This window comes from Sphingomonas sp. ERG5 (assembly GCF_000803065.1).
Classification (GTDB): domain Bacteria; phylum Pseudomonadota; class Alphaproteobacteria; order Sphingomonadales; family Sphingomonadaceae; genus Sphingomonas.
The window spans coordinates 112,361-168,109 of sequence record NZ_JSXI01000074.1 but is presented as its reverse complement, the minus strand read 5'-3'; the positions used below and the strand labels follow the sequence as shown (position 1 = coordinate 168,109).

Sequence of the window (55,749 nt, the reverse complement as noted above, 5' to 3'; positions counted from 1 at the left end):
AGCGTGACCATCACGATCATCGACAGCGGCCAGCCCAGCGTTCGCGGCCGGACGATCGCGACTTCTCGCTCGATCACGCCCGTTTCGCGGAGGCGTCGGATACGACGATAACAGGCCGGCGCCGAAAGCCCCACCTGCTCCGCGACGTCGGCGACCGGCCGCTGCGCATCGACCTGCAGCAGGTCCAGGAGCTTCAGGTCGAAGCTGTCGAGTGCGATCGGCTTGGTCATTCACGCCGCTGTAGCCGATAAACTTTATCGCAAGCGAGACAAATTCGAGCGCTTCGATCAGGCCGATGCCGTAGATTGCGTCGATACCAAGCCTCTGCGAGACCTGAATGACCACCTCTGCCATCATACGGCCGCTCGGCCCGCGCGTCGATCTCACCGCCATTGCCGCCCTGTTCGGCTCGCTCCTCTCGATCAGTGTCGGTGCTTCGCTCGCCAAGGGCTTGTTCCCGGCGATCGGAGCGGAAGGCGCGACCGCGCTGCGCCTGATCGTCAGCGCCTGCGTGCTGTCGATCGCGTTTCGGCCGTGGCGGGTGCTGGCCGCATCAGGCTGGCGCTCGCTTCTCCCCTATGGCGTCGCACTCGGCGCGATGAATCTCCTCTTCTACCAGGCGCTGATGTACATCCCATTGGGTGTCGCGATCGCGATCGAGTTTGCCGGGCCGCTCGCTATCGCCTTGCTGACGTCGCGGGGCAGGGCGGATTATCTATGGATCGCGCTGGCCGTGGCCGGCCTGGCATTGCTGCTACCGATCTGGAAGAGCGCCGCCCATCTCGACTGGCGCGGTGTCGCGCTCGCCGCCGCTGCGGGCGCCTGTTGGGCCGTTTACATCCTTGTCGGGAAACGAGCCGGCCAGGACCATGGGATCAGGGCTGTGGCGGGTGGCATGGTCATCGCTGCCGTGGTCGCCGCGCCGATCGGCATCGTCCATGCCGGCGCAGCGATGCTGCGTCCTGAGGTGCTGGTCCTCGGGCTCGTCGTTGGCATCGTGTCGAGCGCTCTCCCTTACACCCTGGAGATAATCGCTTTGCCGCGATTGCCGACCAGCACCTTCGGCACGCTCCTCAGCGCGGAACCCGCGGTGGGTGCACTGACCGGCCTCGTCCTGCTGGGCGAAGTGCTGTCAGGGTCGCAATGGCTGGCGATCGGCTTGATCGTGTGCTCCTCGATCGGCGCCGCAGCGACAGCGAAAAGAGCTTCTGCCTGAATACACAATGCCCTCGGTCTCGACGTGCACACCCTGTCGAGGCTCCACAGCTTAAAGCACCATCGACCTGGGTGAAATCTCCCCCGTTCGGGCTGAGCCTGTCGAAGCCCATGCGCTGTGTGCGCCCTTCGACAGGCTCAGGGCGAACGGGGGTGGGTCAACCCAGCTCGAAACCGCTCTAACCGCCGCCCAGGCGATGGGAAAAGGGCGGTGGGGCCATTTCACAAGCTCTCTCAGCCGATGAAGGAAGGCCCCCACCTTGCTCGGGAATCGTCACCGGGTGTCCGGGCATCGAATGAAGATCATTCCAGGAATCCATCCTGGCGCTTGAGCTCGGGTGAAACCGGGTAGGGGGCTGCTCAGGCGACCAAGACGACGTCGAACTCCTCGCAGACGATTTGCAGATCCTCATCGACCACATGCGGCGTACCCGCCAACGCCTGTTGCCAATATTCCTGATGTGCCTCGCGCCACCACGTCAGGCTGCCGTCCCCTTCGCCTTCAAGCTGCGCAAAGTCCTCGCCGACATCGCCAAACCGCTTGATGGTGACGGTGTGGGTTCGTGTCACCGCCTTCGCTTCACCCGCCCAATTTGTCACGATGACGAAAACGCCGGCCGTGGGGGGCGGCTCGCCCGCCATCTCATACTCGACCAGCGATGATGCCGTGGCCCGTTTGCGCCCCGCCAGGACAAGCGCGATGCAGATGTCGGCATCTCTCTCATTGTCGCAAAAATAATGCGCCACCGGCAGATCGGCGGGCGCAGTCGGATCGATGGCGCGATAGCGTTGCCACAGCAGGTCTACGGAAGGATGAGTCATGCGCTATTCGATCTGTGTCCATGATGCCGATGCTTCACCGACGAGATAGCAAAATTTAGGTCATCCGCCATCTCGCGACACCTATTTCGGGGACACAATACTAAACTTTGGGCGTCCGCCTGCATTGCCGCAGGCTTAATACTCGACCGGTCCGCTTCCTACCGCTCGATCCACTCCTGGGTAGCAGCGGCGCGATCACGCGCCATTCAAAGTCGGTCAGATCATATCGGCTCATAACCGAACATCGAATCAGATAAGCATCTCGTTGAATAGATGCCGCATCATCGTGCGCACGTTCGACAGCGCGCACCTGCGCGAACATTTGAGAGAGGTCCAAATCATTCGCGTTTAGAGGCGCTGGGGTACAAGGGCATCCTGTGGATGCCGGCGGTGCACGGCAATGCAGATCAACACGCTCGCTACCACGAGGCCGAACGCCGCGACCTCCAGCGGCAACGGCCAGCGGCGCTCCCAGAGAAAGCCATAAAGAAGCGCGAACAGGGTTTCGAACAGGATCATCTGCCCGACCATCGTCAAGGGCAGCAGCCGGGACATCCGGTTCCACAGCGCATTGCCGAGGATCGAAGCGGCGACAGCGACCACGACCGATACCGCCGCGAACTGCGCCCACGCCGCGGTGGCGTGGCGAACCGGCTCCAGCGCGATCGTCAGCGGGATCAGCACGACCGCCTGCGCGCCGGTGACAAGGCCGGTCAGTAGGTTCCAGTCGTGCACGGAGACGTGATCGAGGCGGGCGAGGCATCTCGCGTTGCCGACCGCATAGCCGGTCCACACGACCAGCGCGCCGATTGCATAGAAGAGACCGACCAGTTGTCGAACGGCGTCGCCCGACGCGGGCGCCGAGACCGCCTGCCAGCCGATGCAGACGGCGCCGGCGATGCACATTAGCAGCGAGGGCGTGAGCCGGGTGAGCGAAACCGCGCCCTTGTCGCGGCTTCCGACGATGGTCACGGCAACGGGCATGAAGCCGATGACGAGCGAGGTCATGGCGATACCGCCGGTCTGCACCGCGCTTGAGAGCAGGACGTAGTAGAGCGTGTTGCCGGCGAGCGAGAGCCAGGCCAGCGCGAACCAGTCGCGCCGCGTGATCGATGGCACGATCGCCCGCCAGCGCGGCGCGATCAGCGCGGCGGCGATGATGCCATAGGCGAGATAGCGGCCGATCGCGAGCTGGAGCGGGGAGAAGTCGCGCACCAGCGCCGGAGCTAGGAACACCAGACCCCAGAGCGCGCCGGCGCCCATGCCACACGCGATGCCAAGCGCCCACCTCTGCTCGTTACCTGCTGCGCGCACAATGTTCATGGGCTGATCCTCATATCACTGTGCGGATCATATCATCGCGCAAGCGAGCGGTGTGCGCTTGCTTCGCCCGCCAAATGCAACAATTACTCACTCATGACTCGCGCCGCTTCCTCTCGCCGACCCACGCTCGACAGCTACGACCGCGCGATCCTCCGCATCGTTCAGCAGAACGCGAAGACACCGCAGCGGACAATCGCAGAGTTGGTCAACCTGTCGCCGGCGGCAGTGCAGCGGCGGGTAGCGGCGATGGAGGACGCTGGGATTATTGCGGGTAACGTCGCGATCGTCGATACCTCCGCAGTCGGTATGGCGATCACATCGATCGTCGAGGTTCATCTGACCGACGAGCGCATCGCGACCGTGGACGCGGCCAAGGCGCTATTCCGCAGCGCACCCGAGGTTCAACAATGCTATTATGTCACTGGTGGGATCAGCTTCGTGCTGGTGATCGTCGCGCCTGACATGGTGGCCTATGAGGCGACGACGCGGCGGCTGTTCGCCGAGAATGAGGCGATTACGAGCTTTCGAAGTCTGATCGCGCTCGACCGTGTTAAAATGGGCGCCGAGATCGAGATCTTACCCAAAGTCTGAATTTGGACTTCTAAAAAGGGCGTGGTTCCGCCCCCCCCCTCCAGCGGGCTACTGCCTTTATGGGTTCACGGCCTAGTAAACGACCGGCCGCACCGCCTTCCAAGGGGCTTCGACACATAGGCATAGCGTGCAATAACCCGCCGCAATCACCTGTTTGCGGACCCAACGCATCCGCGTGTCGGGTGTACCGGGCTCAAACTGCACGATGAGGCGTCCTCGTCCTCCGTCTTCCTTCAAATAGGCCTGTAAGATCTCAGCGCTTATATCCTGACCGTTCCACAAAAATATCCCGTCTTCGGAACCTCAAGTTTGTATCCGCCCCAATAGGACGTCAGATCATCGGCGGGGAAAGGGACGGATTCGGCAGCGATCTTCACCCTATCTTCAGTTGGCGCAGAGCCGCATCCTCCGGGGCCGAGGCAGATGAGGGCGAGCAGCCGCATACGCATCAAAGCATGGTGTCAGCTACTCACGATGTCCGCAACGGGCTTTAGCCGCCGGTCCGCTTTCGGAGGCGGCACTCACCGCGCCAGCAGCGCGTATGGCAGAGAGTGATGGAAAGCTGCCGCTCTTAAAGATATAGGGTGATTGATGTTTGAGATGCTTCATCCCTATTCGGAATTGGCCCGCTATCGTTGGATTTCGATTGCGCTATTGGTTGTTGCTCTTGGTTTGCCCGTGGCGGTCGATCACTTCAGTGGCCCGCACTGGCTTGGGGTGATCTTGAGCGTGCTAATTCTGATTTTGCTGGACATTCTAACTTACTGGCGACTGCGGGAAGCCGCACTTTCGGGCAGCTGGATCATTCTGGCTATCATCAGCTTCAACATAGGTCCTGCGTGGCACGGCTATCATCTTGGTTCGCTTATCAACTTTGTTCCCGTGCTGATGGCGTGGTTCGCGCCGATTGGTTTCGGGGCGCATCCGCAAACGGCTTAGTCCGCAACTGGGCATTTTCCGCCAGCCCGGTTTGTGAGTGTGGGACCTGGGCTCAACAATGATCACCCGCCTGTGGTGGCTGCGTCATATGCGCTGCGTTGGCGGCACCGTGATTCCCACCGACCATGGTCAGGCAGCACGCTCTCCAGCCGTATTTCGGGGACACCGTATTTCGGGGACACAATACTAAATTATTTGCAGATCTCCAGCTATGCTACGGCGCGCGTCAATTAGATATATGTCCCTAAATCTTCTCACCCTGTTTCCGGTCAAACGGCTATCAGGCGGCTCGAGCGCGTTGGCGGCGTTTGGACGAGTGGACTTGATGGTAAGCGACCGTAACGCGTTGCTGCTGGAGTCAGAATCGGGCTCAATTGTAAGGCAAGAGTCTCGCGCGATTTTTCTCAAAAATGGGTCGAATAAATGGGGTTATCGCCCACTGCTCTTCCGCGGTGTCCATGTCTGGGCACGACCAGTACCACACGGTGTGGGCGTGAATCCTGATGTTCGTATCCAACAGATCTCTGGCAGTTCGCCAACGCGGGTCACGCGATACAGCACCGCCTAGATTGTCAAATGACTGCACGATCATTTCATCAATGTGAAAAGCTCATCGTCATTGAGTTCCCCAGATTGATAGGCGCCGATGAAATCGTCCAGTCGATTGGGGTCGGCTACCTCCCATTCCCAATCTTGCATGGAATGATGATTTGGAAGATCAAACCTAAGTGCAAGGGCATCGATCGCCGCGCGCGTCGGGTGTCGCCAGAGATGCTCGGGTACCATTTGCCGACGGTAAGCCTTACTCTTTGCGACCGCAATTGGGTCGTTTTCCAACATTTCCGGTTTACCCATTTGCGACCTGGGCCTGCAGTGGCGGCGTCGCATATGCGGTGGCATATTAGGCGGCTTCTCGCACAGCCGTGCCGAATAGCGGGTCCCCAGGCAAATCATCGACCTGGGCACGGCTTGTTGGGCCACGCCGTCACCGGCTTTGTCTGGCCCGGTTCCATGCCGCTGATATGGGCAAGGACTTCCGAGTAATGCGGGTTGTCAGGCTTATAGCGGACATGCCCGGATGCCTCTTTCCCGCTGCAATCGACAGATCGCAGATCAAGATTGACGATATGGTCGTCATCCATTGTCGCTGACCCGATCACGTCGCCGGCTCTTGTCGGCGTTAGCCGATTGAGGGAAGTCTGGGCACATCCGCATAGGGTGAGCAAGAGGGCGAGGGCAGGCGAATTTCGTTGTCTCATACGGCTAAAGTAGCCGCCTCTCGTAATGTGACAACCGCTACCAGTGCTCGCTGCCGGGGCGTTTTCCTGCGGTTTATTCAGTCTGCGTGCTGGGCTCAGCAGCGATCAACCTGCCTGCGGTGGCGGCGTCATATGCGTCGCTCTGGCAGCACCGCCCTTGGCTTTCCCATATGCGGTGCGTATACATTACATATACGAATCATATGGTGAGAACCCCAATGGGCATTGTGAACATAGATGACGATCTGCACGACCAGATACGCCGGGCGAGCAAGGTGTCGTTTCGCTCGATCAATGCGCAGGCCGCGTACTGGATCAGGATTGGCATGCTTTGCGAGACCAATCCCACGCTCGGCTTCATCGAAATCATGGAGCGTGAACTCAGTGCCGCAGGCGTTTCGGCTCCGCCATTGACCCCGTCGCTGACGATGAGTGCGACATATGACGAAGCGGCCTGACGAACTGGCGTTGCTGGCCGAATCCGGCCGGCTTCTGGCGTCGGTGTTCGGCCTATTGGATCGGACCGCGCTTGCCGGCATGTCGACGCTGCAGGTCGATGAAATGGTCGAGCGATTCATCGTCGATGAGCTTCAGGCCCGGCCGGCGAGCAAGGGCCAATATGGCTATGGCTTTGTGTTGAATTCCTCGGTGAATGACGTGGTCTGTCACGGCGTTCCATCGCAAACGGCGCTGCTTCGCGACGGCGACATCGTCAATTTCGACATCACGCTCGAGAAGAATGGCTATATCGCGGATTCCAGCAAGACCTATCTCGTTGGCGAGGTCGCCCCAGCCGCCCGGCGGCTGGTCCAGGCCAGCTATGAAGCCATGTGGATGGGCATCCGCGCGGTTCGCCCGGGCGCGCGGCTTGGCGACATTGGCTGGGCGATCGAACGGCATGCCAAGCGAAATGGCTATTCGGTGGTGCGGGAATATTGCGGTCACGGCATTGGTCGGGAGATGCATGAAGAACCGCAAGTCCTGCACTTCGGAAAGCCCGGAACGGGTCTGGCCCTGCGCGAGGGCATGGTCTTCACGATCGAGCCGATGCTCAATCGCGGCCGGCGGAGCGTCAGGACCGAGGCGGACGGCTGGACCGTGGTAACGAGTGATGGATCGCTTTCCGCGCAGTTCGAGCACACTGTCGCGGTCACGGCTTCCGGCGTGTCGGTGCTGACGCTCCGTCCGGACGAACTGGCCTCGGGGCCTGCCAGGCGGCTTGCAGCGGCTTGAATCGATGGCAGCGTGGGAGCTGCCGCCACGAGTAATCCGATCCGATTGGCGAAAGCGCGCATGCCGTGGGATCGACCCACGGTCTCCGGTTTGATTCAAATCGCTTGCCGGCGTCGTCATGGTGTTCTCCGGCGCGCATCCTGTGTGCGGCGAAGGAACGACAGTCGACGGACCATTTGACTCAACCAGACCCGAAACCGAGCCGATCATGACCCTTACGCCCGCTTTTTCCCGTTACTCCCGCAAGGACCTCGAAAAACTCCCGTGCGGATCCATCAAAACTCCCGCAGCTTTTCCCGCAGACTCCCGCAGAACCCTCAAAAAGCATTTTCCCCCAGAAACTCCCGCAACAACTCCCGCAGCTGCGGGAGTTTGGTGCGCTGGCGGCGGTGTTGCGGATACGCCGCTGCCTGGGGGCGGAATGAACCGCCGATTCAATCCCGCCCGTCGATCCGCTAAGGCCTCCGGACGGCGGCTCTTTCACCGCCGCCCGGCTCTTTCACATGACGAACATGACACGCACGTCGCTGCTTCAGCGGCACAGGGAATTCCCGAGGCTCAGGTCGATACTAGGCCTTTGTCTTCGCCGCCCAATTGTCCACCACCCGCTCCAGCACATTGAGCGGCACGCCACCCACGCCGACGACCAGATCGTTGAACGCCTTCACGTCGAACGCTGCGCCGCGCGTTTTCCTGGCCTTGGTCCGCAGCCGGTTGATCTCGTTATGGCCGGTCTTGTAGCCGAGCGCCTGACCCGGCCAGGCGCAGTAACGGTTGAGTTCGGAGCGGCATTGCGATGCGGTGTAGCCGGTCGCCTCGCCGAACCAGCGCATCGCCTGCTCCATCGTCCAGCGTTTGTGGTGCAGGCCGGTATCGGCGACCAGCCGGCACGCGCGGAAATTCATCGACTGAAGATAGCCGAGATGTGCCAGCGGATCGTCGGCATAGGCGCCGACTTCATCGGCAATCTGTTCGGCGTACAGCGCCCAACCTTCGCTATAGGCGTTGAAGGCGAGCAAAGTGCGGATCAGCGGCAGGCTATAGGTATATTCGCCCTGCCAGACATGGCCCGGTATGCCTTCATGGCAAACCAGCGTCGGCAGCGCGAAGCGCGGCCAGATCTGCGTATCCCTCAGGTTGATGTAGAAATTGCCCGGAGCCTTGCCGTCGATCGAGCCGGCGCCGGCATAGGCATTGGGGGCGCCGCCTTCGATCGAGACGGGCACGCGCTTCACGATCAGCTTGCCCTCGACCACCTTGCCGAAGGCGCGCGGCATGCGACCGCGAATCCCGACGACGACCCGGTTGAGATAGCTGAGCAGCTCGGCGCGCCCGGCATCGGTATTGGCATAGAGCTGGTCGGGCCGCTTGCCGAGTTCGGCCAGGCGCGCGCCGACGCTGCCCTGGGTCAACCCTTGCGCCTTGAGCAGCCCGTCCATTTCAGCCGACAGCGCCTTGACCTGTTCGAGCCCCGATTGATGCACCTCCTCCGGCGTGCGCCGGGTGGTGGTGCCGGCCTCGACCAGCCAGGCATAAGCGCGTTCGGCATCGGGCATCGACCACATGCCCGGCGTGTCGCTGGCCTTGTCGCGCAGGCCGGTCAGCGCCGCGCCCTGACGCGCCAGCGCGGGAGCGATCTTGCCGGTCGCGATCGCCGCCGCGCTGTCCCCCCAATTGCCCGCGATACCGGCCTTGGTCGCCTTGGCGGCGAAGGAACTGATCAGGCTCCACTCCTCCGCCTTTTGCGCGACGGCGGCGCTGCGCTGCGTGGCGGTGATGTCGAGCAAGAAGCGCGGCAGGATGACGCCCTTCGCCGCGTCCGCGCCGATCCGGGCGGTTTCCGCATCGAGCGACACGGCATAGGCCTCGAGCCGCGCGAGATAGGCATCGGCGTCGGCCTTGGTGGCGATCTCGTGCTTGCTCTCCAGCATGTCGGGCACTTCGGCAAAGGCGCCGGTTCCCTGCGAGACGATATAGGGCGTGCTGCGATAGGAATAATTCTGGTTGAGGATCGCGACATCGCCGGCGGGCAGCGCCTTCCAGCCATCGGCGGCGAGCTGATAAGCGGCCTGGACCACATCGGTATCGAGGGCGACTTGCGGCGACAGCGTCGACCGGTCGATCGCGCTGAGCTGCTTGAGCCGCGCCGAGCAGGCGTCACGATGACGCATGTCCGCCGCCTGGCTGCGATCGGTGAGCTTTGCCTTCAGCGCGATGCGCTTGCCGGTGTCGATGCCCAGCGTCGTCGCGCCATCGGGGTAAGTCGCGAGCATTTCCTCGGCAATACCGCCAAGCGTTTCGACCGTTTGGGCATCGCCCGGCGCCGCCGCCTTGCCGGCGGCAAAAGCGGGGAGAGTGGCGGCGACGCCGGCGATACCGGCGCCGGCGAGAATGTTTCGACGATTGAGCAGCATGAATGGTCCTGTCCCGGGAGGTTGCGGTCATGCTGCCACAGGTCGGGCGAAAGGGAACAGCGAATTGCGGCGGGCGTATCATTGACATCGCGAAAGCAGTTACTAGTTGCAAATAACAACTTATCTGAGGTGCGGCATGAAGATCGGGATCGTCGGAGCAGGTTTTATCGGACGCGCCGTGGCGCGGCTGGCAATCGCCAACGGACATGAAGTGATGATCAGCAATTCGCGTGGGCCGAAGTCGCTGATGAGTACGATGATCGCGCTGAAATGCGCGGTCGGGACCGTTGCCGAGGCCGTGGCGTTCGGCGATGTCGTGCTGCTGGCAGTTCCGTTTTCGAGCATCGAAGACCTGGCGCCGGCGCCGTTCGCGGGCAAGATCGTGATGGACGCGGGCAATTATTATCCGCAGCGCGATGGCGATATTCCGGCGCTCGACGCCCATGAAACGACCACCAGCGAGATGGCGGCGGCGCAGCTACCAGGCGCGCGGATCGTCAAGGCGTGGAACGCGATCCTGGAAAAGGACATTGAGGTCGATACGCGGCCCGCGGGGGCGGCCGGCCGCCGCGCCTTGCCGATCGCCGGTGATGATGCGGAGGCCAAGCGGATCGTTACCGGGCTGTTCGACACGCTTGGCTATGACGTGGTCGATGCCGGGGCGCTGGCGGAAGGCTGGCGGTTCGAACGCGCGCGGCCGGCCTATTGCGTGCGCTTCGACGTGGCGGGGCTCAATGCCGCACTGGCCGAGGCCGATGCGGGCGCGGCACTTGCCGAAGGATCGTGGCGCTCCTGACCGGTCACTCGCGCAGTCGCATCAGCCCTTCCTGCGCGCAGCTGGCGACCAGCCGGCCGTCACGGGCGTAGATCTTGCCGCGGTTGAAGCCACGGGCATGACCCGCCCAGGGGCTGTCGGTGGTGTAGAGCAGCCAGTCGTCGGCGCGGAAATCCTCGTGCAGCCAGACCGAATGGTCGAGGCTGGTGCTCTGCAGCTTGTGCGTCATCCATGACACGCCATGCGCGAGCGATGCGGTGCCGAGCAGCGACATGTCCGACGCATAGGCAAGGATCGCGCGGTGCATCGCGGCATCGTCGCCGATCGGCGCGACGACGCGGAACCAGCTGCTTTGCCGCGGCTCCTGCTTGACCGGGTGAAGCCAGCTGCGCGGCGTCACGGGGCGGATCTCGATCATGCGCGGGCGCAGGAACTGGTGGCGGAAGCGTTCGGGAATCTCGTCCATCATGGCGAGGCGCAGCTCGCGGTCGGACTTGAGCTCTTCCGGTGGCGGCACGTCGGGCATCGCATCCTGATGCGCCAGCCCACCCTCGGGCGCCTGCAGCGAACAGGCCATGTTGAGGATCGGCTGGCCCTTCTGCATCGCGATCACGCGGCGCGTGGCGAAACTGCGCCCCTCGAAATCGCGCACCACGCGGTATATGATCGGCAGCTCCTCCGCGCCGGGGCGCATGAAATAGGCGTGGAGCGAATGCGCGATCTTCGGCGCGTCGGTCGAGCGCTGCGCCGCCTGCAACGCCTGCCCGATCACCTGGCCGCCGAACACCCGGCCGAACCCGTCATTGCCGAGCTTGCCGCGATAGAGATCGGTATCGAGCTCCTCGACATCGAGGAGGTCTACAAGCTCGGCGGCAAGCTGCTGGGGTGTGGCTTCGGTCATATCGGACGCGCCTATCAATAGCCCGCCGCGACCGCCAGCCGGTCGGCATGAAAGTTCGCATCGCCGAACATCTCGGCGAGCACGCGAGCGCGCTTCATGTAGAAGCCGATGTCATACTCATCGGTCATGCCGATGCCGCCATGCATCTGCAGGCCCTCCTGCACCGACAACGTGGTGGCGAGCGCAGTCATCGCCTTGGCGACCGACACTGCCGCGTCGGCCTTTTCGCTGCCCTCGTCGAGCAATTGCGCGGCCTTGAGCACGGCGGCGCGGGCGACTTCCATTTCGGAATAGAGATGCGCCGCGCGGTGCTGCAGCGCCTGGAAGCTGCCGATCGTCGCGCCGAACTGCTTGCGTTCCTTGAGGTAGTTGACCGTCAGGTCCATCGCGCCGCCGCCGACGCCGAGCAGTTCGGCCGCGGCGCCGGTGCGGCCGGCGCGGAGCAGGCGGTTAAGCGGATCATTGCCGGCGTCGACTTCGCCGATCACCGCATCTGCATCGACCTCGACGCCGTCAAAGGTGAGGCGGGCGGCTAGGCTCGAATCCGCGAGCCGTTCGGCCTCGGCGGTCAGGTTCGCGGTACCCTTGTCGACCGCGAACAGCGTGATGCCCTGTTCGTCATCGGCCGACCCGGCGGTGCGGGCGGCGACGATGATCAGGTCGGCATTATGGCCATGGGTGACGAACTGCTTCCTGCCCGACAGCTTGAAGCCATTGCCCGAGCGTTCGGCCTTCATCGCGACGGTGCCGCGATGCTTGGCGCCCTCGTCGATCGCCAGCGCGACGACGGTGTCACCGGCAATGATGCCGGGGAACCAGCGGCCGGCCTGCGCGCTGCCCTTCAGCGCCTCGACCGCCGCGACGGCAGTGGACAGGAAGGGCGAGGGGGACAGGTTGCGGCCGATTTCCTCGAGCACGATCCCCGCCTCGACATGGCCGAGGCCAAGGCCGCCATCGTCTTCGCCGATCAGGATGCCGGTGAAGCCCATGTCGGCGAAGCTCTTCCACAGATCGCGCGAGAAGCCGGTCGCGTCCTTCGCATCGCGCAGCGCGCGCATGTGCGAGACGGGAGCATGTTCGGCGACGAAATCGCGCGTCGTGTCGCGGAGCATGGTCTGTTCGTCGTTGAGATAGAGAGGCATCGACTATTCTTTCTGTTCGTCCTCCCCGCGAAAGCGGGGACCCCGCTTCTTCTTCTGGTTGCGGGGCAAAGGCAGCGGGATCCGCGCTTGCGCGGGGATGACGGTTAAGCTGACGGCAAATCCAGGATCCGCTTGGCGATGATGTTGAGCTGCACCTCGCTGGTCCCACCCTCGATCGAGTTCGCCTTGGTGCGCAACCAGGCGCGGGGCGCCGCGCCGCCCGACGAGCGTTCGCTTTCCCATTCCAGCGAGTCCGACCCGCCGGCCGCCATCATCAGCTCGTAGCGCGCCTTGTTCAGCTCGGTGCCGTAATATTTCATCATGCTCGGCTGGGCGGGGTGCGCGCGGCCGGCCTTGAGCTCGTCGATGAAACGCTCCGACATCATGCCGAACGCCTGGGCGCGGACCTCGAACGTCGCGATGCTCGCCCGCAGCAAGGGGTCGGCGAGCCGGCCGTCATGATCGAGACCGATCGTGGCGATCGCGCCATCGATCAGCGGGTTGCGGCCAGTCGAGGCGAGGCCCATGCCGGAGATCATTTCGCGCTCATGGCCGAGCAGATATTTGGCGACGTCCCAGCCCTTATTCTCGTCATGGATGCGATTGGCCTTGGGCACCTTCACATTGTCGAAGAACGTCTCGCAAAAGGGCGAATAACCGCTGATCAGCAGGATCGGCTTGGTCGAGACACCTTCGCTTGCCATGTCGAACAGCACGAAGCTGATCCCGCCCTGCTTGCTGCTCTTGTCGGTGCGCACCAGGCAGAAGATCCAGTCAGCCTTGTCGGCATAGCTGGTCCAGACCTTCTGGCCATTGACGAGGTAGTAATCGCCCTTGTCTTCCGCGGAGGTTGCCAGGCTGGCGAGATCGGACCCGGCGTTCGGCTCCGAATAGCCCTGGCACCAGCGGATCTCGCCGCGCGCGATCTTGGGCAGATGCTCGAGCTTCTGCTCCTCGGTGCCATATTTCAGCAGCGCCGGCCCGAGCATTGAAATGCCGAACGAATTGAGCGGGTTGCGCGCCTTGATCGCAGCAAGCTCTTCGCGCAGGATCTTGGTTTCGGCCGGGCTCAGGCCGCCGCCGCCATAGGCTTTGGGCCAGTCGGGCACGGTCCAGCCACGGCTGGCCATCGCATCCATCCACTCCTTCTGGCCGGGCTGGAAATCGGGATTGCGGCCGCCCCAGGTCGCGTCCTTTTCGGAACGAACCGGCTCGCGCATTTCGGGCGGGCAATTCGCCGCCAGCCAGGCGCGGGTCTCGGTGCGGAAGGTGTCGAGGTCAGTCATTGTGTTTCCTGAATCTGGCAGTTCAACCGATCGCGCCGTCGACAAGACGGGCGACCGCTATTGCGGTGTGGTCACGATGCGGCGCGGCAATCACCTGCATGCCGATCGGCAGGCCGTCGGCAGTGGTGCCGATCGGCACCGCAGTGGCGGGGAGGCCGGGGAAAGTGGCGATGCCGGGCCAGGCGAATTGCACCGCGAACGGCGTCTGTTCGCCGTCGATCGGCAGCATGCGGCTGGGCAATGCGGTGTCGTCATGCGCGAACGCTGCACTGCCCAAAGCAGGCGCGAAGACGACATCGAAATCCTCGAACAGCCGCACCCATGCGCGGGTGTTGCGCGCCTGATCATCGAGCAGGTCGAACCATTGCACCAGCGTCGCCGGCGTGCCGCCGGCTGGCGCCAGTCCTCGCGCCAAGGCGATACCGAGCATGCGCATATAGTCGCTCTGCTGCTTCGCCAGATCGGGCAGCAGATCGGTCTTGCGCGTCACCAGCGCACCGGCCGTTTCCAGCGCCCGTGCTGCCGTTTCGATCGCAGCGACGATCGCGGGATCGACCCTGGCCCAAGGATGATCCGTCAGCAGCAGGATGCGCAGGCCGCGCGGGCTGTCTATCGCGGCGCGCGGCTGTGGGACATTGGCGACCAGATCGAACGCCAGCGCCAGATCGGCGCCGTCACGCGCCATCGGCCCGATCACCGCCAGGACTGGACTGGCGCCATCGGTGCCGGGGAAGAAATGTCCTTCGCTCGACAGTACGCCAAAGGTCGATTTATGTCCCCACACGCCGCAGAAATGCGCCGGCACGCGGATCGAGCCGCCAATGTCGGAGCCATATTCGAGCGGCACCATACCCGAGGCGAGCGCGGCCGCCGCGCCACCCGACGATCCGCCGGGCACGCGGGCAAGGTCATGCGGATTGCTGGTGCGGCCATAGACCGGATTGACCGATTGCAGGTCGGCGAGGCTGACCGGCACATTGGTCTTGCCCAGGAAAACGGCGCCCGCCGCCTTCAGCCGCTGGACCGCGACCGCGTCTTTCCGCGCGATATGGCCGCGATGCGCCTCGAAGCCCCAGGTCGTCGGCAAGCCGGCGATGTCGTAGCTTTCCTTGATCGTCATCGGCACGCCGAGCAATGGCGCGGTATCGCCGGCGGCAAGGCGGCGGTCCATCTCGGCCGCCTGTTCCCGCGCACGATCGAAATCGCGCACGATTACCGCGTTGATCGGCCCATCGCGCGCCTCGATCCGGCCGATCGCGGCTTCGCATTCGAGGAGCGCGCTGCTCTCCCCGTTACGGATCGCCGCGGCGGTCTCGATCGCCGTCCGTTCCATCAGTTGAAGCGCCCGTTGCTCTCGGCCTTGGACTTGAGCAGCTCGGCGACCTTGAAGCCGTGCTTCTCCAGGCCGGCGACGATCTTCTTCAGCCCTTCGGTGTCGGCCCAGAACATCGGACCGCCGCGATAGACCGGCCAGCCATAGCCATAGATCCACACCACATCGATGTCCGACGCGCGCTGCGCCATCTTCTCTTCGAGGATCAGCGCGCCTTCATTGACCATGGTGTAGAGCGTCTTCTCGATGATCTCCTCATCGCTGATCTCGCGCTTCTGCAGGTTCGATTTGCTGCGGAATTCCTCGATGATCTCGGCAACGCGCGGGGAGGGGGTCGGATTGCGCTTTTCGTCATAATCATAAAAGCCCTTGCCGGTCTTCTGTCCCCAGCGGCCTTCGGCGGCGAGCGCGTCGCGGATATTCTCGATCCGGGTCGGGTCGCGGTGCCAGCCGATATCGACGCCGGCGAGATCGCTCATCTGGAACGGGCCCATCGGCATGCCGAATGCGACATGGACGCGGTCGATCTGTTCGGGCGTCGCACCCTCCATCAGCAGCTTGTTCGCCTCGACCTGGCGCGGCATCAGCATGCGGTTGCCGATAAAGCCGTGGCACACGCCCGCGACCACCGCGACTTTCTTGATCTTCTTGGCCAATGCCATGACCGTTGCCAGCACATCGTCCGCGGTCTTCGCGCCACGCACCACTTCAAGCAGTTTCATGACATTGGCGGGCGAGAAGAAATGCATGCCGAGCACGTCCTGCGGACGGCTGGTCACGGCCGCGATCTCGTCAACGTTGAGATAGGAGGTGTTCGACGCGAGGATCGCGCCGGGCTTGGCGATTGCATCGAGCTTGGTGAAGATATCCTTCTTCACTTCCATCGTTTCGTACACCGCCTCGATGATCAGGTCGCATTCGGCGAGCTCGGCGAAGTCCAGCGTCGGCTTCAATGCGCCCATCGCCTGTTCGACCTGCTCGGGCTTGAGCCGGCCCTTGGCGGCCGAGGCCTCGTAATTCTTGCGGATCACGCCGGTGCCGCGATCAAGCGCTTCCTGCTGCATTTCGACGATCGTCACCGGAACGCCGGCGGACAGGAAGTTCATCGAGATGCCGCCGCCCATCGTGCCGGCGCCGATCACGCCGACGCGCTTGATCTCGCGCAGCGCGATGTCCGATGCGATGCCGTCGATCTTGGCGGCCTGGCGCTCGGCGAAGAACAGGTGGCGCTGCGCAGCGCTCTGCACACCCATCATCAGCTTCATGAATTCCTGGCGCTCGAACGCGATACCCTCGGCGAAAGTCGAGCCGTCCGATGCCTTTTCGACGCAGGCGATGTTCGCGGCAGGCGCATCGAAGCCGCGGAAGCGCTTGGCATTGTCCTTCTTGAACGCCGCGACCGCTTCTGGATCAGGCGCGGCGGTCTTGCGGCTGGCGATCGGCAAGGGACGCACGCCGGCAACGTCACGGGCAAAGGCGATCGCGTCGGCGACCAGGCTGTCCTCGCCGGCGAGCCGGTCGATCAGCCCGACATCAAGCGCCTTTTTGGCGCTGATCGGATCACCCTTGGCAGTCAGTTCGAGCGCGATCGGCACACCGGCGAGGCGCGGGATGCGCTGCGTGCCGCCGGCGCCGGGGAGCAGGCCGAGTTTCACCTCGGGGGTGCCGATCTTCGCCGAGGGGACGGCAATGCGGTAGTGGCAGCCGAGCGCGGTTTCGCAGCCACCGCCGAGCGCCGTGCCGTGGATCGCCGCGACGACGGGCTTGTCGCTTGCCTCGATGATCTCGATCAGCGTCGGCAAACCGGGCTCCTGCATCGCCTGGCCGAATTCGGTGATGTCGGCGCCCGCGAAGAACGTGCGGCCATCGCAGCGGATCACCATCGCCTTGATCGATGCATCGGCGAGGCCTTCCTTGAGCCCGGCGTCGAGCCCCTGGCGCACGGCGGCGCCGAGCGCGTTGACCGGCGGGTTGTTCGAAATGATGACGAGGACATCGTCATGGCGTTCGGTGGTGATCGGACCGGTCATTCTACTCTCCTGATAGGCGTGCCGGCACGGAGCCGGCCTGTTCATGCGATACGAACCCGGCCATGGCCGGGCAGGGGTTTCAGGTCAGCGCGGAATAGATCAGCGTCTTCAACTCGCGGCGGATCGGATAGACGTTCGATGGGCTCATCTGCGTCATGAACACCATGTGCAGCTTCTCCACGGGGTCGATGAAGAAGGCGGTCGAGAACATGCCGCCCCAATAATATTCACCGACCGAGCCCGGTATCATCGAGCGCGCGACATCGATATTGACCGCGAAACCGAGCCCGAAGCCAGTGCCGGCATTGGCGGCTTCGCTGAACAGCGATTGCGACATGGTCGAAAGATCGGATCCGCCGGGCAGGTGATTCTGCGTCATCAGTTCGAGCGTCTTGCGCCCGACGATGCGTGCGCCATCGAGTTCCCCGCCATTGAGACACATCTGGCAGAAGCGGTGATAGTCGAGCGCGGTCGAGACCAGGCCGCCGCCGCCCGAAAGCAGCTTCGGCTTGCGGCTCCAGGCGCTTTCGGCGCCGCGATCGTACATCACGCGGCCCTTGCCGGCGACGAAGGTATAGCAGTCGGTCAGGCGGTCGATCTTGTCGGCGGGCACGTCGAAGAACGTGTCGTCCATCTTCAGCGGCGCGAAGAGCCGCGCGCGGAAGAACGCATCGAGCTTCATGCCCGAGACTCGCTCGACCACCGCGCCAAGCACGTCGGTCGAGACTGAATAATTCCAGCCCTCGCCAGGCGAGAATTCGAGCGGGATCCTGCCCAGTGCGGCGATAAACTCGTCGAGATCGAGATTGCCGTGCCAGTTCTCGATCTTGCCCTCGCGGTACGCGGCATCGATATTGGAGCGGTTCTGAAAACCATAGGTCAGGCCGGAGGTATGGCGCAGCAGATCGACCATGCGCATCGGCTCGGCCGTCGCCTTGGTCGCGAAGGGCACGCCCGCGCCGCCGCCATTATAGATGCCCAGGCCCTTGAATTCGGGCAGCACATGGTGGACCGGCGTATCGACCGCGACCAGGCCCTGTTCGACCAGCATCATGAAAGCGATCGAGGTGATCGGCTTGGTCATCGACGCGATGCGGAACAGCGATGTCTCGTCGATCGGCTTGCCGCCTTCGCGGGCTGCGCCCTGGCTGCTGAAATGGACGATCTCGCCGTCGCGGGCGATCAGCAGTTGGGCATTGGGCAGCTTGCCCGAATCGACATAGCGCTCCTTCAGCAGGCCATCGATATGGGCCAGTCTGGTGGCGTCTAAACCGTGCGATCCTGGCTTGGCGATCTTCATCTGGCTTTCCATACCCCCGGTTCGAAACTGGTCGCACCCTATTGCCTTGAGTGGCGCGCGAATCAACACTAACCTTGGTTGCAACGGCAGATAAGCCAAACCCGAAGTTCAGAATATGGAGAGACGCGTCTTGGATATCGAACCTCTCATCGCGCTCGACCCCAACTGGCCCGTGATCTCGCTGGCGCAGGCGCAGGCCGCACTGACCGTACCCGGCAGCAAGTTCGAAATGGACACGGCCGATATTCGCGGTGTGCCGACTCGGGTGTGGAAATATGCGCCGCCCTCGCTCGCGTTCCTGATCCAGGCGGCACGCGCCTATGGGCAGAATGTCTTCACCGTCTATGAGGACGAGCGCGTCACCTATGAGGCGAATTATCGCGCGGTCGCGGCCCTTGCGACGAAGTTGCAGGAAATGGGCGTGGCGAAGGGCGACCGTGTCGCGATCGCGATGCGTAACTTGCCCGAATGGCCGGTGATCTTCTTCGCCGCCGCATCGATCGGCGCGATCGTCGTGCCGCTGAACGCATGGTGGACTGCCGGCGAGCTGGAATATGGCATCGACGATTCGGGCACGCGAATTCTGTTCGTCGATGACGAACGCCATCAGCGGCTGGTCGAGTCAGGCCCGGCGCTGCCCGCGGTGGAGCGGATCATCGTCGCGCGCGCGTCCGGCGCGCTGGAGGGCAGGGCGTCGCGGCTGGAGGATCTGATCGGCACACCGACCGATTATGCGGCGCTGCCCGATGCGCCGTTCCCGCAGGTCGCGATCGACACAGATGACGATGCGACGATTTTCTACACCAGCGGCACGACCGGTCATCCCAAGGGCGCGCTCGGCACGCATCGCAACCTGATGACCAATATCATGTCGGGCGGCTATGCCTCGGCGCGATCGGTGCTGCGTCGCGGCGAAACGCCCCCCGACCCGACGCCGCGCACGATGCTGACGGTCATCCCCTTGTTCCATGTCACCGCGTGCAGCGCGAGCATGATGGGGGTGATCGCGACCGGGTCGACCATGATCTTCATGCGCAAATGGGACGTGGTGCGCGCGATGGAGATCATCGAGCGCGAGAAGGTCAATATTACCGGGGGCGTGCCGACCGTCGCCTGGCAGTTGATCGAGCATCCCGACCGATCGAAATACGATCTCTCCTCGCTCGAAGCGATCGCTTATGGTGGCGCGCCGTCCGCGCCCGAGCTGGTCAAGCGCATCCATGAGGAATTCGGCGCGCTGCCCGGCAATGGCTGGGGCATGACCGAGACGATGGCGACGGTGACCAGCCATTCGAGCGAGGATTATCTCAACCGCCCGACCAGCGCGGGGCCGCCGGTCGCGGTCGCCGACCTCAAGATCATGGGCGATGACGGCACGACCGAGATGCCGCTCGGCGAGGTCGGCGAGCTCTGGGCGCGCGGGCCGATGATCGTGAAGGGGTATTGGAACAAGCCGCAGGCGACCGCCGAGACCTTTATCGACGGCTGGGTGCGCACCGGCGACCTCGCCAGGCTCGATGCGGAGGGCTTTGTCTATATCGTCGATCGCGCCAAGGACATGATCATCCGCGGCGGCGAGAATATCTATTCGAGCGAAGTCGAGAACGTCCTTTATGCCCATCCCGCAGTGACCGATTGCGCGCTGATCGGCATCCCGCACCGGACACTCGGCGAAGAACCGGCGGCGGTGGTCCATCTCGCGCCGGGCATGGAGGCGACCGAGGCGGAATTGCAGGCCTGGGTGCGTGAGCGGCTTGCGGTGTTCAAGACGCCGGTCGCGATCCGGTTCGTGCACGAGACCTTGCCGCGCAACGCCAATGGCAAGATCATGAAAAAGGATCTGAAGATATTGTTCGAGGACAGGCTTGGGGCGGCGGCCTGACGCGGTTACACCGCGTCGATGCGATTTCTCCATTTGCTCCCGCTATGTGTTGCTCCGGTCTTGCTCGGGAGCGCCAGCGGCGAGACGCTGTCCGAATCGTTCGATATCAGCATTCCGCAGCGTCCCCAGATCGTCGCAACCGATGGCGGGACAGGGGTTCGCTACGAGCTTCATGTGACGAATTTTACCGCGATGCCGCGGGTGGTGCGCGGGATATTGGTTACCGATGCCGACACCGGCAAGGTCATCAAGAGTTTCAGCGGCCGACCGCTGCAGGCACATCTGGTCCCGCTTACCGGGGCAAAGGATGATCCGGGTTCGGCGCGGGTGACGATCCAGCCTGGCACCCGGGCTGTCCTCTATGTCGAACTGACCGGTCCGTTGCCACGGCGGATCGGCCATATGGTGGATTATGTCGGCAACTGTGAGACGTGTCCGGCGCGCCTCGAAATCGCGGCGGTTGCGGTGAGCCAGGCCGCGCCGGTGACGCTGGCGCCGCCGCTGGGCGCTGGGACCTGGGCGGCGGTGCAGTCGCCGGACTGGCCGCGCGGCCATCGCCGGGTGATCTATACCCTGGGCGGCAAGGCGCGGATTCCGGGACGTTATGCGATCGACTGGGTCGGTCTCGACGATGCCGGCCGTACCACTCGGGGCGACGCCGACCGCCCGGGGGATGCGATCGGCTATGACGCGCCGGTCCTTGCCGGTGCCGATGCGCGCGTCGCTGCGGTGCGTGACGGGATGGCGGAAAGCGCGTCGATCGAGCGAAATCCGGCTCATGCCCTTGGCGACGGATCGGGCAATTATGTCGCGCTCGACCTGGGGCAGGGCCGCTACGCGTTCTACGAACATTTGCGGTCGGGCAGCATCAGCGTGAAGGCCGGGCAGCGCGTACGCCGGGGCGAGGTCATCGGCGCGCTGGGTTTCAGCGGCGATACGACCGGCCCGCATCTTCATCTGCACGTCGCGGACGGCTTTGATCCGCTCAAGGCGGAAGGGCTCCCCTTTACGATCGATGCCTATACCGAGATCGGCCGGTATGACGATATCGGGGCGCTCGGCAGCAAGCCGTGGCAATCGACCGGCGTGATGCGCAAGTCGCGCGAATGGCCCGCATCCAATGTCGTGGTGCGCTTCCGCTAAACCCCGGAGACCCACGGCATCGGCCGCTCTATGAGATGCTTGCACCGCGAGCGTTGGGGCAATCCTGCTTTCGACAATAAGAAAGAGCGCGCCGGCAAAAGTCCGGCAGGTGCTGAAATGCGCGATCCTCGATCATGGTTGAATCGCCGTCGGCGCCAAGGCGAACGCACGGAGATATGTTACACCCTAATGTAACATATCTCTTGTGCCGCCGGCTCGGCGGTCGACTAGAATAACTATTTATATATCAAATATTTAGCGCCTATATATGGCATTCTGCGATGCTGGGCGCGTGACTTGTGGAGTTTTGGAGCACTGGGTTTGAATGAAACATCCCCTCAGGTCGTTTCGAGCGAAGTCAAGAAACCACGTGCAACTATCTGCTCGATCGACGCTGGGTAAAGCTCGCGGCGGCAGTGTGTCCCAGCCAGGGGATTTGATCCGCTACCCCGTTCGCGCCGAGCCTGGCGAAGCCTATCCCGAACGCCTGCCTTGCAGGCAGTCGAATGGGGCAGTTCCTTCTTTTTCTGACATGGGCGAGGAAGGGCGGTGCTTCGACAGGCTCAGCGCGAACGGCGGAGGTGATTCCACCCAGGCCGACATCGCTTTACGGCTCAACCGACCACTTTCGCGACAGCGGCCTGCCATCCGGCGAGCCGCGCGGCCCGGGCATCGGCGTCGATCGCCGGTTCGAATGTCTCGACATTGCCTCGCATGACGCTGGCTTCTTCGAGCCCGGCGAAAATGCCGCATCCGACGCCGGCCAGCATTGCTGCACCCAGCGCGGTCGTCTCGGCGAATTTCGGGCGTTCCACGGTGAGGTTCAGAATATCGGCCATATCCTGCGCCATCCAGTTGTTGGCGACCATGCCGCCATCGATCCGGACGCTTTGCCAATCGACACCGTCGGCCGCAAAGGCGGTCTTCAGGTCGTGTGCCTGATGCGCCATCGCCTCAAGCGCGGCGCGGACGATATGCGCCTTGGTGGTCGAGAAGCTCAGCCCGCTCAGCGTGCCGCGCGCTTCGGGCTGCCACCACGGCGCGCCGAGGCCCGACAAGGCAGGGACGAGATAGGCGCCGCCATTGTCCGGCACGCTGCGCGCCAATGCCTCGGTTTCGGCAGCAGTGCCGATCAGGCCGATCTCATCGCGCAGCCATTTGATCAGGCTGCCGGCGACGAACACCGACCCTTCAAGCGCATAGGAACGGCGTCCGCCCAATTGCCAGACGATGGTCGACAACAGGCGGTTGCGCGAGGTTGGCGGGATCGGACCCGCTTGAGTCAGCACGAACGCCCCGGTGCCGAAAGTCGCCTTGGTCTCGCCAGGCTCGAGACAGGATTGGCCGATCGTCGCGGCTTGCTGATCACCGGCGATGCCACAGATCGGGATGGCGCCGCCGAACAGGGTCGTTTCGCCGAATTGTCCCGCGCAATCGACGATCTCGGGCAAGGCCTTGCGCGGGGCGCCGAACAATTCGATCAGCCCGTCATCCCAATGGCCGCTGCCGATCGCCATCAGCGCGGTGCGGCTGGCATTGGTCGCATCGGTGATGTGTACGCCGCCAGTCAGTTTCCAGATCAGCCAGCTTTCGATCGTACCGATGGCAAGGCGACTCCCGGCTTCCTTCAATTGCGGCCAGTTCTCCATCGCCCAGCCGATCTTCGAGCCCGAGAAATAGGGATCGAGCAACAGGCCGGTCTTGGCTTGCACGGCGGGCTCATGCCCCGCCTCGCGCAAGTCGCGGCACATCGCCGCGGTGCGCCGATCCTGCCACACGATCGCGGGGGCGAGCGGCTCGCCGCTCTCGCGGTCCCAGAACACCACTGTCTCGCGCTGATTGGTGATGCCGATCGCGGCGATCCGCTCCGCGCCACCGGCCTGCTCGATCACCGTTCGCGTCGCGGCGAGCGTCTTGGTCCAGATTTCGGCGGCGTCATGCTCGACGCGCCCGGGCTCGGGGTAGGATTGCCTGAGTTCCTCCGCCTTTGTCGCAAGGCATTTGCCGTCGGGCTCGAAGAGCATGGCACGAGTCGAGGTGGTGCCTTCGTCGATGACCAGAAGCAGATCGTTCATGTCGTTACGGTGTCCGGAAGCAGGATGCTGGCAATCAGGCCGGCGATCGCAATGAGGAATGCGACGCCGATCAGGGCGGTCAGGAGTCCGAGCGAGAAATTGCCCGGGTCGCTGCGGGTGGGATCGAATAGCTTGCCGAAGAAACTGCCATAGAGCATTCCCACCGATACGCCCCAGGCAGCGGAGAAAAAGGACCGCGTCGCGCGCGTCGGGTTCCGGACGGCGATCGCCGCGGCGATCATCATCGCGCCCGCCAGCATATCGTCCATCCAGAAGGCGACCGGGCGGCCGACACCCCAGGATCGATAGGCCTCGCCCACCATGAGCAGGAGGGCGCCGATGATCGCGACGATGCGGAGCGGCTTCATATCGCGCCGATCGCCTCGCGACCGAGGTCGAGGAGATTCCATTGCATCAACGCTCTCCCGTCCCGTCCCGCCCCGCTGATTCGTCGTGCGGGGTCGAGCCCCACATGAAACGATGCCAGCCGGGATTACAAGCAGAGGGAATGACGCTAGGGTCAGTGGGAATTATACCGAAGGGCGGGCACGAAGTGGCGGATAAGGCGACGGAAGAACAGAAGCCGATCGAACAGCCGCCGATCACGCCGGCGTCGACTTTCGGCGCGTTCGGACTGCCGCTCATCGGCACGGTCGAGGCAGGCGAAGATGCGCGGATCGCGATGCGCCGCGATCGCCTGCTTGCCGCGCTCACCCTGATCTGTGGCATAGGGCTGGCGCTGGCGCTGCCCTTCGCGCTGAAGGCGGGGGCGGAGTTCTTCCTGCCGACCACGGCGGCGCTGGTCGTCGCGATCGCACTGGTGCCGGTGCTGGAATGGCTCGAGCGGCATCATGTGCCGTCGCCGCTGGCAGCGCTGACCTGCGTGCTGCTGTTCCTGGTCGCGGCGAACATCGCGCTGGCGGCGATTGTCGTGCCGGCGACCGAGTTCTTCCGCAAGCTGCCCGACCGGATCAACCGCATCCAGATGAACATCCAGCCGGTGCTCGACCTTTATTCGACGCTGGAGAAATACATCAACCGCACAGTACGCCAGCTCGCCGCGAATGACGCGGTGCGTCAGCCGCAGACCGTCGCCGCGACACCGCCCAATTCGATTCTGGAACTGGCCGCGACCTCCGCGCCGACTTTGATCATCCAGGTCTTCTTCGCGATCCTGGTGGTCTATTTCTTCCTCTCCGGCTGGACCCGGTTGCGCAAGAAGACGATCACCAGCCGGTCGAGCTTCGGCGGCGCGATGGCGACCGCGCGGGTGATCCAGGATGTGGTCGATGACGTGTCGGCCTATCTCGGCACGATCACGGTGATCAATCTCTCGCTTGGGCTGGTCATCGCCTTTGCGCTGTGGCTGCTCGACATGCCCTTCCCGCTGATGTGGGGCGGCATCGTCGCGCTGCTCAACTATGTGCCCTATTTCGGACCGATCATTGCGGCGCTGCTGCTGCTGCTCGGCGGGCTGATGACCTTTCAGGACGTCTGGGTCGCGGTGCTGCCCGCGGTGATCATGATCGGCGCGCATCTGATCGAGGCGAATGCGGTGACGCCGTTCATCGTCGGCCACCGCCTGACCATCAACCCGATTCTGATTCTTATCTCGCTCAGCTTCTGGGGATGGGTGTGGGGAACCACCGGCGCGCTGCTCGCGGTCCCGTTGCTGATCATCCTGCAGACCGTGATCGGCGCGGCGGGCAAGCCGGATATCGCGGGTTTCCTGTTCGAACACGGCACCTTGACCCAGCAGCGCAAGCGCCGCGGACGGAATGATTTGCCTGAAGCATAAACAGTCTGTTGACAGGGTAGGGCACCTCGCTTAGGTGCCGCGCCTCACGCTTCATAAGCGGGTGTAGCTCAGTTGGTTAGAGCGCCGGCCTGTCACGCCGGAGGTCGCGGGTTCGAGCCCCGTCACTCGCGCCATTCCTCAGATGGAATGGCTGCAAGCGTTCTTCGAAAGATCGCGATTTCAGGTCTGGCCGGGCTTTGCGCCCGCCATTCGCTTCGAGCGTAATCGAGAAGCGTCGCATGGTGCCCGGGGCCTGTTTCCTGACGATCGCCCGTCCGGGCCGAGATTCATCCTGAGCGCCTGCCGTGGGAGGCGGGGACGGGCGCGAGACGGACCGAGCAGGGTGGGTGTCGGGCTTAGCGCGTCAGCGCCAGCGTCCGGTTTCCATCCACAGCAGCATTCGCCGCATCGGCAGGATCCACAGCCACACGATGCCGGTGAAAAGGTAGAAGGCAAGCTGCAGCACCCAGTGCCAGTTGCCGACCCAGCCAGACAGCGTCGCCACCAGCACGACCCAGATCGTGATCATCGCGAGAATCGCCAGCATACCGACCGGTTTGCGCCAGCTGGGGCCCGTATTCATCGAGTGATCCATTCTTTTTCGGTGACGATGGCGTGGAGCGGGACGTCCCACGATTCGATCGGCAGTGATTCGACTTGCTGTATCGACCAGGCGATGCCGATTCGCCAGCTGTCGGGGAAGCGCAGAAAGGCGCGATCATAATAGCCCGCGCCCTGGCCAAGGCGGTTGAGCGACCGGTCAAAGGCGACCAGCGGTGCGAGAATGATGTCGGGGCTGAGCTCGGCGGCGTCCTCGGCCGGCTGGTGCAGGCCGAACGGGCCGGCGATCAGCGCTGCCTCGGTATCCCAGCTGAGGAAGCGCATCGGGGTCGCGCGGTTGACGATATGGGGCAGGGCGATGACGCACCCCGCCTCGACCGCGGCACGGGCAAGCGGGCTGGGATCGGCCTCGCTGTCCATCGGCACATAGGATGCGACGGTCATGCCGTGCGACAGCCGCGCCAGATAGGCGGCGGGCGGCTTCATCACTGGCTGCATCCTGGCCACAAAGTCGTCGCGCGCGGCGCGCGTCGCGATGCGCAGGGCCTGTTTATCGAGCATCATCTCAAAATACGGTGATTGTGGCGGGACCACCGTGGCCGTTTGCCTGAATATCCTCTGACGCCAGTAGCATCAGGTGGGGATCATGTACGACAGGCCAGGACCTGCGCAGGGACAACCCCCTAGGAAGAATAATCGCCTCAGGGATAATCGGTAAGGCTCGTACCGGGCAGTGCCCGCCATTTATTGTTATAGGGATTGAGAGGTTAATTCTCAAGTGTCGAAGCCAGGCCTTCCAGCCGGTCGGCAAGTTTTTCGAGCAAAGCGGCATTGGCGCTTTCAGTCGGGCGCCGCTCGGCCTCGTCGAGCGAATCGGCGAGCATCAGCGCGATGAACAACATGGTGCGTTCGGCATTGAGGCCACCGGCGGCGCGCGATGCCGCCGGCCAGCGGGCGTCGAGCATGGCGCTGACCCGAAGCAATTGATCCTCTTCGCCGTCACGGCAGGCGACGGTATGGCGGTGGTCGCCAATGGTCAGGGTGACGTCGGCCATCAGTCCCCACTCTCCTGCGCTATATCTTCCTGCGCAATGATGTCGTCGAGCGCGGCAATCGCCTCGACCATGCGGCGGCGCAGCGCCTCGTGACGGTTGGCGAACGCCTGGTTCGCACGGGTTCGGGCGGCCATCGCGGCGTCGATCCGGGCAAGGGCGCCCTCGATGCGATCGGTGGCGGAAGAAGGGACATCGGCCATGTTGTTGCGATAGCACGGCTTCGCGCTGCGACAAGATCGATTTGGACCACAAGGTTGACGCAGCGTTCGAGCCACCGCAAAGACCGCGCACATTATCGACTCGCCGGCTGCCCTGCGACCAGCTTTTGGGCCAAGAGCTTTTGGGGCCCCGGTAACCCGAGGAAACCGATGCCCGCATCAGATACCGATCTCGCCAATGCCATCCGCGCGCTTGCGATGGACGCCGTCGAGGCCGCCAATTCCGGCCACCCCGGCATGCCGATGGGCATGGCCGATGTCGCGACTGTGCTGTTCACCCGCTATCTGAAGTTTGATCCTGCCGATCCGGCCTGGCCCGATCGTGACCGCTTCGTGCTGTCGGCGGGCCATGGGTCGATGCTGATTTACGCGCTGCTCAACCTGACCGGCTATGCGCGCCCGACGATGGATGACATCCGCCGCTTCCGGAAGCTTGGCAGCCCCTGCGCCGGTCACCCGGAGAATTTCGAGCTGGCGGGAGTCGAGGCGACCACCGGTCCGCTGGGGCAAGGCTTTGCGATGGCGGTCGGCATGGCGGTGGCGGAGCGTCACCTGAACGCGGTGTTCGACGATAGCCTGGTCGATCACAATACCTGGGTGATTTCCGGTGATGGCTGCCTGATGGAAGGCATCAACCATGAGGCAGTCGGGCTGGCCGGGCATCTCGGCCTGGGTCGCCTCAACGTGCTGTGGGACGACAACAAGATCACTATCGACGGCGCGACGAGCCTGTCGACCAGCGAGGATATTCCGGCGCGCTATCGTGCGAGCGGCTGGCATGTCGTGTCGTGCGACGGCCATGACACCGCCGACATCGCCCGGGCGATGGATGAAGCGCTGGCCGATCCGCGCCCGTCGCTGATCCAGTGTCACACGATTATCGGCAAGGGTGCGCCGAACAAGCAGGGCACTTCCGCAACGCATGGCGCTGCGCTGGGTGCGGCGGAAGTCGCCGCGGCGCGCGAGACATTGGGCTGGACCTCGGCGCCGTTCGAGATCCCGGCGGACATTCGCGACACTTGGCTGGCCGCCGGTGCGCGCGGTGGTGCCGTTCGCAAAGAATGGCAGGTACGACTGGCAAATCATTCGGATCGTGCAGAATTTGAGCGCCGCATGGCCGGCGACCTGCCGGCGGGTGATGTCGTCTCCAAGGCGTTTTCCGGCTGGACGAGCACGCCGCAGAATGTCGCGTCGCGTAAATCGTCCGAGCTGGCACTTGACGTCATGACGCCATTGGTACCCGAGATGCTCGGCGGATCAGCCGATCTGACCGGATCGAACAACACCAAGGCCAAGGGGCAGCAGCCGCTGACGCGCGACGATTATGCCGGGCGCTATGTCTATTACGGCATCCGCGAATTCGGCATGAGCGCGGCGATGAATGGCATGGCGCTGCACGGCGGCGTGATTCCCTATGGCGGCACCTTCCTGGTGTTCAGCGACTATGCCCGCCCCGCGATCCGCCTCTCGGCGCTTCAGCAGGTGCGCGTGATCTACGTCATGACGCATGATTCGATCGGGTTGGGCGAGGATGGTCCGACGCATCAGCCGATCGAACATCTGATGTCGCTCCGCATGATCCCCAATCTCGATGTGTATCGCCCATGCGATGCGGTCGAGACGGCGGAATGCTGGGCGCTGGCGCTGGAGAAGAAGAACGGACCCGGCCTGCTCGCGCTGTCGCGGCAGAATCTGCAGCAACTGCGCACCGGTGGCGAGATGCTCAGCGCCAAGGGCGGGTATCGGTTGCGCGAAGCCAATGCGGCACGTCGCGTGGTGCTGATCGCGACCGGTTCCGAAGTACATGTCGCGGTGTCGGTCGCCGACCGGCTGGAGGAACATGGCATCGGCGCGGACGTGGTCTCGATGCCTTGCACCTCGCGCTTCGATGCACAGAGCGACGAATACCGCGCCGATGTGCTGCCCGAGGGCGTGCTGCGCGTGTCGATCGAGGCGGGCGTGACCTGGGGGTGGGAGCGCTACACCGGGGATGCCGGCTTGCGCTTCGGCATTGACGGCTTCGGCGCTTCGGCCCCGATCGAGCCATTATATGAGCATTTCGGCCTGACCGCGGAGGCGATCACGCCGCAGATTATTGCCGCATTGAACTAATGCCACAGCCGTTCGCCCTGAGCTTGTCGAAGGGTAGGCGCTTGGGCTTCGACAGGCTCAGCCCGAACGGGTTGAGGAGATCAGGAGGAAGACTATGACGATCAAGGTTGCGATCAACGGGTTCGGGCGCATTGGCCGCCTCGTCGCGCGCGCGGTGCTGGAGCGGGGCGATACCGGCCTCGAACTCGTCGCGATCAACGATCTGGCCGACGCCAAGTCGAACGCATGGCTGTTCAGCCGTGATTCGGTACACGGCAAATACCCCGGCAAGGTCTCGGCCGAGGGCCAGGATCTGGTGGTCGACGGCAAGCGTATCCGCGTCACCGCCGAGCGTGACCCGGCGAACCTGCCGCACAAGGAACTGGGCGTCGACATCGTGCTCGAATGCACCGGCTTCTTCACTGACCGCGAGAGCGTGCAGAAGCATCTCGATGCCGGCGCGAAGAAGGTGCTGATCTCGGCGCCGGGCAAGGGCGTCGACCTGACCGTCGTCTATGGCGTCAACCATGACAAGCTCGAGGCGGGCCATAATATCGTCTCGAACGCATCGTGCACGACCAACTGCCTGGCGCCGGTCGCCAAGGTGCTGAACGATTCGATCGGCATTGAGCGCGGCCTGATGACCACGGTCCATGCCTATACCAACGACCAGAAGATCCTCGATCAGATCCACCCCGATCTGCGCCGTGCGCGTGCCGCCGGCATGTCAATGATCCCGACCACCACCGGTGCGGCGCGTGCCGTCGGCGAAGTGCTGCCCGAACTGAAGGGCAAGCTCGACGGTTCGGCAATCCGCGTGCCGACCCCGGACGTCTCGTTGATCGACCTGACCTTCACCCCGTCGCGCGATACGACGAAGGAAGAAGTCAACGCGATCCTCAAGGCAGCGTCGGAGAGCGGTCCGCTCAAGGGCATTCTCGATTACACCGATGAGCCGCTGGTTTCGATCGACCTCATGCACACACCGGCATCCTCGACCGTCGACAGCCTGGAAACAGCCGTGCTCGACGGGAAGCTGGTTCGCGTGGTCAGCTGGTATGACAATGAATGGGGCTTCTCCAACCGCATGGTCGACACGGCCGGCGCGATGGCCAAGTTCATCTGATGACCGCGCCGCCGCCCCGGCTATCGGGGCGGCGGCACGGCATGCGGCGCGGCATGTGTCGATAATGTGATCGGGATTGAAGAAGCATGAGCAGGTCATTTAAAACACTCGATGATATGGGTGAAATCTCGGGCAAGCGCGTGCTTGTTCGCGAAGATCTGAACGTGCCGATGGCGGACGGCGTGGTCACCGACGACACTCGACTGCGCGCGACCTTGCCGACGGTGAGCGAACTGGCCGACAAGGGCGCGATCGTGCTGATCCTGGCGCATTTCGGCCGCCCCAAGGGGCAGCGTAATCCGGACCTGTCGCTGGCGATGCTGACCAAGCCTTATGAGGCCGTGCTCGGCCGTCCGGTGCGATTCATTGGCGATTGCGCCGGTGAAGAGGCTGTGGCGGCGGTGGCGACACTGCAGGCCGGCGACGTCGCGATCCTCGAAAACACGCGCTTCCACGCGGGTGAAGAGAAGAATGATCCCGCGCTGGTCGCCGACATGGCGAAGCTCGGCGACTTCTATGTCAACGACGCCTTCTCCGCGGCGCACCGCGCCCATGCCTCGACCGAGGGGCTGGCGCATGTGCTGCCGGCTTTTGCCGGGCGGGCGATGGAAGCCGAACTCGATGCGCTCGACAAGGCGCTGGGCAATCCCGAGCATCCCGTTGCGGCGGTGGTCGGCGGCGCAAAGGTGTCGACCAAGCTCGACGTGCTCAAGCATCTGGTGGCGCGCGTCGATCATTTGATCATCGGTGGCGGCATGGCCAACACTTTCCTCGCCGCGCGCGGTGTCGATGTGGGCAAGTCGCTGTGCGAACATGATCTGACCGGCACGGCCGAGGAGATTTTCGACGCGGCGGAGCGCGCCAATTGCACGATTCATTTGCCCTATGACGTGGTGGTGGCGAAGGACTTCCGCGCCAACCCGCCGATCCGCACTATCAATGTGCATGAGGTCGCGGCGGACGAAATGATCCTCGATGTCGGCCCTGCGGCGGTCGAGGCACTGGCCGATGTGCTGAAGAATTGCCGCACCCTGGTGTGGAACGGCCCGATGGGCGCGTTCGAGACGCCACCGTTCGACACGGCAACGGTCGCGCTGGCCAGGACGGCCGCTGCGCTGACTCGCGACGGGTCGCTGGTGTCGGTCGCGGGCGGTGGCGATACGGTCGCGGCGCTCAATCAGGCAGGCGTGGGTGCCGATTTCACCTTTGTTTCGACCGCCGGCGGCGCTTTCCTGGAATGGATGGAAGGCAAGGAATTGCCAGGAGTTGCCGCGCTCGCGCGCTGACCGCGCTATGCGTCAAGACGCTGGCGCCGGCTCGTTGAGCAACGGCACCAGATTGGCATTCAGGTCTTCGAGGGAGAATGATGCCGCCTTGGCGTAGCGAATGCGGCCGCTGCGATCGATGATATAGTTGGTTGGCACGGCCCTGATCTGACCATAGGGGCCGGAAATCTTTCGCACTGCTGGCATCTTCATCAGCGCGAACATCTTTTTCAGCTGATAGATTGGCGCCGAATCCTCGGTCGTTACGGCGAATATCTTGAGCCCATGCTGTTTTTGCGCATCGTAATAACGATCGAGCAACGGCAATTCTTCCCGGCACGGTACACACCAGGTGGCCCAGAAATTCAGCACGATGACATTACCGCGCAGTTGATCCAGCGAGACCTTCGATCCGTCGACCAGGGTAATTTCGAACGGCGGCGCCATGTCGCCGACCTTGGGAATTTTCGCGCCGACCAGTGTCAGCGCCATTACCCCAAGTCCCAACGCTTTGAACAACCCCGGTACGCGATTCGCCATGTGACCATCCCCTGTCACGGAAAGAGTGTGACGTGTTCCACAATGCGTCAAGCACCTCTCGGCTCACCGCACATTGCCCCGCAGCGCTTGCCCGGCTAACAGCCGCGCCAGCACATTCGTATCGCATAGGGGACAATGATGACGCCGATCGTGAAGGCCATTCTCGACAAGTACGAGTCGGACAATCCGGGCGTGAAAGCCAATCTCGCGCGCATCCTGATGCACGGCAAGCTCGGCGGCACCGGCAAGCTGATCATCCTGCCGGTCGATCAGGGCTTCGAACATGGCCCGGCGCGCAGCTTCTCGGTCAATCCGGCGGCTTATGACCCGCATTACCATTATCAGCTGGCGATCGACGCCGGCCTGTCGGCCTATGCCGCGCCGCTCGGTATGCTCGAAGCGGGGGCCGCCACTTTTGCCGGCCAGGTCCCGACGATCCTGAAGGTCAACAGCTCGAACAGCTGGGCGACCGGCGCCAACCAGGCGGTGACCGGCAGCGTCGAAGATGCGGTGCGGCTCGGTTGTTCGGCGATCGGCTTCACCATCTATCCCGGCTCGGACGACTTGTTCGAGATGATCGGCCAGATCCGCGAACTGTCGGCCGAAGCGAAATCGGTCGGCATCGCGACGGTCATCTGGTCCTATCCGCGCGGCGGTGCGCTGCCCAAGTCGGGCGAGCTGGCGCTCGATGTCGGCGCTTATGCCGCACATATGGCGGCGCTGCTTGGCGCGCATATCATCAAGGTGAAGCTGCCGAGCGACCATATCGAGCAGAAGGAAGCCAAGCCGATGTACGAGGGCACCGACTGGTCGAAACAGTCGGACCGCGTGGCCCATGTGGTGCAGTCGAGCTTCGCCGGCCGCCGGATCGTGGTCTTCTCGGGCGGCGCGGCCAAGGGTGCCGATGCGGTCTATCAGGATGCGCGCGACATTCGCGACGGTGGCGGCAACGGCTCGATCATCGGCCGCAACACGTTCCAGCGCGAACGTGGAGACGCGCTGGCGATGCTCGAAAAGCTGGTCCGCATCTACAAGGGCGAGGAGTGAGCGACGGCCTGATCGTCGGGCGGCGCGCCTTGCTGGGCGCCGCCGTGGCGATCACGGCGATGAGTGCGTCGTCACCGGTCATGGCCATGGAGGGGATTGTGGACGAAACCGCGAAGGGCGAGCGCTACGGCATGATCGCCCGAATATTGGCCACGCCTGGTCAGCGCGATGCGCTGGCAGCGTTGCTGGCTACCGGCTCCGACACGATGCCCGGTTGCCTGAGCTATGTCGTCGCCGAGGATCTCGCCAACCCGGATGCGCTCTGGGTGACCGAAGCATGGGAGAGCAAAGCCGCCCATGCCGCGTCGCTCTCTCTTCCCGCGGTGCGCGAGGCGATCACCAAAGCGCGGCCATTAATGGCTGGTTTCGAAAGCATTGCGGAGACGCGGCCGATCAGCGGCGCACCGGTCGGCTTGTGAGCGACCCCGCCTGGACCATTGTCGATGATTTCATCGCGGGGCATCTGCTCGGTGCGGACCCCGCACTGGATTCGACGCTTGCCGCCAATGACGCCGGCGGGTTGCCGCCGATCGACGTGTCGCCGACACAGGGAAAGATGCTGCATCTGCTTGCGCGCATGGCCGGCGCGGGCCGTATTCTCGAGATCGGTACGCTCGGGGGTTATTCCACCATCTGGCTGGCACGCGCACTGCCCGATAACGGGCGGCTGGTGACGCTGGAGCTCGAGCCACACCATGCCGATGTTGCGCGCGGCAACATCGCCAGGGCGGGGCTGGGCGACAAGGTCGATGTCCGGGTCGGCCCGGCCGTGGAGACGCTGGATGCCATGATCGCGGCGCGGGAAGCGCCGTTCGACTTCATCTTCATCGACGCCGACAAACCCGGCAATGTCGCCTATCTGAACGCGGCGATCGCGCTGGCGCGGCCGGGAACGACAATCATCGTCGACAATGTCGTGCGCGAAGGCGGTGTGCTCGATGCGGACAGCGACGACCCGCGTGTCCAGGGTACGCGCGCCCTTTTCGAAGCCGTCGCCGCCAACCCGCGGCTGAGCGCGACTGCGGTGCAGACCGTGGGGACGAAGAATTGGGACGGCTTTCTCCTCGCTATGCTAGGGGCGGCGGCATGACAGTTGATGACCCTCTCGGACCGCTCGATCCGAACTTTGCCGCACGCTTCACCCGCGATATTCGCCGGCCCGCCTGCCAGCTCTATCTCGTCTCGCCGCTCGATGTTGGCGGGACATTCCCTGACCGGCTCGCACGTGCGCTCGATGCAGGGCCCGTCGCGGCATTCCAGTTCCGCGTGAAAGACGTGGATCAGCATGAGGCCGCCCGACTGGGTGAGCCGCTCCGCGCGATCTGCGCCGCGCGCGATGTGGCGTTCATCGTCAATGACAGCATCTCGCTCGCCAGGCGGCTCGAGGCGGATGGCGTGCATCTCGGTCAGGAAGACGGTGATCCCCGCGAGGCGCGCTCGGTGCTTGGCCCCAATGCACAGATCGGCGTGACCTGCCACGACAGTCGTCATCTGGCGATGGAAGCCGGGGAGGCGGGCGCCGATTATGTCGCGTTCGGCGCCTTTTATCCGACCACGACCAAGACCGTGAGCCATGTGCCCGAGCCGGTGATCCTCAGCTGGTGGTCGACCGTGTTCGAGGTACCCTGTGTCGCGATCGGTGGAATCACGCCTGCCAATGCCGCGCCGCTGGTCGCTGCCGGTGCGGATTTCCTCGCCGTGTCGCACGCCGTGTGGGGCGGGGACGAAGCGGCGGCGATCAAGGCGTTCGAAGCGGTGCTGGGATGAGCGAGACATTCGACGGCGGCTGCGAATGCGGCGCGGTGCGCTATCGCATGATGGGCGAGCCGATCATGACCAATTGCTGCCACTGCCGCGACTGTCAGCGCATCAGCGGCTCGGCCTTTGCGCTCAACGTCATGATCGAAACCAACCGGATCGAGATGCTGAAGGGCGAGCCGGTCATGCGGACTCTGGAGCGCGGAGAAGCGGGCGACACGCATGCATGGCGCTGCGCCGTGTGCGACAGCTTGCTATATGCCGATCATCCCCTGTTCGGCGACAAAGCGGTTTTCGTTCGCGCCGGGACGCTCGACGAGGGCGAGCGCCTACCGCCCGACGCGCATTTTTTTACCCGGTCGAAGCATCCCTGGGTGACGATCCCGGAGGGCGTGGGTCAGTTCCCGACCTTGCCGGAAAATGGTGTCGGGGTCGATCTCGGTGAGGAGCGGCTGGCACGGCTGGCGGCGACGTTCGTGGGACCGCCGCGATAAATTACCAGTGGCGCACGCGCCCGGTATCCACATGGACGAAGCCGTCACGCGGATAATAGCCGACACCACCGCCGCCGAGCGCCAGCGCCGCACCGCGCAGCCGCTCGAGCGACACGCCGGGAATCATGATGTCGGTCGCTTTGCCGAGCATGTGCTGGCTCATGCTTGCCACACCGGTATGTTCGCCGCCCCGGGCGCGAAGCGCGGCGTTGGTTTCGGGCGAACGATAGCCCGAGATCAGATCGATCTTGCAGGATCCCGTCACGTCGAGCTTCTCGCGTAGCTGTACCAGCAGCGAAAGCAGCCGGGGATCCATTTCCATGATCTGGCCGGTGCGCCAGTCGCGCAGGCCATGATTCAGCTCGGCCAGCCCATCGGCCACCAGGCGGCCATTGCGCACGAACACGGCATCGACGCTCTCATTGGTATGGACATTGCGAATCGCCAGCCGCCACTCTTCGCTCGCGGCGAGCGCGGGGAAGGGCAGCATCAGGGCCGCGCTGCCGGCAATCGCCCCGCCGATCAGCGCGCGGCGTGAGAGGATAGGCGTAACGGGATGTTCCAGGTCGGAAACATGCCCCCCAATCATCGTTGTCTCCATGAAGTCAGATGTAGGAGATTGAAACGATGAGGAAAATCGCGATCGCAGCAACTTGTCTGGCAATAGTCTCCATTGGTCCCGTTGCTGCGGCGCGGCAGGGAACAAAAGTCGTGGTGAAGCCAACGCTCGATCGCTCGATCCTGCATGCTCAGGTCATTCTCGACCATCTTGGCTTTTCGCCCGGCGTGCTTGACGGTCGGGCGGGCAAGTCGCTCGCCGCCGCGCTGAAGGGATTTCAGGAATCGCGCAACCTGAAGGAGACCGGTCAACTCGATCGCGCGACGATTCGCGCTCTCCACCCGTTCCGTGAGCTGCGCCCAACCAAAAATCTGTCACTTCAGCCGGAAACGCTGGATGGTCCCTTCACTGATCCCTTGCCGACCGATCCGGCTGAGCAGGCCAAATTGCCTGCGCTGGGTTATCGCTCGGCGCTCGAGAAATTGAGCGAGATGTTCCACACCACACCCGAAGTGCTGGTCGAACTCAACGGGCCAGCCCTCAACCTTACGCCCGGATCGGCGATCATTGTGCCAAATGCCTTGCCGGTATCGCGCGACTATGATCCCAAGCTGTCGGCCGATTGGCGCAAGACGCTGGCTGATCTGAATGTCGACGCCAATCAGCCACAGGGTGTGAAGGTGGTGGTCGATAAATCCGACGAAGTGCTGCGCGTGCTCGATAAGGACGGCAAACTGGTCGCGCAGTTCATGGCGACGATGGGCAGCAGCAACGACCCGCTGCCGATCGGCAAATGGACGATCAAGGGCGCATCGTACAATCCACCCTTCCATTATAATCCGAAGCTGTTCTGGGATGCCGACAGCAGCGACAAGGCGGCGAAATTGCCACCCGGGCCGAATGGTCCGGTCGGCGTGATCTGGCTCGATTTGTCGAAACCGCATTATGGGATCCATGGCACGCCCGAGCCGGGCACGATCGGCCGAGCGGAAAGCCATGGCTGCATTCGCCTGACCAATTGGGACGCGGCGCGGCTGTCGCTGATGATCAAGCCCGGCACGCCGGCGGTGTTCCAGCCCTGAGCAGCTTGCGTAAATTGGGCTCTGGCCTGCTGATCGCGTTTTGCGTTGTGGTCGGCCTGTGGGTGGCGGTGCTGGTTGTCCTTCCCGATGCGCCACCGGCCGCCGCGCCGCCGTCTGTGATGCCGGAAGCAACCAGGCCGGTCGTCGTGACCGGCACGACGCAAGCGGTGCTCGCCATACCGGTCGCGGGCGTACCGCGCGAGCAGTTGCGCGACAATTGGGGCGACCCGCGCGACAACGGCCAACGCGCGCATCACGGTACCGACATCGCAGCGCCGGCCAACACGCCGGTGCTCGCCGCCGCGTCCGGTGCGGTCGAGAAACTATGGACCAGTGCAGCGGGCGGCACGACGGTCTATGTGCGTTCGCCGGGGCGCGGCTGGATCTATTATTATGCCCATCTCTCGGGATACGCGCCGGGCCTGCATGAAGGGCAGGGGGTTAAAACCGGCGATCCGCTCGGCTTCGTCGGCGATACCGGCAATGCCGGCGCGGGCAATTATCACCTGCATTTCGGCCTGACCCGCACGACGCCCGAACAGCATTGGTATGAAGGCCAGGATGTCGATCCTTACCCATACCTTGCCGGAAAGCCCGCCTCCCGCTAAAGGCCGCCCCTTCGCTCTTTCCAGCTTGCAGGTTTCCCATGAAGATCAACGCGGTCGAGATTCGTCCCGGCAATATCCTCGAATTCGAAGGCGGCATCTGGAAGACCGTCAAGATCCAGCATACCCAGCCGGGCAAGGGCGGGGCCTATATGCAGGTCGAGATGAAAAACCTGATCGACGGCCGCAAGAACAATGTCCGTTTCCGCTCCGCCGAAAGCGTCGAGCGAGTCCGGCTCGACACGGTCGATTTCCAGTTCCTGTTCCGCGAAGGCAATACGCTGACCTTCATGGACAAGAATAATTACGAGCAGATCACGCTCGACGCCGACATCCTCGGCGATGCCGCGGCCTTCCTGCAGGACGGCATGGATGTGGTGATGGAATTGTGGGAAGAGCGTCCGATCTCGGTGCAGCTGCCCGACACGATTGAAGCGCTGATCGTCGAGGCCGATGCGGTGGTGAAGGGTCAGACGGCATCGTCGTCCTATAAGCCCGCGATCCTCGAAAACGGCGTTCGCGTGATGGTCCCGCCGCATATCGGTGCCGGCACGCGCATTGTGGTCGATGTGTACGAACAGACTTATGTGAGGCGGGCGGACTAAACCCCCCGCCCGTTTGCGGGAAGGGTCGGGGAGGGGCTGCCTTTCCCCAACCGCTCGTATTGATATGTCCTCCCCCGACCCCTCCCGCACGCGGGAGGGGAGGAGAATGAAATGGTTTCCCACTCCGGCCTGATGACTGTCATGGATCGCGCCGCGCGCAAGGCGGGGCCGCGGCTGCGTCGTGACTTCAACGAGGTTCAGCAGCTTCAGGTCAGCCGCAAGGGCCCGGCCGACTTCGTGACCATGGCCGACCAGCGCGCCGAACAGACCCTGTTCGAGGAATTGTCGCGCAGTCGTCCCGACTGGGGTTTCCTGATGGAGGAGCGCGGTGAAGTCGCCGGCGATCCCAATAAGCCGCGCTTCATCGTCGATCCGCTCGATGGCACGTCGAACTTCCTTCACGGCATCCCGCATTTCGCGATTTCGATCGCGGTCGAGGAGCCTTTGCCCAACGGCAAGCGCGAGATCACCAGCGCCCTGATCTATCAGCCGCTGACCGACGAGGCCTTCTGGGCTGAAAAGGGCCGCGGCGCCTGGGTGCAGTCGGAACGGCTGCGCGTCTCGGCACGCCGCGATCTTGCCGACTCGCTGATCGCGACCGGCATTCCCTTCATGGGGCATGGCAATTTCGCCGAATGGAGCCGAATCTTCGGGGCGATCGCGCCCGAAGTGGCCGGTATTCGCCGCTTCGGTGCCGCCTCGCTTGACCTTGCCTGGGTCGCGGCGGGCCGGTTCGACGGCTTCTGGGAATCGAACCTGCAATATTGGGACGTCGCGGCCGGCATGTTGCTGATCAAGGAAGCCGGCGGGTTCGTCAGCGACTTCCGTGGCGGCGACCGCATGGTCGAACGCCGCGAATTTCTCGCCGCCAATGACGTGTTGCAATCGAAGCTGCACAAGCTGCTCGCCAACGCATTGCGCTAAATCCTTCTCCCCATGGGAGAAGCTGGCGCGGGACGCCGGAAAGGCGTGGCCGGTTGATCGCCGGTGCCCTTCCCGGATGATCACGCTGGACGCATAACCGCTCGCATTCTCGTTCGCTTGAACTGGCCTTTTTGCGAGTGATTCTCACCGGCCCAAAGCCTTGCCCGCCCCGGGTCATGGGCCTAAAGCCGCCCCATCACTTCGCAGCTGCGAGAGAACCTTGGTCGACCTGTCACAATATCTCCCGATCCTGCTGTTCCTGGGCGTCGCTATCGTCCTGTCCAGCGCGTTCGTGTTCCTGCCGATGATCGCATCGCGCTTCACTGGGTCGCACAAGCCGACCGCGGAGAAGCTGACCGAATATGAATGCGGCTTCCCCGCGTTCGAGGATTCGCGCAGCCAGTTCGACGTGCGCTTCTATCTCGTCGCCATCCTGTTCATCATCTTCGATCTCGAAGCCGCCTTCCTCTACCCCTGGGCGGTGAGCGTGTTCAGCCTTGGCTGGACGGCGTGGATCTCGATGATGATCTTCATCGCGGAGCTTGCGCTCGGCCTTGTCTATGCCTGGAAGAAGGGAGCGCTGGAATGGGAGTAGAACTCACCACGCCGCCGCCCGCCGGTACGCTGCCGGACGTGTCGTTCCTCAACGACATTAATGGCGAGTTGAACGACAAGGGTTTCCTGGTCACCTCGACCGAGGATCTGTTCCAATGGGCGCGCACCGGGTCGCTGTGGTGGATGACTTTCGGGCTCGCCTGCTGCGCGGTCGAGATGATCCATGTGAACATGCCGCGCTACGATCTCGAGCGTTTCGGCGCCGCGCCGCGCGCATCCCCGCGTCAATCCGATGTGATGATCGTGGCGGGCACGCTGTGCAACAAGATGGCGCCGGCGCTGCGCAAGGTCTATGACCAGATGTCGGAGCCGAAATACGTCATCTCGATGGGCTCCTGCGCCAATGGCGGCGGCTATTATCATTATAGCTACAGCGTCGTGCGCGGCTGCGACCGGATCGTGCCGGTCGACATCTATGTCCCGGGTTGCCCGCCGACCGCCGAAGCATTGCTCTATGGCATCATGCAGTTGCAGCGGAAGATCCGCCGTTCCGGAACCATCGAACGGTGAGGGCGCCCGCACCGGCTTACGCCGCGAATGACGGCGTTATCGACTCCGCGGGCGCGGCGCTTGGCGCTGCCCTGTTGTCGTCGCTCGACGCGGTGGGAGAGGTCGCGCTGACCGTCGATCGCGAGAGTCTCGTCGCGACGATGACCACGCTGCGCGACACGCCCGGCCTGGAATATCAGCAGCTGATGGAAATCGCCGGGGTCGACTATCCCGAGCGTGAAGACCGTTTCGAAGTGGTCTATTGCCTGCTCTCGCTGACCCGCAATCACCGCATTCGCGTGCATGTGCGGACCGACGAGGAAAAGCCGGTGCCGTCAGTGACGGGGATCTGGCCGGTCGCCGGCTGGCTCGAGCGCGAAGTGTACGACATGTATGGCGTGCTGTTCGAGGGTAATCCCGACCTGCGCCGCATTCTGACCGATTACGGCTTTCGCGGTCATCCGCAGCGCAAGGACTTCCCGCTCTCCGGGTTCGTCGAGCTGCGTTACTCCGAGGAAGCGAAGCGGGTGGTGTATGAGCCGGTCAAGCTGGCGCAGGACTTCCGCACCTTCGACTTCACCTCGCCATGGGAGGGCGCGGAATATGTCCTTCCCGGTGACGAAAAGGCTGCCCTGCCTGAAGCCAAGGGTGCGCCGACACCTTTGAAGGCGGACGAGATCGTCAAGGCCGATGCGGCGAAGAGCGAGGCCAAGGCGCCGCCGCCGGCACCCAAGGCAACCGAGACTCCGGCGCAGACCGGCGCCGGCAAGGCCGAGCCCGACGCGACGCCCAAGCCCGCCGATCCCGATGTGGTGAAGGCGCCGCGCAAGTCGCGCGCCAAGCCCGCAGCGTCCGGTGATGCGCCGGTCGCCAAGCCGCGCGCGCCGCGCAAGCCCAAGGCGGACACGTGATGCACTCAACCATCCTCCCCGTCATTCCCGCTAACGCGGGAATCCCGCTTCTTCTTCTGTCGCCGCTGACCAAAAGCGGGATCCCCGCGTTCGCGGGAATGACGGGGGAGGTGAGCCGTGGCTGATTATCTCGACGAGATCGAACACCGCATGGATGCCGCCGATCCGACCCTTGGTGACGTGGAAATCCAGAACTACACGATCAATTTCGGCCCGCAGCATCCCGCCGCGCACGGCGTGCTGCGCCTGGTGATGGAGCTTGACGGCGAGATCGTCGAGCGCGTCGACCCGCATATCGGTCTGCTCCATCGCGGCACCGAAAAGCTGATCGAATACAAGACCTATACCCAGGCGCTGCCTTATTTCGACCGGCTCGATTATTGCTCGCCCTTGTGCATGGAGCACAGCTTCGTGCTGGCGATCGAGAAATTGCTCGATCTCGAAGTGCCGATCCGTGCGCAATATCTCCGCGTCTTCTTCGCTGAACTGACGCGCATTTCGAACCATATGCTCAACCTTGGCAGCCATGTCATGGACGTTGGCGCGATGACGCCGAACCTGTGGCTGTTCGAAATCCGCGAAGACTGCATGAACTTCTTCGAGCGTGTCTCGGGCGCGCGCATGCATTCGGCCTATTTCCGGCCCGGCGGCGTGCATCAGGATACGCCGCTCAAGCTGCTGACCGACATTGCCGACTGGCTCGATACGCGCTTGCCGCGTCTGTTCGAAGACGCGATCAGCCTGGTCGCCGACAACCGCATCTTCAAGCAGCGCAATGTCGACATCGCCACGGTCAGCCGTGACGATGCGGTGAAATGGGGTTTCTCCGGCCCGATGATCCGCGGTTCGGGCATTCCCTGGGATCTGCGCAAGTCGCAGCCATATGATGTGTACGCGAAGATGAACTTCGACGTGCCGGTCGGCACGCGCGGCGATTGCTATGACCGCTTCATGGTGCGCGTCGAGGAAGTGCGTCAGTCGGCACGGATCATGAGGCAGTGCCTGAACGAGATGCCCGACGGGCCGATCGCGTCGCTTGACCGCAAGGTCGTGCCGCCCAAGCGCGCCGAGATGAAGCGCTCGATGGAAGCGCTGATCCATCACTTCAAGCTGTATACCGAGGGCTTCCATGTGCCGGCGGGCGACGTCTATGTCGCGACCGAAAGCCCCAAGGGCGAATTCGGCGTGTATCTCGTCGCGGACGGCAGCAACAAGCCATATCGCTGCAAGATCCGCCCGACCGCGTTCAGCCATCTCCAGGCGATGGATTTCATGGCCAAGGGACATATGCTCGCTGATACGACTGCCATTCTCGGCGCGATGGATATCGTGTTCGGGGAGTGCGACCGGTGATGCTGGCGGCGTTGGTTTTGATGGCGACTGCTGTCACTGAGCCACAAAGCGGCAGACCAGGCGCGGGGCTTGTTGTCGATGTCTCTGAGGCTGGTGCGCCATCAATACGGGTTTGGCCAGACAGCGATCCTGACTTCAAGCAGCCTGACCCTGAAGACAGTGCGGTTTTCGAGAAAGTTGGGAAGGCGATTGATTCAGGCGCAGATTCGTTGCCGAGTGGCGTTTTTCCAGTCAAGATGTATCTGACATCCTATTCTCTGGGAAAAAGTGGATACGGCAAATACGAAACCAAAAGCGCCGTATTCTCGGATATATCCAGGAGCTATAAGGGGTGTAGTTACCAAAGTTCTACTGTTCTTCCCGGTGATAAATCGACCCCAGAGCGCACCATTTTTGCCTCTGTGTATAAATGTAGTGGGCGGCCGTCGGGAGGCGATTATGGTTTTTTGGCGATTACTATCGTCGATCATAAGGTGACTGGTATTTTTGCTCTTCCAGACAGGCCTTTCTGGGTCCAGATGAGTGGTGGATCCAAATAATGGCTAAAGCACCCAAAATCCCCGACGAATCTGAGGCCTGCGCGTGCCAGGGCGCGTTCGCTTGGGCCGATGAGAAGCGGGAAAAGGCGACGGCCATTCTCGGCGTGACGGATGTCGTGTTCGGGGAGTGCGACCGGTGAGCGCGGCGAGACTCGAAGTCGCGCATCGCATGATCGCACTGTACAACGCGCAGGATGCCGATGGTTATGTCGCGCTGATGACTGATGCTGCCTGCGAAGCGACCTATCGCGGCGCGGTGCTGCGGGACGGCAAGGAGAACGTCCGGAGCGGCCTCAAAGCAATGTTCGCGCAATTCCCCGAGAATCGCGCCAATATCGTGTCTTCCTATGTTTTGGGTGAGGCGGTCGTGCTGCACGAGACGGTGTCGCGCGCGCCCGACGGCGAGCAGTTCGAGGTCATGTCCATCTATTCCTTCAGCGACGACAAGGTCGATCGCGTGGAGTTCATTCGATAATGGCTGAAGCACCCAAAATCCCCGACGAAGCCGAGACCCGTGCGCGCTGGGGTGCGTTCGCGTGGACCGACGAGAATCAGACAAAGGCGAACGAAATCCTCGGTCGCTATCCCAAGGGGCGCGAGCAATCGGCGTCGCTGCCGCTGCTCGACCTCGCCCAGCGTCAGGTCGGTGCGGAGACGCAGACCCAGGGCTGGCTGCCCGTCCCGGTGATCGAATTCGTCGCGCGTGTGATCGGCGTGCCGTACATGCGTGTCTATGAGGTCGCGACCTTCTACACCATGTTCAACATGGCGCCGGTCGGCCGCTATCATGTCCAGGTCTGCGGCACGACGCCGTGCATGCTCGCCGGATCGGACGATGTCCTGTCGGCGTGCAAGAATCACGGCCTGATCAAGGGCAAGACCACGCCGGACGGCCTGTTCACCCTGACTGAGGTCGAATGTCTCGGCACCTGCGCCAATGCGCCGATGGTGCAGATCAACGACGATAATTACGAAGATCTCGATTACGACCGCACCACGGCGATCCTCGATGCATTGGCGGCTGGCAAGACGCCGCCGCCGGGATCGACCACCGGACGCAAGAGCAGCGAACCCGCTGGCGGACCGACCACGCTCAAAGAGATGGTCGATGGAAACCACGATTATCGGGGGGAATGGGCATGAACAAGAACACCGTCATCACCATCCTCGCGATCATCGGCGGCATCGTCGTGCTCGGCTGGGCACTGAAGTTGACGTTCAAGCTGCTTGGCCTGTTGATCGTGATCGGCATCGGCCTCGCCATCTATTTCGCGGTGCAAGGCGCGACGGGGAAGGGCAAGTAATGCTCGCCGACAAGGATCGTATCTTCACCAACGTCTACGGTTTCCAGCCGTGGAACCTGGCGGCCGCGCAAAAACGTGGCGACTGGGACAAGACCAAGGCGCTGATGGCAATCGGCCAGGACGAGATCATCGACAAGGTGAAGGCGTCGGGCCTGCGCGGACGTGGCGGTGCGGGCTTCCCGACCGGCATGAAGTGGAGCTTCATGCCCAAGGAACCCAAGCCCGACCGGCCCAATTTTCTGGTCATCAACGCCGATGAATCCGAACCCGGGTCGTGCAAGGACCGCGAAATCATCCGTCACGATCCGCACAAGCTGATCGAAGGCGCATTGATCGCCGGTTATGCGATGCGCGCGCGTGCCGCGTACATCTACATTCGCGGTGAATATATCCGTGAGGCGGAGACGCTCTTCGCGGCGGTCGCCGAGGCTTATGACAAAGGCTTTCTTGGCAAGAACGCCTGCGGTTCGGGCTATGATTTCGACGTCTTCGTCCATCGCGGCGCCGGCGCATATATCTGCGGCGAAGAAACCGCGATGCTCGAAAGCCTGGAAGGCAAGAAGGGCCAGCCGCGCCTCAAGCCGCCATTCCCGGCCGGCGCCGGCCTGTATGGCTGCCCGACCACGGTCAACAATGTCGAATCCATCGCCGTCGTGCCGACGATCCTGCGCCGTGGGCCGGAATGGTTCGCCAGCTTCGGGCGCGAGAAGAATGAAGGCACCAAGCTCTTCCAGATCAGCGGCCATGTGAACAAGCCGTGCGTCGTCGAAGAAGCGATGAGCATTTCGTTCCGCGAACTGATCGAAGTCCATTGCGGCGGCATTCGCGGCGGCTGGGACAATCTGCTTGCGGTGATTCCCGGCGGCTCGTCGGTGCCGCTGGTGCCGGCGGCGGAGATCATGGACGCGCCGATGGATTTCGACGGGCTCAAGGCGCTCGGCTCGGGTCTCGGCACTGCGGCGGTGATTGTCATGGACAAGTCGACCGACATTGTCCGCGCGATCAGCCGTCTGAGCTATTTCTATAAGCATGAGAGCTGCGGCCAGTGTACGCCGTGCCGCGAAGGCACTGGCTGGATGTGGCGCGTGATGGAGCGGATGCGCACCGGAGACGCCGATATATCGGAGATCGATACGCTCTATCAGGTGACCAAGCAGGTCGAAGGCCATACCATCTGCGCGCTCGGCGATGCAGCGGCCTGGCCGATCCAGGGCCTGATCAAGCATTTCCGCCCCGAGATGGAGCGGCGGATCATCGAGAAGCAGGGTGGCGGAGCGGCGTCGATGATGGAGGCGGCTGAGTGAAGAAATTCGCTATTCTGTCGACGGTCATGCTGCTTGGGGCGGCGCTTCCTGTGCACGCGCAGCGACAGGCTCCCCTGCAGCCAACCGAAGACCCGCGCCCGATGCAGGCACTTGACCCTATCGAAGGCCCTGCACCCGTCGAGGCGCGGCAAACCGTGGCGCGCTATGGCGCGTGTGTCGCCGACCATAGCCCGGAAAAGGCGCGCGCCGTTTTGCTGCTGGACTTCCATTCAGGGCAGTACCGTACCGGTCTGCGGGCACTATCGGATAATAATCGAGGCTGCTTTGGGCGGCGCGGCAAGATGCGTTCCGACCCGGTGCTGTTCGCCGGAGCGATCGCCGAACGGCTGCTTGAGCGTGGCGATGGCGTTCTGAAGGCACGTCTGGCGCGGGCCGCTGCCGGCGCTGCGCCGGCGACGTTCGGTCCAAGCGACGCGCTTGCGCAATGCGTGGTGCGTTCAGTGCCCGATGATGTCGATGCGCTCTTGGCCGCCGAAGTTGCCACAGATGCAGAAGCAAATGCGTTGCGCGCGCTTGATCTCGTGGCGAAGCAATGCGGGCAGGGGCGTCAGGTGGATATCAGTGCCGGTGGCATGCGGGCAATCCTTGCGGCCTCCGCCTTCCGTAATGTGGAGGCGCTGAAGTGAAGAGCGCACCGTCCACTCGTTCCGACATTGCATTGGCCAAGGGGCGCAACTGTGCGCTGATGAGAAACGAACATGCCTAAGCTCAAGGTCGATGGAATAGAAATAGAAGTCCCCGCCGGCGCGACGGTGCTGCAGGCGTGCGAGATCGCCGGCAAGGAAATCCCGCGTTTCTGCTATCATGAGCGGCTGAGCATCGCCGGCAATTGCCGCATGTGCCTGGTCGAGGTGAAGCCTGGCCCGCCCAAGCCGCAGGCGTCGTGCGCCTTGCCGGCGGCGGACAATCAGGAAGTCTTCACCAACTCGCCGATGGTCAAGAACGCGCGCGAAGGCGTGATGGAATTCCTGCTCATCAACCACCCGCTCGATTGCCCGATCTGCGATCAGGGCGGCGAGTGCGACCTGCAGGATCAATCGGTCGCCTATGGCCGTGGCCAGTCTCGTTATGACGAGAACAAGCGCGCCGTGACCGAGAAATATATGGGGCCGATCGTCAAGACGGTGATGACGCGGTGCATTCAGTGCACGCGCTGCATCCGCTTTGCCGAGGAAGTCGCCGGCGTTGAGGAAATCGGCGCGGTCGGGCGCGGCGAGGACATGCAGATCACCTCGTATCTCGAAGGTGCGGTGACCAGCGAGCTTTCGGGCAATGTCGTCGATCTCTGTCCGGTCGGTGCGCTGACCTCCAAGCCTTACGCCTTCGAAGCCCGCCCCTGGGAGTTGAAGAAGACGCTGACCATCGACGTGATGGACGCGGTCGGCACCAATATCCGCCTCGACAGCCGTGGCCGTCAGGTGCTCCGCGCGCTCCCCGTGATCAACGAGGACGTCAATGAGGAATGGGCAAGCGACAAGACGCGTCATGCCGTTGACGGCCTGGTGCGCGGCCGGCTCGACCGGCCCTATGTGCGGACCGATGGCAAGCTGGTGCCCGCAAGCTGGGACGAAGCCTTTAGCGCCATCGCGGCAGTGAATGCGGGATCGAGCGTCGCGGCGGTGCATGGCGATCTGGTCGATAGCGAGACGCTGTACGCGGCGAAGACGCTGCTTGGCGCGATGGGCTCGACACTGCTCGAAGGGCGGCAGACCGGCATGGCTTATGACGCCACGTCGATGGCGGCGGTCAATTTCAACACCACCATCGCGGGCACTGAAGACGCCGATGTGATCCTGCTCGTCGGCACCAATCTGCGCTGGGAAGCGCCGTTGGTGAACACGCGTATCCGCAAGGCGATCAAGAAGGGCGCGAAGGTCTTCGCGATCGGGCCGGAAACCGACCTGACCTACAAGACCGAATGGCTCGGCAGCGATCTGGCCTTGCTCGGCAAGCTGCCCAAGGCGGTGGCTGATGCGTTCAAGGGCGCGGCCAGGCCGATGGTGATCGTTGGTGGTGCGGCGCTCAAGGGCGGGCACGGCGCGGCGCTGGCGCTGGTCAAGAAGCTCAATCTGGTGCGCACCCTTGAAGACGGCAGCGCATGGAACGGCTTCAACGTCGTACACATGGCGGCGAGCCGCATGGGTGGTCTGATGCTCGGCTGGGCACAGCCGGGCGGCATTGCCGATCTGGTTGCGGCCAAGCCGAAACTGGCCTTCTTCCTCGGCGCGGACGAAGCGGATTTCTCCGGGTTCGCCAAGAGCTTCAAGGTTTATATCGGCCATCATGGCGACAAGGGCGCGGCGAATGCCGACGTCATCCTGCCGGGCGCGAGCTATGCCGAAAAGTCCGGCACCTGGGTCAATCTCGAAGGGCGTGTGCAGCGCGGCGAGCGCGCGGTGTTCCCGCCGGGCGACGCGCGCGAAGACTGGACGATCCTGCGTGCGCTGTCGGCGGTGCTGGGCAAGACCTTGCCGTTCGATACGATTGAGCAGCTGCGCGCGGCGATGGGCAATGATACGCCCGATCTCGCCACGCTCGGCCTGCGCAGCTTCGCCTGGAACCCGCCGGCGCTCGACGCCAAGGGCGAAGGTGACCTGACCGGCTATCCGATCAAGGATTTCTACCTGACCAACGCGATCTGCCGTGCATCACCGACGATGCAGCGCTGCTCGGCCGAACTGGTCCATGGCCAGGAATTCGCGGAGGCAGCGGAGTGAACGGGCAATGTTGTCATTTCTCTGGGACTGGGTGTTCGATTTCCTGCCCTGGCGGGTACAGCTCGGCATTCTCTTTGCCGTCCTCCTTGCTGTTGTCGCCGTCATCGGCATCCTTTTTCTCTTCTGAGAACGCATTATGACCGCCTCCTTCCAAAGCTGGTTCGGCATGTCGTTCGAATGGGCGTGGTTCACGTCCGCCATCGTCGGCATCCTCGTCATTGCGCTGCCGCTGATGCTCGCGGTTGCCATGATCATTTATGCCGATCGCAAGATCTGGGCAGCGATGGCGTTGCGGCGCGGTCCCAACGTCGTCGGCCCGTTCGGCCTGCTGCAGAGCTTCGCCGATGGCCTGAAGGTCTTCCTGCAGGAAACCATCGTCCCCACCGCCGCGAACAAGGGCCTGTTCCTGCTTGCGCCGATCATCACCTTCACCGTCGCGCTGATCGTATGGGCGGTGGTGCCATTCCAGGTTGGCGTAATGCTGTCCGACATCAATGTCGGGCTGCTCTACGTCCTCGCGGCGTCGTCGCTCGGCGTCTATGGCATCATCCTGGCGGGCTGGTCGTCCAACTCGAAATATCCGTTCTTCTCGGCGATCCGTGCCGCGGCGCAGATGGTCAGCTATGAAGTCGCGATCGGCTTCGTGCTGATCTCGATCGTGCTGTGGACCGGCAGCTTCAACCTGTCGCGCATCGTCGAGGCGCAGAAGGGGCTGTACGGCTTTGCCAATGGCTTCATCTGGAATCCGCTGCTGTTCCCGATGGCGATCGTGTTCTTCATCTCCTCGCTGGCCGAGACGCAGCGCGCGCCGTTCGACCTGACCGAGGCGGAGAGCGAACTCGTCGCTGGGTATCAGACCGAATATTCGTCGATGAGCTTCGCGCTCTACTGGCTTGGCGAATATGCCAACGTCATCCTGATGTGCACGCTGAACGCGACGCTGTTCTGGGGCGGCTATCTGCCGCCGCTGGACTGGGCGCCGCTGTACATGGTGCCGGGGATCATCTGGCTGTTCGCCAAGATCCTGTTCTTCTTTTTCCTGTTCAGCTGGGTGAAGGCGACCGTGCCGCGCTACCGCTATGACCAGCTGATGCGCCTCGGTTGGAAGATTTTCCTGCCGCTATCCTTATTCTGGGTGTTCCTGGTGTCGGGCTTCCTGATGCTGACGCGAGTGGGGGTAGGATCATGATCCTGACTGCACTCGCTTTGACGGCTGCATCGGCCGCTATAACCTATGATTGCTCCATTGAAGCGCCGAAGGCGTTGAACAGGACTGGCGAGAATGCAACTCTGTCCAGCCTCACTCTTCAGGGCGTCGCCGCGACGGGGGCGAAGTTTCAGGTCAAGGTGACATCGGGCGAAAAGGCCGCTGCGGAAGTGGTGTGGCCGGAAAACCCGATGCAAATCGCCGGGAAATTCGCGACTCTGCCGACGGCCAAAGGATCCGTGGCCTTTTCCGCATATTCTGCGGGACCCTGCCTCTTTACCGAACAAATGTGCATGTCGCTGGTACAGCTGGTCGATCAACCTGACGGTACTGCAAAAATTATCGTCACGCCTTCGGCCCTTTGGACAGACAAGAAAGCCGACAGCCGCGAACCATTCATCGTGATTGCAGAAGGCAACTGCACGCGAGCCGGGAAAAGCAAATGAGTATCGCCCAGATCATCAAGTCCTACACCCTGTGGGAATTCATCAAGGCGCACGCGCTGACCTTGCGGTATTTCTTCAAGGCGAAGGCGACGATCAACTATCCGTTCGAGAAGAACCCGCTGAGCCCGCGCTTCCGCGGCGAGCATGCGCTGCGCCGTTATCCCAATGGCGAGGAACGCTGCATCGCGTGCAAGCTGTGCGAGGCAGTGTGCCCGGCCCAGGCGATCACGATCGAGGCCGAGCCGCGCGAGGATGGCAGCCGCCGCACCACGCGTTATGACATCGACATGACCAAGTGCATCTTCTGCGGCCTGTGCCAGGAAGCGTGCCCGGTCGATGCGGTGGTCGAGGGGCCGAACTTCGAATATGCGACCGAAACGCGCGAGGAGCTGATCTACGACAAGGCGAAATTGCTCGATAATGGCGATCGCTGGGAACGCGCGATCGCCGCGAACCTTGCCGCCGATGCACCGTACCGTTAAGCGCCAGCCGACTTAGAGGGGCCTCCCGATTCCGTGATCCAAGCAATCGCCTTTTACCTGTTCGCGACACTCGTGATCGTCAGCGGTGCGCTGACCATCACCGCGCGTAACCCGGTCCATGCCGTGCTGTGGCTGATCCTCGCCTTTTTCAACGCGGCGGGGCTGATGATCCTGGTCGGCGCCGAATTCATCGCGATGCTGCTCGTCATCGTTTATGTCGGCGCGGTCGCGGTGTTGTTCCTGTTCGTCGTGATGATGCTCAACATCGATTTCGCCGAGCTGCGCGCCGGGTTCGCCCGCTATGCCGCGATCGGCGTGGTCTTCGCGATCGCGCTGGCGGCGGAAATCATGATCGCCTTTGGCGCATGGAGCGCGGGCGCGATCGAGCTTGGCCGCCGCGCCGCGCCGATCGATGCGGCGGTGCCCAATATCGAGGCGATCGGCCAGTTGCTCTACACGCGTTATCTGTTCGTGTTCGAAGGAGCAGGGCTGGTCCTGCTGGTCGCGATGATCGGCGCGATCGTCCTCACGCACCGCGAACGCGGCGGCGTGCGTGCGCAGAATGTGTCGCGCCAGAACGCCCGCCGCCCGCAGGACGCGACCCGCAATACGCAGCCCGGCGTCGGGCAGGGGGTGGAATTGTGATCGGCCTCACGCATTATCTGGTCGTCGCGGCGATCCTGTTCGCACTTGGCGTGCTGGGCATCATCGCCAACCGCAAGAACCTGATCGTCATGCTGATGGCGATCGAGCTGATCCTGTTGTCGGTGAACATCAATTTCGTCGCTTTCTCGGCCTATCTCCACGATCTGGTCGGACAGGTGTTCGCGATGTTCGTGCTGACCGTGGCCGCGGGCGAAGCGGCGATCGGCCTGGCGATTCTGGTTATCTATTTCCGTGGCCGTGGCACGATTTCGGTCGACGACGTCAATCGGATGAAGGGGTGATGTTCTTGCGGTTTCCCTCAACCGTCATCCCCGCGAAAGCGGGGATCCCGCTTCTCTTCGACCGTTGCCAAGGCAGCGGGATCCCCGCTTTCGCGGGGATGACGGAGGCGCATAAGTGATTCTTCTGATCGTTTTCCTGCCGCTGCTCGCCGCGATCGTCGCCGGCCTGGGCAACCGTATGCTCGGCAATGTGCCGACCAAGGTTATCACCACCGGCGCGCTGTTCATTTCATGCCTCCTGTCCTGGCCGATCTTCTTCAGCTTTATCGCAGGCAGCGCCGAGCCGAGCGTCGTTCCGGTGCTCCATTGGCTGCGCTCCGGCGACCTGCAGGTCGACTGGGCGCTGCGCGTCGATGCGCTGACCGCGGTCATGCTCGTCGTGATCACTTCGGTCTCGGCACTCGTCCATCTGTATAGCTGGGGCTATATGTCGGACGACGACAGCCAGCCGCGCTTCTTCGCCTATCTCTCGCTGTTCACCTTCGCGATGCTGATGCTGGTGACCGCCGACAATCTGGTGCAGATGTTCTTCGGCTGGGAAGGCGTCGGCCTCGCCTCCTATCTGCTGATCGGTTTCTGGTTCAAGAAACCGAGCGCCAATGCCGCTGCGATCAAGGCGTTCGTCGTCAACCGTGTCGGCGATCTCGGCTTCATGCTCGGCATCTTCGGTACCTTCCTGGTGTTTGGCACCGTGTCGATCCCGGACATTCTTGCCGCCGCCCCGGGCATGGCCGGCTCGACCATCGGGTTCCTCGGCCACCGCTTCGACACGATGACGATCCTGTGCCTGTTGCTGTTCGTCGGAGCGATGGGCAAGTCGGCGCAGCTTGGCCTGCACACCTGGTTGCCCGACGCGATGGAGGGGCCGACCCCGGTATCGGCGTTGATCCACGCCGCGACGATGGTCACCGCCGGCGTGTTCATGGTCTGCCGCCTGTCGCCGATGTTCGAGACCAGCGCGGTCGCGCTGAGCGTCGTGACGACGGTTGGCGCCGCGACCTGCTTCTTCGCCGCGACGGTCGGGCTGGTGCAGACCGACATCAAGCGCGTGATCGCCTATTCGACCTGTTCGCAGCTCGGTTACATGTTCTTTGCCGCCGGCACTGGCGCATACGGTGCGGCGATGTTCCACCTCTTCACGCACGCCTTCTTCAAGGCGCTGCTGTTCCTCGGTGCCGGCTCGGTGATCCATGCGATGCATCACGAGCAGGACATGCGCTATTATGGCGGCCTGCGTAAAAGCATCCCCATCACCTTCTGGGCGATGATGGCCGGCACGCTGGCGATCACCGGCGTTGGTATTCCGGCGGTGTTCGGCAACACGCTCGCGATCGGTTTCGCCGGCTTCCATTCTAAGGACGCGATCATCGAAGCGGCCTGGGCCTCGGGCCAGTCGGGCGCATCGATCGTTGGCATGATCGTCGCGCTGCTGACCAGCTTCTATTCCTGGCGGCTGATGTTCCTGACCTTCTACGGCAAGCCACGCTGGGCCCAGTCCGAGCATATCCAGCATGCTTTGCATGATGCGCATGGGCACGACGCGCAAGACCATGGCCATGATGATCATGCCGCTGCGCATGCCGATCATGGCCATGGTGGGGGCGATGGCACCGGCGGTTATCATCCGCATGAAAGCCCCTGGTCGATGCTGACGCCGCTGGTGCTGCTGTCGCTCGGTGCGGTCGCGGCGGGCTTTGCCTTTCACGGCTTCTTCATTGAGCCGCAGGCTGGCGAAACCTTCTGGAAGGGCAGCATCGCGTTCAGCGAGCATCTGATGCACGAAATGCACGACGTGCCGCTGCTGGTGAAGCTCAGCGCGACGATTGCCATGGCGCTTGGCCTGTGGGGCGCCTGGATGTCCTATGTCCGCGCACCAGCCTTCCCCGGCCAGGTCGCGGAGCAGTTCCGCGTGCTGTACCGCTTCCTGCTCAACAAATGGTATTTCGACGAACTGTACGACTTGTTGTTCGTGCGCCCCGCCTTCGCCATCGGCCGCCTGTTCTGGCACCGCGGCGATGAGAAGACGATCGATCGGTTCGGGCCCAACGGCTCGGCCTGGCTGGTCCAGCAAGGGACGCGCGTCACGGGGCGGTTCCAATCCGGATATGTCTATAGCTATGCTTTCGTCATGCTGATCGGCCTGACCGCCGCGATTACCTGGGCGATGAGCCAATGAGCGGCCATCTTCTCTCGATCATGCTGGCGATCCCCGCGATCGCCGCAATTGCCTGCCTGTTCGTCTCGGCGAACACCGCGCGCTGGCTGGCGCTCGGCGCGACCCTGATCGACCTTGCGCTCGGCATCAGCCTGTGGGCACAATTCGATATCGGCGGATCGCAATGGCAATTCGTCGAGGATGCCGGCAGCCTTGGCGTGTTCAGCTGGAAGCTTGGCATTGACGGTTTCGCGTTGATGCTGATCATGCTCAGCGTGTTCCTGATGCCGATCTGCATCGGGGCGAGCTGGAGCGCGATCACCAAACGCGTGCCGGAATATATGGCCGCGTTCCTGATCACCGAAGTGCTGATGATCGGCACGTTCGCGGCGCAGGACCTGTTCCTGTTCTATATCTTCTTCGAAGCCGGCCTGATCCCGATGTATTTGATCATTGGCATCTGGGGGGGCGTGAACCGCATCTACGCGAGCTATAAATTTTTCCTCTACACGCTTCTCGGCTCGCTCCTGATGCTGATCGCAATGCTGTGGATGGTGCAGGAATCGGGCACCACCGATATCCCGACCCTGCTCAACTATGATTTCCCGGTACAGGCGCAGACCTGGTTGTGGCTCGCCTTTTTCGCGTCGTTCGCGGTCAAGATGCCGATGTGGCCAGTCCATACCTGGCTGCCCGACGCACACGTTCAGGCGCCGACCGCCGGTTCGGTCATCCTGGCCGGCGTGCTGCTGAAGCTTGGCGGTTACGGTTTCCTGCGCTTCTCGCTGCCGATGTTCCCGGAAGCGTCGGCGCAGCTTGTCTGGCTGGTGTTCGGCCTGTCGGCGGTGGCGGTGATCTACACCTCGCTGGTCGCGCTGGTGCAGTCGGACATGAAGAAGCTGATCGCCTATTCCTCGGTCGCGCATATGGCGATCGTGACGATCGGCCTGTTCGCCTTCAACCAGCAGGGCATCGAAGGTGCTATGATCGTCATGCTCTCGCACGGCCTCGTCTCGGGCGCCTTGTTCCTGTGCGTCGGCGTCATCTACGACCGGCTGCACACCCGTGAGATCGACCGCTACGGCGGCCTCGCGATCAACATGCCGAAATATGCGCTGTTCTTCATGCTCTTCACCATGGCGTCGGTCGGACTGCCCGGCACCAGCGGGTTCGTCGGCGAATTCCTGAGCCTCGCCGGCACCTACAAGGTGTCGACCACGATCACCTTGCTGTGCACCACGGGCATCATCCTCGGCGCGGCGTACATGCTGTATCTCTATCGCCGCGTGGTGTTCGGCGACCTGACCAAGGACGATGTCCGCGCCATGCCCGATATGAGCTTGCGCGAAATCGCCTTGCTCGCGCCGATCGCGGCGGTCGTGCTGTGGATGGGCGTCTATCCGGAAAGCTTCATCGCGCCGATGCGCGGCGACGTGCAGACCCTGGTTGCCCGGGTGGCCCGCGCCACGCCTCCCGGCGATTCGCAACTGAAACTCGGCAAGCCCGCGCCTGCCGCGGCGCATGGCGCCCCAAATACCGCGCATGAGGGCGCACACTGATGGATTACAGCGCTTCACTCCTCATGACTCTCCCTGAGCTGGTGCTCGGGATCGGTGCGATCGCGCTGATGCTGGTTGCCGCCTGGGGCGGCCAGGCATCGACCCGCGCGGTGTCCTGGACCGCGGTTGCGATCCTGGCCGGTGCCGGCATCTCGTTGATGGGCCCGGCTTCAAGCGGCGGAGAGGCATTTTACGGCCTTTACCGTGCCGACGCCTTTGCCGCTTTTGCCAAGGTGCTGATCTACATCGCCGCCGCGGTCGCGATCATCATGGCGCCGCGCTTCTTCGCGCGCACCACCGGCGATGACC

60 protein-coding genes and 1 tRNA gene (2 of these 61 only partly in view) are annotated in these 55,749 nt (G+C 63.2%); 42 read left to right on the top strand and 19 right to left on the bottom strand.

Translation table 11 applies throughout. The features are described from left to right. Positions 1–230 carry the 5' portion of an Lrp/AsnC family transcriptional regulator gene (locus OO12_RS24095; protein WP_034161290.1) on the bottom strand. Its footprint begins 250 nt before the window's first position, so 230 of the gene's 480 nt are visible here — the first part of the coding sequence; the start codon lies at positions 228–230; the stop codon falls past the left edge of the window. Between the two features lie 107 nt (positions 231–337). Here OO12_RS24095 and OO12_RS24090 point away from each other — a divergent pair, with 107 nt between their 5' ends. Further along, positions 338–1,216, top strand: a complete 879-nt coding sequence (locus OO12_RS24090) for an EamA family transporter (protein WP_034161289.1) — start codon at positions 338–340, stop codon at positions 1,214–1,216. 359 nt (positions 1,217–1,575) lie between these two features. On the opposite strand, the gene OO12_RS24085 is transcribed toward OO12_RS24090, so the two are convergent. Further along, positions 1,576–2,037 (bottom strand): ASCH domain-containing protein, encoded by a 462-nt coding sequence (locus OO12_RS24085; RefSeq protein ID WP_034161288.1) that lies wholly within the window; start codon positions 2,035–2,037, stop codon positions 1,576–1,578. Positions 2,038–2,385: 348 nt separating this feature from the next. Then, positions 2,386–3,360 carry a DMT family transporter gene (locus tag OO12_RS24080; RefSeq protein WP_052216237.1) on the bottom strand — a complete coding sequence of 325 codons (975 nt, stop codon included), beginning with the start codon at positions 3,358–3,360 and terminating at the stop codon, positions 2,386–2,388. A 93-nt stretch (positions 3,361–3,453) separates the two neighbouring features. Between OO12_RS24080 and OO12_RS24075 the strand changes: the two genes are divergently transcribed. Further along, the gene (locus tag OO12_RS24075; protein ID WP_034161287.1) at positions 3,454–3,951 is read left to right on the top strand and encodes an Lrp/AsnC family transcriptional regulator; all 498 of its coding nucleotides are present in this window, start codon (positions 3,454–3,456) and stop codon (positions 3,949–3,951) included. Positions 3,952–4,542: 591 nt separating this feature from the next. Beyond that, positions 4,543–4,890 (top strand): hypothetical protein, encoded by a 348-nt coding sequence (locus OO12_RS24070; protein WP_034161286.1) that lies wholly within the window; start codon positions 4,543–4,545, stop codon positions 4,888–4,890. Between the two features lie 588 nt (positions 4,891–5,478). Here the strand turns inward: OO12_RS24070 and OO12_RS27240 are convergent. Continuing rightward, a complete protein-coding gene (locus OO12_RS27240; RefSeq protein WP_152616635.1) occupies positions 5,479–5,745 on the bottom strand; it encodes a hypothetical protein in 267 nt (88 codons plus the stop codon). A 622-nt stretch (positions 5,746–6,367) separates the two neighbouring features. Here OO12_RS27240 and OO12_RS24060 point away from each other — a divergent pair. Further along, complete coding sequence (locus tag OO12_RS24060) at positions 6,368–6,607, top strand: ParD-like family protein (RefSeq protein ID WP_034161285.1); 240 nt, start codon at positions 6,368–6,370, stop codon at positions 6,605–6,607. Next, on the top strand, positions 6,591–7,382 hold the full coding sequence (gene map, locus OO12_RS24055; protein ID WP_034161284.1) for a type I methionyl aminopeptidase: 792 nt from the start codon (positions 6,591–6,593) through the stop codon (positions 7,380–7,382). Before OO12_RS24060 ends, map begins: the two co-directional genes overlap by 17 nt. A gap of 569 nt (positions 7,383–7,951) precedes the next feature. On the opposite strand, the gene OO12_RS24050 is transcribed toward map, so the two are convergent. Then, the gene (locus OO12_RS24050) at positions 7,952–9,796 is read right to left on the bottom strand and encodes a DUF885 domain-containing protein (RefSeq protein ID WP_034161283.1); all 1,845 of its coding nucleotides are present in this window, start codon (positions 9,794–9,796) and stop codon (positions 7,952–7,954) included. Positions 9,797–9,932: 136 nt separating this feature from the next. Here OO12_RS24050 and OO12_RS24045 point away from each other — a divergent pair, with 136 nt between their 5' ends. Continuing rightward, positions 9,933–10,592: an NADPH-dependent F420 reductase gene (locus tag OO12_RS24045; protein WP_034161282.1), complete on the top strand. Its 660-nt coding sequence runs from the start codon at positions 9,933–9,935 to the stop codon at positions 10,590–10,592. A 4-nt stretch (positions 10,593–10,596) separates the two neighbouring features. On the opposite strand, the gene OO12_RS24040 is transcribed toward OO12_RS24045, so the two are convergent. From OO12_RS24040 to OO12_RS24015, 6 genes are all read right to left on the bottom strand, one after another. Further along, positions 10,597–11,472: an acyl-CoA thioesterase gene (locus OO12_RS24040; RefSeq protein WP_034161281.1), complete on the bottom strand. Its 876-nt coding sequence runs from the start codon at positions 11,470–11,472 to the stop codon at positions 10,597–10,599. A 14-nt stretch (positions 11,473–11,486) separates the two neighbouring features. Continuing rightward, positions 11,487–12,614: an acyl-CoA dehydrogenase family protein gene (locus OO12_RS24035; RefSeq protein WP_034161280.1), complete on the bottom strand. Its 1,128-nt coding sequence runs from the start codon at positions 12,612–12,614 to the stop codon at positions 11,487–11,489. 104 nt (positions 12,615–12,718) lie between these two features. After that, the gene (locus OO12_RS24030; RefSeq protein WP_034161279.1) at positions 12,719–13,900 is read right to left on the bottom strand and encodes an acyl-CoA dehydrogenase family protein; all 1,182 of its coding nucleotides are present in this window, start codon (positions 13,898–13,900) and stop codon (positions 12,719–12,721) included. 22 nt (positions 13,901–13,922) lie between these two features. Beyond that, positions 13,923–15,233 carry an amidase family protein gene (locus tag OO12_RS24025; protein ID WP_034161278.1) on the bottom strand — a complete coding sequence of 437 codons (1,311 nt, stop codon included), beginning with the start codon at positions 15,231–15,233 and terminating at the stop codon, positions 13,923–13,925. Then, positions 15,233–17,263 carry a 3-hydroxyacyl-CoA dehydrogenase NAD-binding domain-containing protein gene (locus OO12_RS24020; RefSeq protein WP_034161277.1) on the bottom strand — a complete coding sequence of 677 codons (2,031 nt, stop codon included), beginning with the start codon at positions 17,261–17,263 and terminating at the stop codon, positions 15,233–15,235. Before OO12_RS24020 ends, OO12_RS24025 begins: the two co-directional genes overlap by 1 nt. A gap of 79 nt (positions 17,264–17,342) precedes the next feature. Then, positions 17,343–18,563 (bottom strand): serine hydrolase domain-containing protein, encoded by a 1,221-nt coding sequence (locus OO12_RS24015; protein ID WP_235364996.1) that lies wholly within the window; start codon positions 18,561–18,563, stop codon positions 17,343–17,345. A 115-nt stretch (positions 18,564–18,678) separates the two neighbouring features. Between OO12_RS24015 and OO12_RS24010 the strand changes: the two genes are divergently transcribed. Beyond that, positions 18,679–20,445, top strand: coding sequence for a class I adenylate-forming enzyme family protein (locus tag OO12_RS24010; protein WP_052216235.1), 1,767 nt, complete (start codon positions 18,679–18,681; stop codon positions 20,443–20,445). Positions 20,446–20,505: 60 nt separating this feature from the next. Then, positions 20,506–21,588, top strand: a complete 1,083-nt coding sequence (locus tag OO12_RS27235) for a M23 family metallopeptidase (protein ID WP_052216234.1) — start codon at positions 20,506–20,508, stop codon at positions 21,586–21,588. Positions 21,589–22,202: 614 nt separating this feature from the next. Here the strand turns inward: OO12_RS27235 and OO12_RS24000 are convergent. Continuing rightward, entirely contained in the window at positions 22,203–23,663 is a 1,461-nt protein-coding gene (locus OO12_RS24000) for an FGGY family carbohydrate kinase (protein WP_034161275.1), read from the bottom strand. After that, the gene (locus tag OO12_RS23995) at positions 23,660–24,031 is read right to left on the bottom strand and encodes a hypothetical protein (RefSeq protein WP_034161274.1); all 372 of its coding nucleotides are present in this window, start codon (positions 24,029–24,031) and stop codon (positions 23,660–23,662) included. The genes OO12_RS24000 and OO12_RS23995 overlap by 4 nt, the downstream gene beginning before the upstream one ends. A 314-nt stretch (positions 24,032–24,345) precedes the next feature. On the opposite strand from OO12_RS23995, the gene OO12_RS23990 reads away from it, so the two are divergent. Next, positions 24,346–25,461 (top strand): AI-2E family transporter, encoded by a 1,116-nt coding sequence (locus OO12_RS23990; protein ID WP_235365001.1) that lies wholly within the window; start codon positions 24,346–24,348, stop codon positions 25,459–25,461. Between the two features lie 57 nt (positions 25,462–25,518). Then, a tRNA-Asp gene (locus tag OO12_RS23985) sits at positions 25,519–25,595 on the top strand. 230 nt (positions 25,596–25,825) lie between these two features. Here OO12_RS23985 and OO12_RS23980 read toward each other — a convergent pair. The 4 genes from OO12_RS23980 to OO12_RS23965 form a co-directional block, all read right to left on the bottom strand. After that, entirely contained in the window at positions 25,826–26,044 is a 219-nt protein-coding gene (locus OO12_RS23980) for a DUF2842 domain-containing protein (protein ID WP_235364995.1), read from the bottom strand. Then, the gene (locus OO12_RS23975) at positions 26,041–26,583 is read right to left on the bottom strand and encodes a 5-formyltetrahydrofolate cyclo-ligase (protein WP_034161330.1); all 543 of its coding nucleotides are present in this window, start codon (positions 26,581–26,583) and stop codon (positions 26,041–26,043) included. Before OO12_RS23975 ends, OO12_RS23980 begins: the two co-directional genes overlap by 4 nt. 206 nt (positions 26,584–26,789) lie before the next feature. Beyond that, entirely contained in the window at positions 26,790–27,077 is a 288-nt protein-coding gene (locus OO12_RS23970) for a cell division protein ZapA (RefSeq protein WP_034161272.1), read from the bottom strand. Continuing rightward, the gene (locus OO12_RS23965) at positions 27,077–27,277 is read right to left on the bottom strand and encodes a hypothetical protein (RefSeq protein ID WP_034161271.1); all 201 of its coding nucleotides are present in this window, start codon (positions 27,275–27,277) and stop codon (positions 27,077–27,079) included. The genes OO12_RS23970 and OO12_RS23965 overlap by 1 nt, the downstream gene beginning before the upstream one ends. Before the next feature lie 168 nt (positions 27,278–27,445). On the opposite strand from OO12_RS23965, the gene tkt reads away from it, so the two are divergent. The 3 genes from tkt (at position 27,446) to OO12_RS23950 (ending at position 31,798) form a co-directional block, all read left to right on the top strand. Further along, on the top strand, positions 27,446–29,407 hold the full coding sequence (gene tkt, locus OO12_RS23960; RefSeq protein ID WP_034161270.1) for a transketolase: 1,962 nt from the start codon (positions 27,446–27,448) through the stop codon (positions 29,405–29,407). 94 nt (positions 29,408–29,501) lie between these two features. Further along, positions 29,502–30,512, top strand: coding sequence for a type I glyceraldehyde-3-phosphate dehydrogenase (gene gap, locus OO12_RS23955; protein WP_034161269.1), 1,011 nt, complete (start codon positions 29,502–29,504; stop codon positions 30,510–30,512). An 86-nt stretch (positions 30,513–30,598) separates the two neighbouring features. Next, on the top strand, positions 30,599–31,798 hold the full coding sequence (locus OO12_RS23950) for a phosphoglycerate kinase (RefSeq protein WP_034161268.1): 1,200 nt from the start codon (positions 30,599–30,601) through the stop codon (positions 31,796–31,798). A 12-nt stretch (positions 31,799–31,810) separates the two neighbouring features. On the opposite strand, the gene OO12_RS23945 is transcribed toward OO12_RS23950, so the two are convergent. Beyond that, positions 31,811–32,317 carry a TlpA family protein disulfide reductase gene (locus OO12_RS23945; RefSeq protein ID WP_443024599.1) on the bottom strand — a complete coding sequence of 169 codons (507 nt, stop codon included), beginning with the start codon at positions 32,315–32,317 and terminating at the stop codon, positions 31,811–31,813. Positions 32,318–32,455: 138 nt separating this feature from the next. Here OO12_RS23945 and OO12_RS23940 point away from each other — a divergent pair, with 138 nt between their 5' ends. From OO12_RS23940 to OO12_RS23920, 5 genes are read left to right on the top strand one after another with little or no spacing between them, the layout of a single operon-like run. Then, on the top strand, positions 32,456–33,364 hold the full coding sequence (locus OO12_RS23940) for a class I fructose-bisphosphate aldolase (protein ID WP_034161328.1): 909 nt from the start codon (positions 32,456–32,458) through the stop codon (positions 33,362–33,364). Then, positions 33,361–33,783, top strand: coding sequence for a putative quinol monooxygenase (locus OO12_RS23935; protein WP_235364994.1), 423 nt, complete (start codon positions 33,361–33,363; stop codon positions 33,781–33,783). The genes OO12_RS23940 and OO12_RS23935 overlap by 4 nt, the downstream gene beginning before the upstream one ends. Then, positions 33,780–34,454: an O-methyltransferase gene (locus OO12_RS23930; protein ID WP_034161267.1), complete on the top strand. Its 675-nt coding sequence runs from the start codon at positions 33,780–33,782 to the stop codon at positions 34,452–34,454. The genes OO12_RS23935 and OO12_RS23930 overlap by 4 nt, the downstream gene beginning before the upstream one ends. Beyond that, positions 34,451–35,131 carry a thiamine phosphate synthase gene (gene thiE, locus OO12_RS23925; protein ID WP_034161266.1) on the top strand — a complete coding sequence of 227 codons (681 nt, stop codon included), beginning with the start codon at positions 34,451–34,453 and terminating at the stop codon, positions 35,129–35,131. Before OO12_RS23930 ends, thiE begins: the two co-directional genes overlap by 4 nt. After that, entirely contained in the window at positions 35,128–35,616 is a 489-nt protein-coding gene (locus OO12_RS23920; protein ID WP_034161265.1) for a GFA family protein, read from the top strand. Before thiE ends, OO12_RS23920 begins: the two co-directional genes overlap by 4 nt. Position 35,617: 1 nt before the next feature. Here the strand turns inward: OO12_RS23920 and OO12_RS23915 are convergent, their stop codons facing one another. Then, positions 35,618–36,106, bottom strand: a complete 489-nt coding sequence (locus tag OO12_RS23915; RefSeq protein ID WP_235365000.1) for a DUF882 domain-containing protein — start codon at positions 36,104–36,106, stop codon at positions 35,618–35,620. Positions 36,107–36,327: 221 nt separating this feature from the next. Here OO12_RS23915 and OO12_RS23910 point away from each other — a divergent pair, with 221 nt between their 5' ends. The 24 genes from OO12_RS23910 to nuoN all read left to right on the top strand — a co-directional run. Then, entirely contained in the window at positions 36,328–37,257 is a 930-nt protein-coding gene (locus tag OO12_RS23910) for a L,D-transpeptidase family protein (RefSeq protein WP_443024598.1), read from the top strand. A 5-nt stretch (positions 37,258–37,262) separates the two neighbouring features. Beyond that, positions 37,263–37,865: a M23 family metallopeptidase gene (locus tag OO12_RS23905; protein ID WP_034161263.1), complete on the top strand. Its 603-nt coding sequence runs from the start codon at positions 37,263–37,265 to the stop codon at positions 37,863–37,865. A 38-nt stretch (positions 37,866–37,903) separates the two neighbouring features. Then, positions 37,904–38,467 carry an elongation factor P gene (gene efp / locus OO12_RS23900; RefSeq protein ID WP_034161262.1) on the top strand — a complete coding sequence of 188 codons (564 nt, stop codon included), beginning with the start codon at positions 37,904–37,906 and terminating at the stop codon, positions 38,465–38,467. A 111-nt stretch (positions 38,468–38,578) separates the two neighbouring features. After that, positions 38,579–39,391 carry an inositol monophosphatase family protein gene (locus tag OO12_RS23895; protein WP_034161261.1) on the top strand — a complete coding sequence of 271 codons (813 nt, stop codon included), beginning with the start codon at positions 38,579–38,581 and terminating at the stop codon, positions 39,389–39,391. A gap of 220 nt (positions 39,392–39,611) precedes the next feature. Beyond that, complete coding sequence (locus OO12_RS23890) at positions 39,612–39,986, top strand: NADH-quinone oxidoreductase subunit A (protein WP_034161260.1); 375 nt, start codon at positions 39,612–39,614, stop codon at positions 39,984–39,986. Further along, positions 39,977–40,516, top strand: a complete 540-nt coding sequence (locus tag OO12_RS23885; protein WP_034161259.1) for a NuoB/complex I 20 kDa subunit family protein — start codon at positions 39,977–39,979, stop codon at positions 40,514–40,516. The genes OO12_RS23890 and OO12_RS23885 overlap by 10 nt, the downstream gene beginning before the upstream one ends. Further along, on the top strand, positions 40,513–41,406 hold the full coding sequence (locus OO12_RS23880; protein ID WP_082006767.1) for an NADH-quinone oxidoreductase subunit C: 894 nt from the start codon (positions 40,513–40,515) through the stop codon (positions 41,404–41,406). The genes OO12_RS23885 and OO12_RS23880 overlap by 4 nt, the downstream gene beginning before the upstream one ends. A gap of 150 nt (positions 41,407–41,556) precedes the next feature. Continuing rightward, a complete protein-coding gene (locus OO12_RS23875; protein WP_200887552.1) occupies positions 41,557–42,759 on the top strand; it encodes an NADH-quinone oxidoreductase subunit D in 1,203 nt (400 codons plus the stop codon). Continuing rightward, positions 42,756–43,298, top strand: coding sequence for a hypothetical protein (locus tag OO12_RS28320; protein ID WP_152616633.1), 543 nt, complete (start codon positions 42,756–42,758; stop codon positions 43,296–43,298). The genes OO12_RS23875 and OO12_RS28320 overlap by 4 nt, the downstream gene beginning before the upstream one ends. Beyond that, positions 43,298–43,438 (top strand): hypothetical protein, encoded by a 141-nt coding sequence (locus tag OO12_RS28795; protein WP_160296901.1) that lies wholly within the window; start codon positions 43,298–43,300, stop codon positions 43,436–43,438. The genes OO12_RS28320 and OO12_RS28795 overlap by 1 nt, the downstream gene beginning before the upstream one ends. A 29-nt stretch (positions 43,439–43,467) precedes the next feature. Beyond that, on the top strand, positions 43,468–43,773 hold the full coding sequence (locus tag OO12_RS23870) for a nuclear transport factor 2 family protein (protein WP_152616637.1): 306 nt from the start codon (positions 43,468–43,470) through the stop codon (positions 43,771–43,773). Continuing rightward, positions 43,773–44,441: a complex I 24 kDa subunit family protein gene (locus OO12_RS23865; protein WP_034161256.1), complete on the top strand. Its 669-nt coding sequence runs from the start codon at positions 43,773–43,775 to the stop codon at positions 44,439–44,441. The genes OO12_RS23870 and OO12_RS23865 overlap by 1 nt, the downstream gene beginning before the upstream one ends. Continuing rightward, on the top strand, positions 44,438–44,602 hold the full coding sequence (locus OO12_RS28790; protein WP_160296900.1) for a hypothetical protein: 165 nt from the start codon (positions 44,438–44,440) through the stop codon (positions 44,600–44,602). Before OO12_RS23865 ends, OO12_RS28790 begins: the two co-directional genes overlap by 4 nt. Then, positions 44,602–45,906: an NADH-quinone oxidoreductase subunit NuoF gene (nuoF, locus tag OO12_RS23860; protein WP_034161255.1), complete on the top strand. Its 1,305-nt coding sequence runs from the start codon at positions 44,602–44,604 to the stop codon at positions 45,904–45,906. Before OO12_RS28790 ends, nuoF begins: the two co-directional genes overlap by 1 nt. Next, positions 45,903–46,553: a hypothetical protein gene (locus OO12_RS23855; RefSeq protein ID WP_034161254.1), complete on the top strand. Its 651-nt coding sequence runs from the start codon at positions 45,903–45,905 to the stop codon at positions 46,551–46,553. The genes nuoF and OO12_RS23855 overlap by 4 nt, the downstream gene beginning before the upstream one ends. A gap of 72 nt (positions 46,554–46,625) precedes the next feature. After that, positions 46,626–48,644 (top strand): NADH-quinone oxidoreductase subunit NuoG, encoded by a 2,019-nt coding sequence (gene nuoG / locus OO12_RS23850; protein ID WP_034161253.1) that lies wholly within the window; start codon positions 46,626–46,628, stop codon positions 48,642–48,644. A gap of 136 nt (positions 48,645–48,780) precedes the next feature. Further along, positions 48,781–49,833, top strand: a complete 1,053-nt coding sequence (gene nuoH, locus OO12_RS23845) for an NADH-quinone oxidoreductase subunit NuoH (RefSeq protein ID WP_034161252.1) — start codon at positions 48,781–48,783, stop codon at positions 49,831–49,833. Continuing rightward, a complete protein-coding gene (locus OO12_RS23840) occupies positions 49,830–50,297 on the top strand; it encodes a hypothetical protein (RefSeq protein WP_034161251.1) in 468 nt (155 codons plus the stop codon). The genes nuoH and OO12_RS23840 overlap by 4 nt, the downstream gene beginning before the upstream one ends. Further along, positions 50,294–50,779, top strand: a complete 486-nt coding sequence (gene nuoI / locus OO12_RS23835) for an NADH-quinone oxidoreductase subunit NuoI (RefSeq protein WP_034161250.1) — start codon at positions 50,294–50,296, stop codon at positions 50,777–50,779. The genes OO12_RS23840 and nuoI overlap by 4 nt, the downstream gene beginning before the upstream one ends. Before the next feature lie 33 nt (positions 50,780–50,812). Continuing rightward, complete coding sequence (locus tag OO12_RS23830) at positions 50,813–51,424, top strand: NADH-quinone oxidoreductase subunit J (RefSeq protein WP_034161249.1); 612 nt, start codon at positions 50,813–50,815, stop codon at positions 51,422–51,424. Continuing rightward, positions 51,421–51,726, top strand: a complete 306-nt coding sequence (nuoK, locus tag OO12_RS23825) for an NADH-quinone oxidoreductase subunit NuoK (RefSeq protein ID WP_034161248.1) — start codon at positions 51,421–51,423, stop codon at positions 51,724–51,726. Before OO12_RS23830 ends, nuoK begins: the two co-directional genes overlap by 4 nt. Positions 51,727–51,841: 115 nt before the next feature. After that, complete coding sequence (gene nuoL / locus OO12_RS23820) at positions 51,842–53,902, top strand: NADH-quinone oxidoreductase subunit L (protein WP_034161247.1); 2,061 nt, start codon at positions 51,842–51,844, stop codon at positions 53,900–53,902. Further along, entirely contained in the window at positions 53,899–55,440 is a 1,542-nt protein-coding gene (locus OO12_RS23815; protein WP_034161246.1) for an NADH-quinone oxidoreductase subunit M, read from the top strand. Before nuoL ends, OO12_RS23815 begins: the two co-directional genes overlap by 4 nt. Beyond that, a protein-coding gene (gene nuoN, locus OO12_RS23810; RefSeq protein WP_034161245.1) for an NADH-quinone oxidoreductase subunit NuoN crosses the window boundary here: on the top strand, positions 55,440–55,749 show its 5' portion. It continues 1,136 nt past the right edge of the window; only the first 310 of its 1,446 coding nucleotides appear in the window; it begins with the start codon at positions 55,440–55,442; its stop codon lies off the right edge, out of view. Before OO12_RS23815 ends, nuoN begins: the two co-directional genes overlap by 1 nt.

Excerpts from the sequence above, each read along its gene's own strand:
- OO12_RS24090 (WP_034161289.1), top strand. The coding sequence starts at position 338 with ATGACCACCTCTGCCATCATACGGCCGCTCGGCCCGCGCGTCGATCTC.
- OO12_RS24085 (WP_034161288.1), bottom strand. The coding sequence starts at position 2,037 with ATGACTCATCCTTCCGTAGACCTGCTGTGGCAACGCTATCGCGCCATC.
- OO12_RS24080 (WP_052216237.1), bottom strand. The coding sequence starts at position 3,360 with ATGAACATTGTGCGCGCAGCAGGTAACGAGCAGAGGTGGGCGCTTGGC.
- OO12_RS24075 (WP_034161287.1), top strand. The coding sequence starts at position 3,454 with ATGACTCGCGCCGCTTCCTCTCGCCGACCCACGCTCGACAGCTACGAC.
- OO12_RS24070 (WP_034161286.1), top strand. The coding sequence starts at position 4,543 with ATGTTTGAGATGCTTCATCCCTATTCGGAATTGGCCCGCTATCGTTGG.
- OO12_RS27240 (WP_152616635.1), bottom strand. The coding sequence starts at position 5,745 with ATGGGTAAACCGGAAATGTTGGAAAACGACCCAATTGCGGTCGCAAAG.
- OO12_RS24060 (WP_034161285.1), top strand. The coding sequence starts at position 6,368 with ATGGGCATTGTGAACATAGATGACGATCTGCACGACCAGATACGCCGG.
- map (WP_034161284.1), top strand. The coding sequence starts at position 6,591 with ATGACGAAGCGGCCTGACGAACTGGCGTTGCTGGCCGAATCCGGCCGG.
- OO12_RS24050 (WP_034161283.1), bottom strand. The coding sequence starts at position 9,796 with ATGCTGCTCAATCGTCGAAACATTCTCGCCGGCGCCGGTATCGCCGGC.
- OO12_RS24045 (WP_034161282.1), top strand. The coding sequence starts at position 9,933 with ATGAAGATCGGGATCGTCGGAGCAGGTTTTATCGGACGCGCCGTGGCG.
- OO12_RS24040 (WP_034161281.1), bottom strand. The coding sequence starts at position 11,472 with ATGACCGAAGCCACACCCCAGCAGCTTGCCGCCGAGCTTGTAGACCTC.
- OO12_RS24035 (WP_034161280.1), bottom strand. The coding sequence starts at position 12,614 with ATGCCTCTCTATCTCAACGACGAACAGACCATGCTCCGCGACACGACG.
- OO12_RS24030 (WP_034161279.1), bottom strand. The coding sequence starts at position 13,900 with ATGACTGACCTCGACACCTTCCGCACCGAGACCCGCGCCTGGCTGGCG.
- OO12_RS24025 (WP_034161278.1), bottom strand. The coding sequence starts at position 15,233 with ATGGAACGGACGGCGATCGAGACCGCCGCGGCGATCCGTAACGGGGAG.
- OO12_RS24020 (WP_034161277.1), bottom strand. The coding sequence starts at position 17,263 with ATGACCGGTCCGATCACCACCGAACGCCATGACGATGTCCTCGTCATC.
- OO12_RS24015 (WP_235364996.1), bottom strand. The coding sequence starts at position 18,563 with ATGAAGATCGCCAAGCCAGGATCGCACGGTTTAGACGCCACCAGACTG.
- OO12_RS24010 (WP_052216235.1), top strand. The coding sequence starts at position 18,679 with ATGGAGAGACGCGTCTTGGATATCGAACCTCTCATCGCGCTCGACCCC.
- OO12_RS24000 (WP_034161275.1), bottom strand. The coding sequence starts at position 23,663 with ATGAACGATCTGCTTCTGGTCATCGACGAAGGCACCACCTCGACTCGT.
- OO12_RS23995 (WP_034161274.1), bottom strand. The coding sequence starts at position 24,031 with ATGAAGCCGCTCCGCATCGTCGCGATCATCGGCGCCCTCCTGCTCATG.
- OO12_RS23990 (WP_235365001.1), top strand. The coding sequence starts at position 24,346 with ATGCGCCGCGATCGCCTGCTTGCCGCGCTCACCCTGATCTGTGGCATA.
- OO12_RS23980 (WP_235364995.1), bottom strand. The coding sequence starts at position 26,044 with ATGAATACGGGCCCCAGCTGGCGCAAACCGGTCGGTATGCTGGCGATT.
- OO12_RS23975 (WP_034161330.1), bottom strand. The coding sequence starts at position 26,583 with ATGCTCGATAAACAGGCCCTGCGCATCGCGACGCGCGCCGCGCGCGAC.
- OO12_RS23970 (WP_034161272.1), bottom strand. The coding sequence starts at position 27,077 with ATGGCCGACGTCACCCTGACCATTGGCGACCACCGCCATACCGTCGCC.
- OO12_RS23965 (WP_034161271.1), bottom strand. The coding sequence starts at position 27,277 with ATGGCCGATGTCCCTTCTTCCGCCACCGATCGCATCGAGGGCGCCCTT.
- tkt (WP_034161270.1), top strand. The coding sequence starts at position 27,446 with ATGCCCGCATCAGATACCGATCTCGCCAATGCCATCCGCGCGCTTGCG.
- gap (WP_034161269.1), top strand. The coding sequence starts at position 29,502 with ATGACGATCAAGGTTGCGATCAACGGGTTCGGGCGCATTGGCCGCCTC.
- OO12_RS23950 (WP_034161268.1), top strand. The coding sequence starts at position 30,599 with ATGAGCAGGTCATTTAAAACACTCGATGATATGGGTGAAATCTCGGGC.
- OO12_RS23945 (WP_443024599.1), bottom strand. The coding sequence starts at position 32,317 with ATGGCGAATCGCGTACCGGGGTTGTTCAAAGCGTTGGGACTTGGGGTA.
- OO12_RS23940 (WP_034161328.1), top strand. The coding sequence starts at position 32,456 with ATGACGCCGATCGTGAAGGCCATTCTCGACAAGTACGAGTCGGACAAT.
- thiE (WP_034161266.1), top strand. The coding sequence starts at position 34,451 with ATGACAGTTGATGACCCTCTCGGACCGCTCGATCCGAACTTTGCCGCA.
- OO12_RS23920 (WP_034161265.1), top strand. The coding sequence starts at position 35,128 with ATGAGCGAGACATTCGACGGCGGCTGCGAATGCGGCGCGGTGCGCTAT.
- OO12_RS23915 (WP_235365000.1), bottom strand. The coding sequence starts at position 36,106 with ATGCTGCCCTTCCCCGCGCTCGCCGCGAGCGAAGAGTGGCGGCTGGCG.
- efp (WP_034161262.1), top strand. The coding sequence starts at position 37,904 with ATGAAGATCAACGCGGTCGAGATTCGTCCCGGCAATATCCTCGAATTC.
- OO12_RS23895 (WP_034161261.1), top strand. The coding sequence starts at position 38,579 with ATGGTTTCCCACTCCGGCCTGATGACTGTCATGGATCGCGCCGCGCGC.
- OO12_RS23885 (WP_034161259.1), top strand. The coding sequence starts at position 39,977 with ATGGGAGTAGAACTCACCACGCCGCCGCCCGCCGGTACGCTGCCGGAC.
- OO12_RS23875 (WP_200887552.1), top strand. The coding sequence starts at position 41,557 with ATGGATGCCGCCGATCCGACCCTTGGTGACGTGGAAATCCAGAACTAC.
- OO12_RS28795 (WP_160296901.1), top strand. The coding sequence starts at position 43,298 with ATGGCTAAAGCACCCAAAATCCCCGACGAATCTGAGGCCTGCGCGTGC.
- OO12_RS23870 (WP_152616637.1), top strand. The coding sequence starts at position 43,468 with ATGATCGCACTGTACAACGCGCAGGATGCCGATGGTTATGTCGCGCTG.
- OO12_RS23865 (WP_034161256.1), top strand. The coding sequence starts at position 43,773 with ATGGCTGAAGCACCCAAAATCCCCGACGAAGCCGAGACCCGTGCGCGC.
- OO12_RS28790 (WP_160296900.1), top strand. The coding sequence starts at position 44,438 with ATGAACAAGAACACCGTCATCACCATCCTCGCGATCATCGGCGGCATC.
- nuoF (WP_034161255.1), top strand. The coding sequence starts at position 44,602 with ATGCTCGCCGACAAGGATCGTATCTTCACCAACGTCTACGGTTTCCAG.
- nuoG (WP_034161253.1), top strand. The coding sequence starts at position 46,626 with ATGCCTAAGCTCAAGGTCGATGGAATAGAAATAGAAGTCCCCGCCGGC.
- nuoH (WP_034161252.1), top strand. The coding sequence starts at position 48,781 with ATGACCGCCTCCTTCCAAAGCTGGTTCGGCATGTCGTTCGAATGGGCG.
- OO12_RS23840 (WP_034161251.1), top strand. The coding sequence starts at position 49,830 with ATGATCCTGACTGCACTCGCTTTGACGGCTGCATCGGCCGCTATAACC.
- nuoI (WP_034161250.1), top strand. The coding sequence starts at position 50,294 with ATGAGTATCGCCCAGATCATCAAGTCCTACACCCTGTGGGAATTCATC.
- OO12_RS23815 (WP_034161246.1), top strand. The coding sequence starts at position 53,899 with ATGAGCGGCCATCTTCTCTCGATCATGCTGGCGATCCCCGCGATCGCC.